Raw genomic sequence first — 57671 nt, forward strand, 5'->3', positions numbered from 1 at the left:
ACCCCTTCCTTTCCGAACCGCTCCTCGATGAACTCGAAGATCGACGAGCCGAAGCTGTAGGCGGCCCGGGCGAAGCCGACGTCGAGGGCCTCGAAGCTCGGGACCTGGTCGGTCACCGCGGCATCCCGCACTACCATCATGTCCAGCGGATCCCACTCGTCCTCCATGTAAGTGGCCATGCCCTCGTCGATCCAGACCGGAACCGAGCGCCGCACGAGGGATCGGGGAATGATGTCGAACTGGAAGATGTGGGTGAGCTCGTGGATGAAGAGCTCCTGGAGCTCGTCCGGCGGATAGTCGATGGGAAGGACCATCCGGTCGCGCGAAGGCTCGGCGAAGGCGCCGACCCCTTCGGGCACCTCGATGGGGAAGAGGTTCGTCTGAGCGAACTCCGAGAACGTCTTATAGAGGATGAGCGGGATGGGAAAGGAGATCTCGTGTTTCAGGTCGTTCGAGACCTGCTCGTAGGCGCTCTCCGCGTAGCTGACGAGGCGGCCGAGCTCCTGCTCGAACTCGGGATAGTAGTAGATCTCGAAATGGGGCGAACGGTAGACCTGCCACCGGTGCTTGTCGTACTTGACCTTGTTCTTTCCGTAGAAAGGAGCGAAGGAAGCCTGGCCGAAAGCCGTCGCCGCCGCGCCCAGTGACGCCAGAAGGATGATAGACGCGATCCTCGCCCGTGGCGCCGAAGAAGATTGCATGGTGGTGAACCTCATGAGATACCTCGTATCGTTTTGCCCGGACGACGCGAAAAGCTCGGCGGCGAGAAGCCTAGCGCTCGTGGGTCTCGGTCGCTCACTTCAAGAGCACCCTCGTTCCCCGGAACGTCTGGGGCGACAGGATGCTGAGAAAATTCGGAATCAGCCGATCCATCAGCTCGAAATACGAGGAGAGGGCCGAGGTCTGCTCATCACGGCCGTAGATGACCTCCTCGGTAAAACGTTCGCGATGGATCGTCTGGCCGGTCTCACCGTCGATGAAATAAAACTCGGCGTTGAGGGTGAAGCCAGTGCGCTCTTCGAACACGTTCGAACGGACGAGGGTGGGCCGGTTGAACGAATCTCTCACGTAGCGGTCGCTCGTCGAGAAGCCCGACCGCGACTCCGATCCGAAGGCCAGCTTTCCCGTCACGATCAACGGATTCTGGTATTCCTCTCCAACTCCTTGCCAGTACTCGGAGTCCTCGAGGAGCTTGTCCTGCTCGAGATCGATCCATTCCTGCCGGGAGATCTCTTCTTCGCCGGCGGAGCGAGCCTGCTCCTCGATCTTCTCGAACTCCGCGAGCATGCCGGTCTGCTCGAGCGTCTGTTCGGAGAAATCTCCGAGCGGCTCGATGTCGGCATCGAGGACCATGAGGTTCGATCGCATGCGAAGCTGGTTGCGAAGCAGCCGTACCGTCTCGGCGTCGAGGTCGATGCCCTCGTTGGACTGGGTAGTAAAGCTCGCAACCAGAATCCGATTGTATTTCTCCACGTCGAGCTTGGCCGAGATCGGAACCTCGATGGGGACCTCGTAATAGCTCGTACAGGCCAACGTCGACGCGAGCACCAACCCGACTGTGAGCCGGCCGACAGGCATCGACCCCCGGCGGCTCGATTTGCTACGACTCATTTGCTTGGCCAAACTCACCTCGTCGCACCCCCAGCAAACCGCCGTCATCCCTCCCGAAACGAGCGGGAACGGGCTAGTTCGTCCCCGATCTCTGATCCGTCCTTTTCTTTCGCTCATACGCTTCCCTGAAGAGCTCGTAGTTCTGGCGGATGTAGAGGTTGTTCGGATCGATCTCCAGGGCCCGCTCGTATTCGACATTGGCCTCGTCGAACTGCCCCGCCTGCTCGTAAGCCACGGCGAGATTGTTTCGGGCGCTCGCATTGCGAGGGTCGAGCTCTACCGCTTTCTCCCAACGGTAGATGGCTTCGCGCCACAAGCCTCGCTGCGCGACTTCGATGCCGAAGTAGACTTGCTTCTTGGCTTCGTTCTCGCGCTCGTCGGCAACGGCATCGAGCGCGAGAGGCGCGGCGAGCAACGCTAGCACCAAGAGCGTGGTCAGTGGGCGGACGCTCGAGGACAACTCTACCTCGCTCCCAACAGAATCTTTGAGGTTCGCATCACAATTACGTGATGGCGACGGCAGAGGTATCGTAGCCCAGCTGGCAGGGACGGTGCAAGCAACTTCGTCGCCCTTCCGGGAGGGGCTTCGTCCCCGATTCCGTCTTCAGGAAAAGAGACGACCATGGACTCCGACGAAGAGCGGCTCGCGGCCTGGGTCCTGTCGCGAGCCCGGTTGCCGCGGACAGCCGACCCCTGGGACGCGATCGAATCGGCGGGAAGCTGCGCCGGCGCGCTACAGGGTCTTGCTCCCGTCGTGCCGATCGGGGTGCGCGACGCCGCGGCGCGTTCCTTCGAAAGAGCGGAAAAGGAGGGCTATCGCATCGTGGCGCTGACCGAACCGAGCTATCCGCGGCTCTTGAGGCAGATCTTCGATCCTCCGATCGCTCTATCGGTCTGGGGCACGCTTCGGCCGGAAGATGCGCTCGGCATCTCGATCGTCGGCTCGAGGCGACCGACATCCTACGGGCTTGCCGCGAGCCGCCGGCTTTCGCGGGATCTGGCTCGTGCGGGACTCGCGATCACAAGCGGGCTCGCGCGGGGCATCGACGCTTCGGCCCATCGAGGAGCCCTCGAAGAAGGCGGGCGCACGCTGGCCGTGCTCGGCTCCGGCCTCTGCAGTCTCTATCCGCGCGAGCACCGGCGGCTCGCCGAGGAGATCGCGACATCTGGAGCCGTCCTTTCGGAGTTCGATTTGAACGAGCCTCCTCTCGGTCGGAATTTCCCCCGGCGAAACCGGGTCATTTCCGGCCTCACCCTGGGGACGATCGTCGTCGAGGCGGCGACCAAGAGCGGCTCGCTCGTCTCGGCGCGCCTCGCCGCCGACCAGAACCGCGATGTTTTCGCCGTGCCCGGACCCATCGACTCGACCACGAGCGAAGGAGCCCACGAGCTGATCCGAGACGGTGCACGCCTCGTCGGCCGAGCCGAGCACGTTCTCGAGGAGCTTCGCGAGGACGTTCGAGAGGCTCTGAGAATCAAGGCCTCTCCCCGGACGGCCCCGACGGCGCCCGAGCTCGACGAGGACGAGAACGCCGTCGTGAGGGCTCTGCGGCAGTCCCTCACGCGACCGCTCGACGTGGACGAGCTTCTCGAAGCGGTCGCGCTTCCGACCGAGCGCACGCTCGCGGCGCTTTCCCGGCTCGAGGTGGCGAGACGCGTCCGGCGCCACCCCGACGGGCGCTACCGGCCGGAAATTTGACGCGATGCCGGGTCGCGTGCCACCATATCGCTACACGATTCCCATGACGAAGTCACTCGTGATCGTCGAATCGCCGGCGAAGGCGAAGACCATCAACAAGTTTCTCGGACGCAACTACGTCGTACGAGCCTCGATGGGCCATGTCCGCGACCTCCCCAAGAGCAAGCTCGGCGTCGACGTCGAGCACGGATTCCAGCCGGACTACGTGGTCATTCCCAAGAAGAAGAAGGTGCTCTCCGAGCTCAAGGAGGAAGCGAAGAAGGCGACTGCCATCTACCTCGCTCCCGACCCCGACCGCGAAGGTGAGGCCATCAGCTTCCACCTGGCCGAGGAGCTCCAGGCCAAGAACGGCGCCGTCCACCGGGTCCTGTTCAACGAGATCACGAAGAAGGCGGTGGAAGAGGCCATCCGCAATCCCAAGAGAATCGACCGGGACAAGGTCGACGCGCAGCAGGCGCGCCGAGTCCTCGACCGGCTCGTGGGCTACCAGATTTCTCCTCTGCTCTGGGAGAAGGTCCGGCGGGGGCTCTCCGCCGGTAGGGTGCAATCGGTGGCGCTGCGCATCGTCTGCGAGCGCGAGCGGGACATCCAGGCGTTCCAGTCCGAGGAGTACTGGTCGATCCACGCCGACCTGGAGGCAAAGACTCCCCCAGGCTTCATCGCGAAGCTCACCCGGATCGACGGCAACGCCGCCGAGCTGAAGGACGAGGCGACGACGCGGGCGATCGCCGACGAGCTCTCCCATCTCGATTTCACCGTCAAGACGGTCACCGCGAAGGAGCGGCGCCGCAAGCCGGTGCCTCCCTTCATCACCAGCAAGCTTCAGCAGGAGGGGGCGCGCAAGCTCGGCTTCACCGCGAAGCGGACGATGATCGTCGCCCAGCGTCTCTACGAGGGAATCGAGCTCGGGAGCGAAGGACCGGTCGGTCTCATCACTTACATGCGCACCGACTCGACCCGCATCGCCAACGAGGCTCTCGACGAGGCCCGTCAATTCGTCGAAGAGAAATATGGCCGGGATCTGCTTCCCGACAAACCGAACATCTACAAGAGCAAGAAGGGCGCCCAGGACGCCCACGAGGCGATTCGGCCCACCTCGGTTTATCGAGACCCCGACTCCATAGCGCCCTATCTCGACCGCGACGAGCTCAAGCTCTATCGGCTCATCTGGAACCGGTTCGTGGCCTCTCAGATGGCGCCCGCTTTGTTCGACGAGACCATCGCCGAGATCGAGGCGGGACGATACATCCTGCGGGCGCGGGGGTCGGTGCTCAAGTTCAAGGGCTTCCTCGCGGTCTACGAGGAGGGGAAGGACGAAGACACTTCCCCGAAGGCCACCGCGGAGGAAAGAGAGGAAGAAGAGTCCAGAGAAGACGGCAAGGACAAGAAGCTCCCGCCGCTTTCGGAGGGCGAGCTCTTGAAGCTGCTCGGAGTCCAGCCGGAGCAGCATTTCACCCAGCCGCCGCCTCGATTCACCGAGGCGTCGCTCGTGAAAGAGCTGGAGGAAAAAGGCATCGGCCGGCCGAGCACCTACGCCAGCATCCTCTCGGTTCTCCAGGATCGACAATACGTACAGAAGATCGAACGGAAGTTCGTTCCCACCGAGCTCGGATTCCTCGTCACCGATCTGCTGATGGGAAGCTTCGCCGACATCATGGAGATCGAGTACACCGCCAAGCTCGAAGGGATGCTCGACGAGATCGAGGAGGGTCGGGCCAACTACCTCACGACGATCGACGGCTTCTACCAGAAGTTCAGCAAGGACCTGACCGAAGCCAAGAAGCACATGACCAACGTCAAGGCCATGGAGATTGCCACCGAAGAGAAGTGCGACAAATGCGGCAAGCCCATGGTCATCAAATGGGGGCGATTCGGTCACTTTCTGGCCTGTTCCGGTTATCCCGAGTGCCGCAACACCCGCGAGATCCAGAATTACCAGGACAAAGAATCCGCCGACCCCGACGCGTTCTCCGAAGAGACCTGCGAAAAATGCGACAGGCCCATGGTGCTGAAGAAAGGCCGCTATGGCCAGTTCCTCGCCTGCTCCGGCTACCCCGAGTGCAAGAACACCCGGAAGATCTTCAAGGGCAAGGACGGCTCGCTCGAGACGAAGCGCGACCAGCTGCTCGACGAGACCTGCCCGAAGTGCGGCTCCCGGCTCGTCGTGAAGCATGGACGCTACGGCGAGTTCACCGCCTGCAGCTCCTATCCCGACTGCAAGTACATCAAGCAGAAAGAGGTCGGCGTCGCCTGCCCCAGGGAAGACTGCCCCGGGCAGGTGGTCGAGCGTCGTTCGAGGCGCGGCAAGCTCTTCTTCGGGTGCTCGCAGTACCCCGATTGCGATTTCACCAGCTGGCACAAGCCCGTGGCCGAACCCTGCCCCGAGTGCGGCTATCCCGTCCTGTTCGAGAAATCGACCAAGCGCGACGGGGCCCACTACGCCTGCACCGAGGAAGGCTGCGGATACAAGCGAAGCATCGACGGCGGAGCCCCGGACGCCGTGAAGGAGCCAGACCCCGAAGAGGTCGCCGCGAAGTAAAGGCGCTTGAGCTCGAGCGAAGTTGCCGTGGTGGGCGCCGGTCTCGCCGGCTCGGAGGCGGCCTGGCAGCTCGCCAAGCGAGGCATTCCCGTACGCCTCTACGAGATGCGGCCTTTGGTCACGACGCCCGTTCACCGCACCGAGGGTTTCGCCGAGCTCGTCTGCAGCAACTCCCTGCGCTCCGATTCTTTGAATAGCGCACACGGGCTTCTCAAAGAAGAAATGCGCCGGCTCGGATCGCTCGTCATGGAAGCGGCCGAGCTCGCCCGCGTACCCGCGGGGCAGGCGCTCGCCGTCGATCGCGATCGGTTCTCCGAACACGTGACCCGGGCCGTACGGTCCGTTTCGGGGATCACGTTCTTGCGGGAGGAAGTGCGCGCCGTTTCCGACGGCGGGCTCGTGATACTCGCGACCGGACCGCTCACTTCGGAGACCCTGGCGAGCTCGATCCGTACATTCACCGGTCGCGACTCCCTGTACTTCTACGACGCGGTGAGCCCGGTGGTTGAAGTGGAGAGCATCGACTTCAGCAAAGCCTTCCGCGCATCGCGTTACGGGAAGGGTGGAGACGACTACGTCAATTGTCCCATGGACCGGGTCGAGTACCTCCGTTTTCACGAGGCCTTGTCTGCCGCGGCGCGGGTCGATCTCCACGCCATCGACCAGGCACTCTACTTCGAGGGTTGCCTCCCCATCGAGGTCATGGCCCAGCGCGGGATCGACACCCTGCGGTACGGACCGATGAAACCCGTCGGCTTGATCGATCCCCGAACGGGAAAAAGACCTTACGCCGCGGTGCAGCTTCGACAAGACAACCTGGCGGCGACGCTCTACAACATCGTCGGTTTCCAAAACCAGTTGAAGTGGGGCGAGCAGAAGCGGATTCTGCGGATGATTCCCGGCCTCGAGCGCGCCGAGTTCTCCCGCTACGGAATGATTCATCGCAACACCTACGTCAACGCGCCCACTCTGCTCCGGCCGACTTTTCAGACACGCACGAGAGATTCGCTCTTTTTCGCGGGACAGATCTCGGGCGTCGAGGGCTATACGGAATCGGCCGCATCCGGGCTTCTCGCCGGCATCAATGCGGCGCGGTTGTCGCGGGGACTCGTTCCGGTCGTGCCACCGAGAACCACGGCTCTCGGCTCGCTTTGCCACTACATCTCGGAGGCCGATCCCGAGAATTACCAGCCGACGAACATCGCCTTCGGGCTTCTGCCGCCGCTCGAGACCCGCGTCAAGAGCCGGAGAGAACGCAAAGAAGCGCTGGTCGCACGCGCTCTCGCCGCCATGGACCGCTTCGTCGAAACGGCCGCAGCATGAGGCGCGACATCGACGCTTTCGCGGAGGATCTGCGATACCGCCGTGGTCTCTCCGTGCACACCGTCGCGAGCTATCGCTCGGATCTCGAGCAGCTCGAAGTCTTTCTCGCCGAAGCGCTTACGGTCACCCGGGTCGAGGACGTGGACGTTCTCGCCCTCCGAGCCTTCCTCGCGCATTTGCACCAAGCGGGCGCCGCTCGCTCCTCGGTCGCGCGCAAGCTCGCCGCCATACGAACGTTCTTCCGCTACCTGAATCGAGAAGGGCGGCTCACGAAGAACCCCGCTCGGCTCGTGGGAACGCCCCGGCTCGACAAGAAGATCCCGATGCGAATCGAGGAGGCCGAGGTAGAGCGTCTGCTCGATGCTCCCGATTCATCGACCCCCTTGGGACGCCGCGACCGTGCACTGCTCGAGCTTCTTTATGCAACCGGCCTCCGGGTGGGTGAGCTCGTTTCGCTCGACCTCGCGGAGGTCGATCTCGAATCACGTCTTGTCCGCGTCGTCGGAAAGGGCGGCAAGGAGCGCATCGTGCCGTTCGGTGAGCCCGCCGCGGAGGCGGTCCGGCATTACTTGCCCGACCGCCAGAAGCTCGTCCGCCTCGGCCGCGGCACCGACGCGTTGATCCTCAACGCCCGGGGAGGGCGACTGACGGCCCGTAGCGTACGTCGTTTGGTCGACCGGTACCTCAGGCTGACGGCCCTCCGAAAGGGGCTCTCGCCTCACAGCCTCCGTCATGCCTTCGCAACCCATCTTCTCGAGCGGGGTTGCGATCTCCGCTCCATTCAGGAGCTTCTCGGTCACCAGAGCCTCTCGACCACGCAGAAGTACACGACCCTATCGGCCCAGCGGTTGCTCGACGTCTACGAAAAGGCGCATCCCAAGGCTTGAAAGGCCCGAGGACCTATTGGGTCTGCTCGAGGATGTCCTCGGCTCCCAGGATCACCAGGCATGGAATGGCCACACCATTCAACTGCGCCGGCGTGAACTTGGCACGAATCACCGACATCAGAACGACGGGAGCCCAGCTCTCAGCGGCTCTCGTGAGGTGAGCGGCCACGACGCGTCCCTGGTGGTCGATCAAAATCGCGAATCCTCCGCTCGAACCGCGCCGCGATCGCATCGTGCTCGGCGGTTTGACGATACCACTGATGGCTTCGGGAGGCTCGTAACGCCCGGTGGCCGCCTTGAGGGCGAGAGCGTAGGGCATCAAGTCGTGGAGCAGGTAGTCGAAGTTCGACTCGAAGGCCGATTCGAAGGCGGCGGCGGCGAGCCCGGCCTCGCCGGCAAGAGCATGATGGTAGCCGATGTGCAAGCTCGCCTCGGCGTCGTTGGGCACCGCCTCGGCAAGGGCCCGATAAAGGCCGACGGCGTCGGCCGCGTTGCCGTTCTGAGCGTGAGCCCGCGCGAGAAGCCGCAGGGCCCGCCAGTTCTCGGGGTCTCCCAGCAATACTTCCCCCAGCTCCCGGATGGCCGCAGGATATTGTCGGTCACCGAGGAAGGCCTCGCCGATCAGAAGACGAAAGGTCGAGCGCTCGTCGTCCGTCGTGGGGAGCTGAGTCTGGAGCCAGGCGATCGCCTGTCGGAACTTACCTTCGGCAATGTAGTCCCGTGCCCGATCGATCGGATCGTCGAGGGCGGCCGTCAGGGCAGGACTGCCCGATCTCGGCTTGAGGAAGAAATAACGCTCGGGCGCGACGCCCTCTTCAACGAGGCTCGCGACGAGCCGCGGATGGGTAAATCTCATGTGCTCCCATGCGTCGACGAACTCGTCGATGATCTCGAGCTCGTGCCCCTCGTAGACGATCCCGCTCCTTCCGACGCTCGAGCGGAGCGTTCCCAGATACAACGGCATCTCGGTGACGACGGGAAAAGTGGGAAACCCGTCGTCGGCAGACGGCTTGAGGGCATAGCGCTGCTTCACCGGCGGGTAGCGGTCGGGCTTCATCGGTCGGATCGGCGCAATGTAGACGGCCTCGATCGCCAGGATCTCGTAGGTGCCGGTGGGGAGGGCCGCCCGGAAATAGCCGAGCCCTTGATCCACGTCGATGACGTGCTCTTCGTTCGTCGTCTCCCGCCGCACGCGGAGCTTCCGCCCACGATAGTCCGGCCCGTCGAAGCGTCCTTCCAGCCGGCCGAACACGAACGAGCTTCCGGCGGCACGAAGGGATGCCCAGGTGGTCTCGACCTCGAGCTCGTCCGAGAGAACCGAGGAAGCCAGAGACAGAGCCAGGCTCGTCAGGAGAGCGCTCCGCATCGTCACCAAGAATATCATGCCGGGTGGAGGCCGAATCCGGGTGCAATTTCGCTTACACTTGCGGGCTGATAAACAAGTCAGGAGACCAAGCGTCGGGAGAGGCAACCATCATGATCGAGATCCTCTGGCAAGACGTTCGTTACGGTTATCGCATGCTTCGCGCCGCTCCGGTCGTGGCGCTGACGGCGATTTCGTCGCTCGCGCTGGGAATCGGTGCGAACAGCTCGATGTTTGCCGTCGTGCACGCGGCGCTCTTTCGCCCGCTTCCCGTCGACTCACCGGAGGAGCTCTGGTTCCTCTTCACCGGGACGGAAGAAAGCCCGTACGATTCGATCTCCTATCCCGATTATCTCGACTACCGCGACCGCACCGAAGTGTTTCAGAGCCTGTCCGCCTTTGGAGAGATCGCCGTGAGCCTCGGGGGAGACTCCGCCCCCGAGATATGCCGCGGGCTCATCGTCACCGGCAACTTCTTCGAGACTCTCGGCCTGCGTCCCCAGCAGGGAAGGCTCCTCACACCCGAAGACGACCGCGTTCCCGGCGAGCATCCGGTCGCGGTGCTCGGCGACGGCCTGTGGCGGCGCCGCTTCGGTGCGGAGGTTTCGGTCGTGGGACGGATCATCACCCTCAACGGCCGGACGTACCACGTCGTGGGCGTGGCTCCGCGGGGATTTCGAGGGCCCGATGTGCTCGAGAGCTATGACATTTACGTGCCGATGATGATGCAAGCTTACCTCCGTCCGCCGCGCGGGGGCTTTTCCGGCGAGATGGATCCCGATCTGCTCGATCGTCGCAACGCGAGCTGGCTCCGCGTCGTAGGACGCCTGCGCTCCGATCGCTCACCCGACGAAGCGGCCATCGCGGTCGGAACCCTCGCCCGGCAGCTCGAGCGGGTCTATCCCGACACGAACGAGGGAGAATCTGCCACGGTGTTTCCCGTGGAGAAAGTCGACCCCCGGGCATGGCCGTGGCTTTCGTCGGTTTCCGTCCTTCTCATGGCCGTGGTCGGACTCGTGCTCCTCGTGGCCACGGCCAACGTGACCAGCTTGTTGCTCGCCCGTGCCGTATCGAGGAGACGCGAAATCGCCCTGAGGCTCGCTCTCGGCGGCGCCAAGGCTCGCCTGGTGCGTCAGCTCCTCACCGAGAGCCTGCTGCTCAGCGTTCTCGGAGGGGCGCTGGGCCTTCTCCTCGCGAGTTGGGCCCTGCACGGATTTACCCGGCTCGTACCGGAGGCGGGGATCTTCTCGTTCACTCTCGATTTCCGTGTCGACCTCGAGGTCGTTCTGTTTACATTTCTCGTGTCCGTCGTCACGGCGGCGCTCGTGGGTCTCGCCCCTGCCCTCCGTTCCTGTCGCGGTGAGCTGGCGAAGACCCTCAAGCACACCGACGGTGCGGAAGGTCTTCGCGGGCGCTTCGCCGGCCGAAAGGCCCTGGTGCTCGCCCAGCTGGCTCTGTCCATCGTATTGCTCGTGGTGGCGGGATTGTTCTCGAAGAGCTTCTGGAACTCCCGCGCCGCGGCCCCTGGATTCCGGGCCCACGAAGTCCTCACGGCTCCGCTCCGCATCGACCTGTTGCGCTACACCAAGACCGACGGCCGGAATCTTTATCGGGACGTCCTGGAGCGCGCCCGGGTGTTGCCCGGCGTCGTGTCCGCCAGTCTGGCACGCGTCGTCCCCCTCGAGGGCGGAGGCCGAACGACGACCTTTAGGCTCGAGGGCTCGCCGGAGATCGGCCCCGAATGGGACGCCGAACGTCTACCGGTGGTCGGGACCAACGTAATCGCGGTCGACTACTTTCGAACGATGGGAATCTCGCTTCTCGAAGGAAGGGACTTTTCCGATCGAGACATCGAGGATGCCCCGTTCGTGGTGGTCATCAATGAAACCTTCGCCAAACGCTTCTTCCCCGCCGTCGATGCCCTCGGAAAACGCATTCGACTCGGGGGCGACGAGAGCTCGCGCACCATCGTGGGCGTCGTGAGCGATTCGAAATACCGTACCGTCGGTGAACCGGCCACCCCGCACGTCTACCAGCCGCTCGCGCAGGTGCACGAAACGGGGATGAGGCTCCTCATGAGAACCGCCGTTTCTCCCGAGGCTCTCGTTCCCCCATTGCGCAACCTGCTGCTCTCCCTCGAGCCCAACTTGCCGGTGTCGGACATCGTTCCCCTGGAAAGGCTCGTTCGCAGTGCATTGTTTCCCGCGCGCATGGCGGCAGGGTTGATGACCGTCTTTGCGGTGCTCGCCTCGAGTCTCGCCGCCTTCGGCCTCTACGGACTGATGTCGTTCGCCGTCGCCCAACGAAGCCGGGAGATGGGAATCCGGGTGGCGCTCGGCGCGAGTCCGGCGCAGCTCGTGAGACTCGTCGTGGGAGACGGTCTGTGGCTCGTGACCGTCGGCGTGGTGCTGGGCTGGGCGGGCGCGGCCGCCATGTCGAGGTTCCTCGCTGGCTTCCTCTATGGCGTGAGCCCGATCGACCCGATCACCTTTGGATCCGTTGCCCTTCTCCTCTCGCTGGTCATGCTGACGGCTGCTTACGTACCCGCCCTGCGTGCGGGCCGATCCGACCCCCTGATTGCGCTCCGGTACGAATAGCAGTTGTTAGTCGGAAAGCGCGTCGAGCGCTTCGAGGTCGAGCCACTCACGGGACTGCACCGCGGGAAGCTGCAGAGCCCGTTCGCGGTCGAGGTCCAGGTTTCCCAGGTGCACCGACTGGGGCGCCTGCACCCACTTGAAGATCGATCCGATGAAAAGGCCGCAGAACCGCTTCACCCAATCCTTGAGCATGCCCGGTCGATAATCGGGCCGCATCCGCTTCAGCTCTTCGTCGGTCCAGGTCGCGCGCAGCGCCGAGTAGAGCTCCACCGGCATGAGCTTCTCACCGGCGAAAAGAGCGAAGCAGGCGTCGAGCACGGGAAACGGCATGAGATCCTTCTCGTCTTCCTGATTCTCCGCGAGCTCGGCCGAGGCTTTCGTTTCGAGAAGCTCGTCGAGAACCTCGATGTCGTGCTTCTTGCGAAGGTAGCCGAGCAGACGGATGACGATCGTCTTGGGAAGGTTCCCCAGGAGTGAATAGGCTCCCATGAGGTCCCCCCCGATGGTCGTGTAGCCGACCGCCTTCTCGCTCATGTTGCCCGTCTGAATCCAGAGAGCCCGGGTCGCGTTCGCCCAGTTCCACATGCGCTGGGCGCGGATGCGAGCTTGAATGTTCTGTCGCGTCAGGGCGGGGAGCTCTTCAGATGGGCCGAGCATCGCCTGCGCCGCCTCGACCTCGCGCTCGAAAGCATCCTCGATCGGGACTTCCCGGAAGCTGACCCCGAGTGCGGCACAGAGCTTCGTCGAGATCGCTCGGGTCGTCGGTGAATTGAACCGGGTGGGCATCGAAAAACAGCAGATGAAGTCCCGGATTCGGGCTCGCCGTTCCTTCTCCGGCAGGTCGCGAAACCGCTCGCGGGCGTAGAGCCAGGCGATGACGAGCGTGAGTGAAGAGTCCTTGCCGCCCGACACAGCGATGCCCAGCTTGTCGAAAGCGCCCGTTTTCCGAAAGTAGCCGTCGAGTCCGGTTCGCATCGCGGCAACGAGATCTTCGTACCATTGCTTCTCGGGTGGTAGCTTTGGCCCGGGCTCGGGAACGAAGAAGTTCTTGCTCGGGGAAATCTCGGGTCGGAGCTCCGAATCGGGAATGTCGACCTCGACGATCCTGACGGGCGGATGCGTTCTCAGATAGGCCTCGGCGCTCGCTCGCCACGTGGTGCTCTCGAAGCGAAGCCGCCGCGTGCGGTCGAGATCGACCACGAACGAGGACCACCCCTCGCGCCAGCGCTCGGCTTCGTGGAGCAACCGGCCGTTCTGGTTGACATAGGCCCCGCCGTCGAACACGAGCGAGTCCTGCCCCCCGACCTGGTTCACGTAGACGAAGGTCACCTGATTGTCCGAAGCCCGCGTGGCAATGAGCTCCCTTCTCGTCTCGGCGATGCCGGTGCGCCAGGGCGAAGCCGAGAGGTTCAGTACCAGCTCGGCGCCGGAAGCCGAACGGCGCAACAAGGGACCATCGGCGACCCACATGTCCTCGCAGACTTCGACCGTGAAGACGCCGAACGGGGCACGGAACAGTAGATCGCCGAACGGGGCTCCGAGCACCGTCCGCGTCTCACCGGGAATGCCTCGCGCGAAGACGCGGCTTTCGTAGAACACGCCGTAGGTCGGAAGGTGCTCCTTGGGCACCAAGCCGACGATTTGTCCGGCGGCGACGACCGCAACCGCGTTGTAGACGAATCCACGGTCGGCGACCGACAGGCCGAGGGCGAAGATCGTGGGATGGGTGAGCGCTCCCGTGGCCTCGGCGAAACGCTCCAGGGCCCGACCCTGCTGCTCCACGAACCCGCGCCACTGGACGAGATCTTCGGTGGGGTATCCCGGGATGACCTGCTCGGTGAATACGCCGATGGCGCATCGATTCGCCGACATCTCGGCGGCCATCTCGATCAACCGCTCGAGGTTCGAGGGAATCGCCCCGACGGTCGGGTCGAGATTAGCGAGCCCAATCTTTACCGGCTGCATCAGTAGCGAACGGCCCGGGCGTGCTCGTGCTGGTGTCCGAAGATGCGCCGGAAACGCTCGATGTCCTCCTTCGTGCCGGTGGACTTGGCCAGGTTGTCACTGAGCTTCACGGTGCGGTGGCCGTTCGCCTCGACGGCCTTCACGACGATCGAGATGGGCTCGAAGCCGAGGTCGTTCGTCAGATTCGTTCCCCAGCCGAAGCTCAGCTTGATTCGGCCATGAAACCGCTGGGACAGCGCGAGGATGGTCTCGAGCTCGAGACCATCGCTGAAAATGAGGAGCTTCTCCCTCGGGTCGATGCCGATGTCCCGGTAGAAACGGATCGCCTTCTCGCCAAACTCGAACGGATCTCCCGAGTCATGCCGAAGCCCCTTCCAGGCACGTGCCTGCGCCTCGGTCATGTCCCGAAAGAAGAAGTCGGCGCCATAGGTATCGGTGAGGGCAATGGACAACCCCCAGCCGTACAGATCCCACCAGTCCTCGAGCACCCGATTGTGGGAATCGTGTATCCGATCGTCGGACTCGTGCATGATGCCGGACATCACCATATAGAGCTCGTGCGCCGACGTCCCCATGGGTACGAGCCCGTGGAGCATTGCGGACTCGGTCGAGGAGGTCCCGAGAAACTGTGCCGGCATCTCTTCGGCCAGCGTCCGGTCCACGTAGTGCTGCCAGCTCCGGCTGAAGCGACGTCTCGTCCCGAAATCGACGAACTTGACCTCGGGGTGCTCCCTGAGGACCTCGATCTTCCGTGACAGACGGAGCTTCCCGCGAGCGTCGACCAGATCTTTCTCGAAGCGACTCATGTCCTTCATGAGGTTTCGATAGTAGAGCTCGTTCACGATGGCGAGGCCGATGGTCTCCCAGTAGATCGTCTCCGACCACCTGCCGCGGAACCGGAGGCGAAAGCTTCCGTCCACGACCTCGAGCTCGTACTCCGGGAGTTTGAAGTCGCGAAGGAACTCGAGGTAGTCCTCGGCGAACATGCGATCGCCGTACTCGTTCGTTCCCCGGAGGTAGTGGAGCTCGCTGTTGTTGAAGCGAAGGCTCCTCACGTGATCGAGCTCCTCGCGTAGCTCGGCGCGGTCGACGATCTCCGCGAGGCGAACTCGACGGGTCCGATTCGTCAAGGAGTAAGTCACCGGCACGTCGCGGTAGCGGAGGAAGACGAGCTGGCCCATCGTGAACTTGTAGAAATCGACATCGAGAAGAGATTGCACCACCGGCATCGTCAGCCTCGCTTTTCCATGGCCGCTCCCCACTCGCTCATGGGTGTGGACGCGAGCACCCGATGTATTCCCGCGCGCTCGAACTCCCGAAACATCGCATCGGCCTTTTCGGTGAAGTCCACTCCGGGCGCGACCACCGGTGACGTGCAATCCTCGAGGAGGTACACCTTCTGCGCCAGGGCCGGGTCACGCTCCCCGATCTCCTCGAGAAGGTCCGAGATGGTGAAGCTCACGCAGTGGCTCTTGGCCTGTCCGGCGACGATCAAGGCATCGTAGCCCAGCAGGGTGTCCGTGAGAGCGTGGTTCTTTCGCGCGATGATGCCCTCGGGTCCCTCGAGCACCTCGGGGCGGAGAACGGAGTAGTTCTCGGTCAGTGGGTTTTCGCCCTTCACCTCGAACGAGGCCTGGCTCGAGCGCGCCACGGTGTGGAAGAAAACGGCTTCCTCGATGGCGGAAACGAGCGCGTGACCGATCCCGCCGAGCATCGCATGGTAGGGCCAGACCATCATTTGGTACTTCCCGTCCCGACTCAGGCGCCGGCAATAATGAACCAGATGCTGCTGCAGCGACTCGCGGTCGCCCCGAGCAATGGAATCGGCGACGAGGGGGTTCACCCGGTAGCGGCCCGATTCCACGTCTTCGAGGGAGATCGCGGTCATCGGCGCCGGGTGATCTCCTTTCTCGTCCACGAGGAAGACCTCGTGGAAGATCTGCATGGCCGTATGGGTGTCGAGCGTGACATGAATGCGGGTGATGTGCTGCAAGTTGCGATAGATGAACTCGGCAAGGCGCCGGTTGTCTCTCACCGCCCCGTCGCCCGACCGTCCGGCGACGAATAGCTCGAACCCGGGTATGCAGAACGTGTTCTGCACGTCGACGAGGAGGAGTCCCACGCGACGCTCATCGGTGCGCGCCGGGCGAATGTCGTGCCTCGCCGCGAACGACCGTGCCTCGGCGGCGAGCTCCTGATAGGAAACGCGGTAGATCTCTCCCACGCGGCCCGGATCGAAGTGCTCGGGGATCAAAAGACCTCCACGATCTCCGGCTGCATCTTCTCGAAACGATAGAGCATGGCGGGCCGGTGGCGCCCACCCGTCGCCCGCTCTCCCGAGGCCTCGACGAGACCGAGCGAGAGTACCTTCTTGCGAAAGTTTCGCTTGTCGAGAGAGCGCTTCAACACGGTCTCGTAAGCACTCTGGAGCTGTGACAGGGTGAACTTCGACGGAAGAAGCGAGAACATCACATTCGTGTACTGCACCTTCGACTGAAGACGTTTCTGGGCATAGGCGAGGATCTCTTCGTGATCGTAGGCGAGCGGCCGAGGGCGCCGGTCCAAGTCCCAGAATCGCACCGCTCGGTACTTCTCCGTCGTCTGCAGCGCCACGCCTCCGGGCGGTACCAGAGAGAAATAAGCGACCGAGACCACCCGGTTGGAAGGATCGCGCTTTCGATCGTCGAAGGTGTAGAGCTGTTCGAGGTATACGTGACTGACGCCGGTCTGCTCTCTGAGGATACGCGCCGCCGCCGCGTCGAGGGCTTCTCCGTCCTCGACGAGGCCTCCGGGGAAGGCCCACCGGTCCTCGAACGGCCTTCGTTTCATCTGGATGAGAAGAACCTGCAGGCTGCCTTCGAGGACGGTGAAGATGCAGTTGTCGACGGCGACACCGATGTTTTGGCGGAGCCTCCCGTGGTCGGGCACGAAATTAGTGTACTCTATACACTAACAAAGCGCAAGTCGCTAGAGCTTTAGTCCTTTCAAGTAGTTCCGGAAGGCGTTGCCCAGATCGGGCCGTCTCAGCGCATACTCGACCGTTGCAGTGAGGAAACCCAGCTTGTTCCCGCAGTCGTGTCGAACGCCCCGGAACTCGAACCCATAGACCGGCGTCTCCGACAACAAAGACTGGAGAGCGTTCGTGAGCTGGATCTCGCCTCTTTGATCGCGGTCGGTCTCGCGAATGTGCCGGAAGATGGATGGAGTCAATATGTAGCGTCCGATGATCGCGAGATCGGAGGGGGCCTCGTGCTTCGGCGGCTTTTCCACCAGGCCGCTTACCCGATGGAGCCGTTCGCCCTCGGGGGCCGCGGCGATGACGCCGTAGCTCGAGATTTCCTCTGGCCTCACGCGCATCACGGCGAGGACCGGGGCCCTCACTCGCTCGAAGACCTCGATCATCTGGGCGATGCAAGGGACGTCACTGACGACGAGGTCGTCGCCGAGAAGGACGGCGAAAGGCTGGTCGCCGACGATCGGCTCGGAAACCAGCACGGCGTGCCCGAGTCCGAGCGCCTCCTTCTGGCGAACGTACGAGACGTTGACGAGATCGGAGATGGACCTCACGATGGCGAGCTCCTCGGGCTTGTGCTTCTCCTCGAGGAAGCGCTCGAGCTCGAAGGAGACGTCGAAGTGGTCTTCGATCGCCGTCTTGCCCCGCCCGGTCACGATGACCACGTCGCTGATTCCGGCTTCGACCGATTCTTCCACGACGTACTGAATGAGAGGTTTGTCTACGAGGGGGAGCATCTCTTTCGGTTGCGCCTTCGTCGCCGGGAGGAAGCGGGTGCCGAGTCCTGCAGCCGGAAGAACTGCTTTGCGAATCATCATGTAAGAGTTTCCTTGTCGATTCTTGGAGTTGGGAGTACAAAGCGAGCGATTGCAATAGGTTAGCATGCTCCATCTTCCACGCGCAAGAGACGGCTCGAGAAGGGGGGCGGCAGTCGGAGGTTTCTCGTTTCAGGGTTAAAATGCGCTTCGATGCTCGATCTGAACTTCGCAACCCAGAACATCGACTTCGTCCGTGCGCGCGTGCGCGAGCGCGGCGTCGACGTCGATCTCGACGAGCTCGTCCGCCTGAACGACGAGAGGAAGCGCCTCCAGACCGAGGTCAGCACTCTGCGACACGACCATTCGGAGTCCTCCAAACAGATTGGCGCCCTGTTCAAACAGGGGAAGAAGGAAGAAGCCGAGGCACTTCGCGGCGAGCTTCGCGCCGCGTCCGATCGAATCAAGGAAAAGGAGGAGCGCCAGAGCGAGGCCGAAGAGCAGTGCGAGAGGCTCTTGGCAACGCTTCCCAATCTGGCTCACGAGAGCGTGCCCGTGGGCGCCGACGCCTCGTCGAACGTCGAAGTGCGAAGGGTCGGCGAGCCAAGGAATTTCCCCTTCGATCCCCGGCCGCACTGGGAGCTCGGAGAATCGCTCGGCATCCTCGACTTCGACCGCGCGGGGAAGATATCGGGCGCCCGCTTCGCGGTGCTCAGCGGCATGGGCGCGAAGCTCGAGCGCGCTCTCATCAATTTCATGCTCGACATACACACCCGCGAGCACGGCTATCGGGAGATTCTTCCGCCGTTTCTGGTGGGCGCCCAGGCGCTCTTCGGAACGGGGCAGCTTCCCAAACTGGAGGCGGACCTCTTCAAGGTGCGCGAGCGGGATTTGTACCTGGTGCCGACCGCGGAAGTGCCGCTCACGAACCTTCATCGGGAAGAGATTCTGGAGGCGGACGAGCTTCCCAAACGCTACACCGCCTACACGCCCTGTTTCCGCAGCGAGGCCGGCTCCTACGGAAAGGACGTCCGTGGTCTCATCCGCCAGCACCAGTTCGACAAGGTGGAGCTGGTGAAGATCACTGAGCCGGAAAGCTCCTACGACGAGCTCGAGAGCCTGACGGCGAACGCCGCCGCGATCCTGGAGCGGCTCGAGCTCCCCTATCGCCAGGTCACGCTTTCGTCGGGTGACATGGGATTCTCGGCGGCGAAGACCTACGATCTGGAGGTATGGCTACCCTCGCAGCACACCTATCGCGAGATCAGCTCGTGCAGCAATTGTACGGATTTCCAGGCGAGGCGCGCGGGCATCCGCTATCGGCCATCCCCAAGGGCGAAGCCGCGCTACTGCCATACTCTGAACGGTTCGGGCCTCGCGGTGGGGCGCACCTGGCTTGCCATTCTCGAGAACTTCCAGGACGAGGACGGCTCGGTCACGATACCGGAAGCTCTGCAACCCTACCTCGACGACAACGAGCGGCTGTCTCGAGCACGGTAGAATGACATCGGTTCCGGAGGGATGGCCGAGTGGTCGAAGGCGGCGGTCTTGAAAACCGCAGACCGAGAGGTCCGGGGGTTCGAATCCCTCTCCCTCCGCCAGCCGGCCCCGAACAAAGCTGTACGGAGCTATTCGGTCTCGTGGAAGTGGATGGCGCCGAACGTCACCACGGAGCCGGCGTCGATGTTCCACTGCTCGTAGTGGCGTAGCGAGCCCTCGAGTCCGAGCACCGGCGCCACGGCGTGGAGAAACGCGTAGAGCGGCGAATAACCGCACCAGTTCAGCTCGTCACCCCCGCGGCTCACGAGATCGAAAAAGCCCTCGGCGTCGCCATCGCATACCATCGCGAGCCTCTCTCGATCTCTGTCGGCGACTTCGACCATCTCGCCCTCACCGGCACGCGCCGGCATCGGCCCCCCGTAGCGGCGACCGACGTGCGCCATGTCCACTCCGAGGACCCAGAAGAGATTCGGGTTCTCCTCCGCCAGCTCGGAGAGGGCGTCGAAGCAACGGCGGTTCGAGTCGAGCGTCTCGGGCCGTTTTCCCGTTACCAAACTGTCTGCGAAGGCACCGACGAGGATGGGGACGATGCGAAACGGTCGCCGCAGCCGGTGCTGCAGAAAAACGACTTGAAACTCGATGGAGTGCTCCGGGACGTGGCTATAGTCTTCATCGATGACGGCGTCACCGCCGCGCTCGAGGAGGCGTTCGACGAGCTCGATCGCAACCGGGACTTCCCCGAGGGGAGAGCGAAAAGGCTTGCGCGTCACCCCGATATGCTCCGGCTCACCGTAGTGCGACGTGCCCAGGACGACGATGTCGAGCTCGCTTCCATCGCGAGCCCCGTCGAGCTGATAGGCAGCGCGGTAGGACGCTCTTCCTCCGCCCGGCGAGACGTGAGGTGCGGCAATCGCGCGGGGGGTGGGACCGCCCGCTTCGGGACTTCCGTCAGCGAGGAAAGCATCGATGAAGGTCTCGAGCTCGGCTCTCTCCCCCGGATAAGCGGTTCCGGCGTGGGACGGGACTCGGACCGGCGACGCGCGAAACGCCTCGTGACGGCGTCTCTTCATCGCCCCGAGCCCCTCGGTCTCGAGAAATCCCGCCGTCTCCAAGGTGTCGACGAACTCGCGCACGTCTTCGCTCGCCACGAGCCGGCCACCCTGAAACCGGGTCAACGCGGCCTGGGCATCGAGCTCGGTGTGAAAGCCGTCGAGAAACAACAACAAGCGATCCCAAGGAGGCGCGATGACGAGCATGGTCTCGGTATAGCCCATCGGATCCCGAATGAGAACACCGGGCGCATCCGGCAGGGGCGAGGGCATGACGTCGAGGTCGGGTCGAAGCCTGGGAAGAAGCTCGCTCAAACCGCCCTCAGTTTGGCGAGCTCGAGCGAGTACGTGAATCGATCGACGCTTTGACGCATGAAGATTCAACATTGTAGTATGAACGAGCCCTCACCCCACCCCGAAACGGAGAGGTGCTGGAGTGGCTGAACAGGGCTGCCTGCTAAGCAGTTACACGGGTGTTGAGCCTGTGTCGAGGGTTCGAATCCCTCCCTCTCCGCCACCCGACGCCAGTTCTCGATTGGTTGCCCCTTTTTGACAAACCAGCGTCGGACAAGTACTCTGACCTTGCCTTGCGAGCCCGCTGGGAAGTCGTCCAACGGTAGGACACGCGGCTCTGGACCGTGGAATCGGGGTTCGAATCCCTGCTTCCCAGCCAATCGCTCCCGCCGCTCACCGACCGGTCGCGATTCTGAGAGCGCATTCTCGGGCGCTTGCGATCGAGTCGGGAATGCCCACGCCGTCGAGTCCGTTCGCCAGAACGTAAAGACCGGGCCGAGCGGCCAGCTCTCGATCCCGCGACGACAGGATGGCGCCATGGCCGATCTGGATCTGCGGGGTCCGCAGATCCCACCGGACGACGTGCGAGAACAGAGGATCCCCGATTCGACCGATTGCCTGCCTCAGCTCGCCGAGAGAGAGCTCGGCAATCTCGGAGTCTTCGAGCCTCAGGACATCGGGATCCCGAGTGCCCCCGAGAAAAGTTCTCAACAGCACGTGATCTTTCGCGGCACGGTGGGGGAACTTCGTGGTGACGAAGGTGGCGGCGAGCAAGCGGTTCTCCTCACCGGAAGGGACGACGAATCCATAACCGTCGAGTGGATGATCGACGTCGGCCTTTCGAAAACCGTGAAAGACGACCGCCGTCGAAGCCAATGGGATGCGGGCGAGGGATCGGGACAACCCCGTCGAGACGACTTCGACCAGCCGAGCCGCCGCGGATAGAGGGAGCGCAAGCAGCACCGTACGAGAGCGAATCGACTCACCGGACTCGAGAGCGGTCACGAAGCCTCCCGACTCCGACCGAAGCGCGCTCACTCCAGTCCCGAGCCGAAACCCATCGGACGGCAAAGCATCGCCGAGTCGTTCCACGAGCCGGCCCATCCCGCGCTGAAGCGAGAGAAAGGTAGACCCCTCGGGCTTCGACGTCCTCAGCATCCCCCGCGTCACGCTTCCGTAGTCCTTCTCGAGGGCGACCAATCGAGGAAAGAGGAAATCCATCGAAAGCTTCTCCGGGTCCCCGCAGTGGATGCCGGCAAGCAATGGCTCGCCCACACGCTCGAGCGCCTCGCGGCCGAAGCGCCGAGAGACGAACGATGCAATGGACTCTTCGGCCTCTCCGCGCCGGGGCACGAAAGGTTCCACCAGCAGGCGAAGTTTCCCACCGAAGGAGAAGAGGCTCGAGAACAAAAGAGGGGCGATGCGGGTCGGCGCCGTGAGGCGCATGCCCTCGGGAAGAGGATGAAGCTTGCCGCGATGGAGCACGTAGACGTTCTTCTCGTCGGGGTTCGTTCCGACGAGCTCTTCGGACAGACCGAGCTCGTCGCACAGGGCCTTCGCATGCGGCTTCGATGCGAGAAAGGCGTCGGGGCCGCAGTCCATCACGAAGTCGTCCCGGACTTTGGTGAAGATGAGCCCGCCGATCCGGTTTTCCTTCTCGACGACGAGGCAATCGACACCGCGTCTCGAAAGCTCGTAGGCCGCGGTGAGACCCGCGATGCCGCCCCCGGCGATGACGACGTCGCAGTTCACTCGCCCGATTCGCGGCTCGAGGCGCGATGAACGTGCTCCACGAGCAGCGATACGTTGTCCACCGGCGTGTGAGGCAAGACGCCATGGCCCAGATTGAAAACGTGGCCCGTGCGTCCACCCGCCTGCTGCAGGATCGATTCGATTCGGGAAACGAGAATCTCGCGGGGCGCGCACAACACGGCCGGATCGAGATTGCCCTGGACCGCGGTTCGCTCGCCCACGGCCCGCCAACCACGCTCGAGGTCGATACGCCAGTCGAGACCCAGCACGTCCGCCCCGCAAGCCGCCATCTCGGAAAGCAGTCCAGCGGTGCCGGTGCCAAAGAGGATGCGGGGAACGTCGTATCTCGAAAGGGCAGCGAAGATGGATCGCACGTGCGGAAACACGAGCTCGCGATAGTCGATGGGTGCCAGAGCGCCGACCCACGAATCGAAGAGCTGTACCGCCTGGACCCCCGCCTCGATCTGAGCCTCGAGGTAGCCGGTAACGGTGGCCGCGAGCCTTTCCGCCAAACGATGCCAGGTGCTCGGCTCCTGGAACATGAGCGCCTTGGTCTTCTCGAAGCTCTTCGAGGGTCCCCCCTCGATCGCATAGGAGGCGAGCGTGAACGGAGCCCCGGCGAACCCGACGAGAGGGACTTCGAGCTCTTTCCTCAGGAGTCGAATCGCCTCCAGGGTGAAATCCAACTCTTCGCGGGGATCGAAGTCTCGGAGACGCTCGACGTCCGCCGCACCGTCGATGGGAGATTCGATCCTCGGACCTTCTCCCCGCACGAACGAGAATGGAATCCCGAGAGGCTCGAGGGGGATCAGGAGATCGGAGAACAGAATGGCGGCGTCGAGCTCGAACCTGCGAAGAGGCTGCAGCGTGACTTCGACGGCGAGCTCGGGCCGCCGACAGATCTCGAGGAGGCCGTAGCGCTCGCGGACGCTGCGGTACTCGGGGAGGTAGCGTCCCGCCTGGCGCATGAGCCAGACGGGCGTCGCGTCGACGCTTTCTCGGCGGCAGGCCCGGATGAAACGATCCGGTCTGCTCAATGAGCAGGTTCCGTCAGACGGATCAGCTTGCCGATGATCAAAGGATAGAGAAGGCGGCAGACGTGGAACTCGGACAGGTTCGCCTCCCGTGCAACCTCCCTCAAGCTGCGTTTGCCGTCGATCTTCGACAACACCATCCATTCGCTGGTGTTGAGATTGATCTGTCTTCCCGACTGCGAGTCCTCGGGTAGGACGAATTCCGGGACGAACCGGGTATCGGGGATGTGCTCGGCGAGAACGCTCCACTCGTCGCTGCGGCGGGCGCTCTCGATGAGAAGAACCGGGCTTCGCTCGCGAACGGTCTTCTTGTCGGCCACCTCGTCAGGCCGAAAAATGAACCCGCCGTCGCTCCATCGCATGAGGTCGAAGAAGGCATCCTCGCCCTCGCTCACTCCCACCTCGGCATGAACGACGGTACCCGATTCGAAGTAGATGGCCCCCGCCCGGCCCGAGTCCCCTTCGATCAGGCCGAGCTTACCCGTCCTCGCCGAGGAGCTCAGCAGCTGAACGACGTCGGAAAGAGTGAACTTTGCCAGAGAGCCCTGAAGCTCCACCGTTCGACTCGCTGATGTCACGATGAATTCTCCGTTTTTCGCCGCGAGCCTATCACAAACGATGCCGTGGGTCGATATACCTCGGCCGCCTCGTAGACTATAATGGCGGCGATTCGGGGCCGCGCAGCCCCGGGGGAGAAGTGCCATGCATCGAAGGCAATTCGCGACCTTGCTTTCTTGCGCCGTGCTCGGTTGTGCCGTTTCCGCCTCGGCTCAGATGGGGACGGGACGAGTGACGGGCTCGGTCCACGATGTGGAGGGGAAACCCATCGAAGGCGCCACCATCACCGCAACGAGCCCCGAGAGCGAGCGGACGCTCGAGGTCACATCGGACAAGGACGGAAAATGGGCTCTGCTCGGTTTCCGTTCGGGAACGTACGAGTTTACGTTCAGCGCCCCGGGGTTCAAGCCTCAGGCCTACAAACAGGCCATCAAACAGATGGGGAGGAATCCCTCGATGGATGTCGTGATGGAGCCGCTGGGGCAGGGACAGAGCGGTGGCGCGATGGGCGGGCTGCTCGAAGAGGCAAATACCCTGTTCGAGCAGAAAGACTACGCGGGCGCGATCGCGAAGTACGAGGCGATCCTGGCGGACGAGCCCACGCTCTACCAGGTTCATTACAATATCGGAAGCGCCCGGCGGGAGATGGGACAGCTCGACGAAGCCAAGGCGTCGTACGAAAAGGTCCTGGCGCAGGACCCGATGAATACCGCCGCTCTGGTGAGCGTCGGCGACATCCTGGTACAGCAAGGCGACCTCGACAAGGCGGTGGAGTATTTCGAGAAGGCGATCGACCAGACTCAGGACGAGATCGTGCCCTTCAACGTGGCGGAGATCTACATGAGCCAGGGCAACGCCGCCAAGGCGCTCGAGTTCTACCAGCTGTCGTCCTCGCGCAAGCCCGACTGGCCCGAAGCGCATCTCAAGATTGCCTACGCCCAGGTGAATCTTGGCGACCTCGCCGCGGCGCGGGCATCCTTCGAAAAAGTCGTCGCCATCGCACCGGACAGTCCTCAAGCGCAGGTAGCCGAGCAGATGCTCGCGTCGTTACCGCAGTAACCCAGATCTCACCCCGAGGCGAAATGATTTGGGGGCGGATGTGTCGACGAGAGGGATCGGCTAGCCGCCCCGCGCGAAATCTCGACCCGGATCGCCCCCGACAGAGGAGGCCCATGGATACCCGTCTATTCGCTCTCGTGCTGACGACCTCTCTCGCAACCGTCTCACCGGCTTCGGCGCAGAGTCCGGTGCTCGATCGCATCCTCGAGTCGCGCGAGCTGAGGGTCGCGACCTCCGGCACCCAGCCACCGTTCAATGCCGTCAGCAGGGACCAGGAGTTGATCGGGCTCGAAGTCGACTTGGCCCGGATGCTGGCGGACGCCATGAACGTGAATCTGACCTTGACGTCCATGCCGTTTCCCGATCTCCTTCCCGCGTTGAAGGATGGAAAAGTAGACATGGTTCTGTCGGGACTGGCGATCACCCCGGCGAGAATCCGCGAGGTCGCCTTCGTGGGCCCCTACCTGCTCTCGGGAAAATCCGTTCTGACCGATGGCCGGCGGCTCACCTCGATGAAAGGACCGCGTGATCTCGACATTCCCGAACTAACGCTCGTGGCGCTCGCAGACTCGACCAGCGTCGACTACGTGAAACGCGTGGCGCCGAAAGCGAAACTCGTAACCACCCCGAACTACGAGGCCGCGGTGCAAATGATTCTGAGCGACACCGCCGATGCGATGATCGCCGACATGCCCGTCTGCATCCTGACGGTGCTGAGGAATCCCAACAGGGATCTCGCCACTCCGTCCCGACCGTTTACGGTGGAGCCCGTCGGCATTGCCCTGCCCACGAGCGACGAGCGATTCCGGAATCTCGTGGAGGCCTACGTCGACGCTTTCGAAAAGACCGGCGCTCTCGAAGAGCTTCGCGCGAGGTGGCTTTCGGGCGGCGAGTGGATCGCACAGCTTCCCTGAGGAGGCGACGCGGAGGGCTTCTTGTGCTCAGTGCCGTGGCGGGACCCGTGGTCGATCGTCCGCCACGGCTCAAGCTGCTTGCGGCGCGGCCAGCGCGCCGAGCTCGCTCCGCTCGCGCAGGGTGGGCTGAATTTTCGTCCACCCTGCTCGTGGTCGGACGGGACCCGTGGTCGTCCCCCCCGGTAGCTTTCGATCCGCCAATGACATGCCCTTCGTCGTTCTAGTCATTGGCATCGCCATCGTCATGACGGCGATCATCGCTTTCGAAGTCCACCCGTTCCTCGCCCTCGTCCTCGCGACGATGATCGTGGGCATCCTTTCGCCCAAGCCGCTCGAGCCGGGAGGCGCTGACCTGCAGGCGGTCCGAGCCGTCGAGCTCACCGCCCAGGGGTTCGGTGTCACCGCGGGGGGTATCGGCATCGTCATCGTTCTCGCCGCCATCATCGGTCAATGTCTGCTCGAGAGCGGAGCGGCCGATCGGATCGTTCGCAGCTTTCTCGAGCTTTTGGGGGACAAGCGGGCGGGGTTGGCGTTGATGGGAAGCGGCTACGTGCTGTCGATTCCGGTCTTCTTCGACACGGTCTTCTTTCTTCTCGTACCCCTGGCTCGCTCGCTCCGTTTGCGAACGGGCAGGTGCTACGCGCTCTACGTCTCCGCCATCTGTGCCGGAGCGCTGGTCACCCACTCGCTCGTGCCTCCGACACCCGGGCCGCTGTTCATGGCCGAAACGTTCGAGCTTCCGCTGGGAACCGCCATCCTCGGGGGCGCGCTACTGGGGCTCGCGCCGGCCTTCTTCGGTCTCGCAGTCTCCGGCTGGATCGACCGCCGTCTCGACGTTCCCCTTCGAGACGTCCCGGGGACGGAGAGAAAGGAGCTCGAGGCCATCGCTCGCCGGGATGCATCGGAGCTCCCCGGTCTGTTCGTTTCGCTCCTGCCAGTCGCGGTTCCCGTCGGGCTCATCTCGATCCACAGCATTCTCGAGGCTTCCCTGCGGTCGGCGGGGCGGCCCGCGCTTCAGGCGCTGCTCGATTGGAGCGGATTCTTCGGCGACAAGAACATGGCGCTTCTCGCCGGCTCGTTCATCGCGGCGTGGCTCCTGAGGCGTACCCAGTCGCTGAGCGTAAAGCAGCTGGGGCTAAGGCTCGAGCCTGCCGTTGCCAGCGCCGGTGTGATCATACTCATCACGAGTGCCGGGGGGGCGTTCGGTCAGATGCTCTCTCGCATCGGTATAGACGAGAGCTTGAGCCAGATCTCCTGGATGGGCGGAGGAAAGGGCATGCTGGTTCTCGCCTGGGCGATCGCCGCGGTAATGAAGATCGCGCAGGGCTCCGGCACCGTCGCCATGATCACCGCGTCGGCGATCGTGGCGGCGATGATCCCCGACCACACCGCTCTGGATTTTCACGTCATCTATCTCTTCGCCGCGATCGGCTTCGGGTCGGCGGTCTTTTCCTGGATGAACGACAGTGGCTTCTGGGTGGTATCCAAGATGGGAGGTCTCACGGAACCGGAGACACTGCGAGTTTGGACCTTCGTCGTGGCTTCGGTCGGAGTGTTCGGACTCATCGAGGTGCTGGCCCTGGCGTCGCTGTTTCCTTTAGCAGGCTGACGAAAGATGAAATCGAGGGGTTGCTCTTGACTCGAAGCGACGATGAGGCTAGCTTTCGGTCTTGACGATGCAATTCGGAATCTGTTTCAAAGGCGATCTCGATCCCGGACGGACGAAGTCGATCTGTCGCCAGGCGGAGCTCGCCGGATTCGAGTACGCCTGGTTCTACGATTCACACATTTTGTGGCGCGATCCCTATCCGGTCATGGCGATGTGCATGGAGCACACTCGGAACATGCGCTTCGGCCCCTGTGTGACCAATCCGGACGTCCGCGACTGGTCGGTGGCGGCGAGCCTCTTCGGCAGCCTTGCGGTGCAGAGTGACGGTCGGATCGACATCTGCGTGGGCCGAGGTGACAGCTCGCGGCGCATGATGGGTTTCAAGCCTGCGAGCATCAGCCGAATGAACGATTTCATTGCCGCGGTGAAGGCGATGTGCCGGGGCGAGCGCGTCGTTTACGACGGCTGCCCCTCGGGCGCGCAGTTGACCTGGAGCCAGTTCGACCTGCCTGTCTGGATCGCGGCCTACGGACCCAAGGCTCTTGCCGCCGCGGGAGAGCACGGAGATGGACTGGTCCTCCAGCTCGGTGAGCCCGGCCTTTGCCGGTGGTTCGTCTCCCAAGCCCTCGAGGCGGGGAAGAAGGCGGGACGGGACATGTCGACTTACCGGGTCATGGCGGCCGCGCCCGCGTGGATCGGGCCCATGGAGAGCTGCATCGCACAGACCCGGTGGTTTCCCGCCATGGTGGGAAACCACGTGGCCGACATCGTCGAAAAGTATGGCCGGGACTCGAACCTCGTTCCCGCAAGCTTCACCGAGTACATCGAACGGCGCAAGGGTTACGACTACCATGAACACGCCAAGAAGGACGCAAGTCATCTCGACTTTGTCACCGACGACGTCGTCGAGAGCTTCTCGGTCCTGGGCCCTGCCGAAAACCATGTCGGGAAACTCAAGGAGCTGGAAGCCGCGGGGATCACCCAGTTCACCATCTACCTGATGAACACCGAAGAAGAGCGGATCGTGGCCGAGTACGGCGACAAGGTGATCCCGCACTTTGTCTAGCTGCTAGCCGGAAAGGAAGCGCTCGAAGATCGCGCGGAGCTCGTCGTCGAGCGCAACCGGCTCGAAGCTGTCCAGATCGACGAGAACCGTAGTGATGTCGGCGTGGAACGTGAGCGTGCCATCGCGTTTTCGGCGAATGTCGTAGGCGAAGGTCACCGACGAGCGACCGATCCGGCGAACGACGAGCTCCACGATCGCGACGTCCCCGTAGGCGAGAGGAGCCTTGAACTCGCTCGTGATCGCGACGGTGGGAAACCCCAGTCTCCTTTCGGCCACCAGGGAAGGGTAAGAGAGCGGCGCCGCCGTGTCGAAAAAGTCCTCGAAGGCCGCGTGACAGATATGGAAGAACTGGGGGTAATAGACGATTCCTGCCCCATCGACGTCGTCGAAGCGAATTTTCTGTACGCTGACGAAGGCCAGCTCAGGAGCCTTTCGACTGACCGAGAGAAGAGAGTCGCTCTTTCACGGTCGCCTGCTCGGGATCGAGCTCGAGCGAGCGTTCGAAGGCTTCCCGGGCGCGATCGAGATCGCCGAGCCGCAGATGGCTATCCCCGAGTGTATTGAGGAGCATGGTATCGGCAGGGCGGATCTGCCGGGCGCGATCGAGGTAGGAAGCCGCCTTCGAGAAGTCTCCCTTGAGGTAAAAAGCGAAACCCAGCCCGGAAACGACATCGTACTGGCCGGGAAACGGCTCTTCGAGGGGAAGGAGCAGGCCGAGCGCTTCGTCGGGCTTTTCCTCGCGAAGATAGGCATGGGCGAGCTTCCAGCGAGCATCGGGCAACCGGGGGTTTCCGGTGGCGACCGCCTTTTCGAGCGCCGCTTTGGCCTCGTCGAAACGACCCAGGTTCCAGAGCTGTTCTCCCCTGATGAAGTCGAGCAGTCCTGGCACCCGGGTGTTGAAACCTCTGCGGTATACGAACGCCGGCCGACTCGCGGCGGAGCGCGGCGAGATGGTCACCGGCACGCTCTTCTCGGAGACGACGCCGCCGTCTCCGGAGAGGAGCCGGGCGGTCAGCTCGTAATTGCCGCCGACCATCTCGTCGAGCCGGATGTGGTCCAGGACCATTCCGCCGGCGCCGACGCTCGCGTCCAGGGATTTGGCAACCTCCTCCCCGTTCGCGAGCTCCAAGCGAACCTTCTGACCCGGGCCGGCGCCAAAAGCCTGAACGATGACGTGGACCGTATCGCCGATCACGAAAAGGTTGTCGCTCGCCGGAAGAAAGCGGGTGGGGCCGACTTGAAACGTGCGAATCTCGTCGTCGGCGATGTCCTTCGCGTCCACGAGCTGGGTATCGAACGCGAGCACGACGTCGCCCACGAATGCCGGGCTCGCTTCGGGGTCACGAATGCTCAGCTCCCTCTCCGCCACGGTGTACTGATGAATGACGCGGTTTCTCACGACGACGGTCACGGTGTAGTCGCCGGGAACTAGCGGGAACCCGTCCTGGTAGGCAAAGGGAAAGGCCTTGATCTGATCGACCTGACTCGGGGTGAGCTCGACGTAGGCCTCCTTGTCGTTTGCGACGACCAGGGATCCCTCTTTGGTCCGTGCTTCGATGGTGACGTCGAGCGTCGTGTAGTACTTGGACTGATTCTCGTCGGTCTCCAAGGTGAAATTCTGCGGATCGATCTCGACGCTGAACTGCACGACCGGGGTCCCACCCGGCTCGTACAGCACGGCGAAGCTGGAGCGCGACGGAACGAAGTTGAACGAGTACTCCGCCGAGACGCGATTCCCGTAGCGGAGCCAGGCATCGGCGTAGTCGGTGCGAATCGCTCTCTTGGGCGAGTCCTCGATCCGGGCGAGCATCATCTCGGTGCCAAGCGAGGGACGTCCGGTGGTGAAGTCCGGCGGCTCGCTCGTGTCGAACGACAACGAGGCCGCCGCCAGCTCCGGGGATATCTGGCGGAGCGCTTCGACCGCGGGAGCGTTCTCGGAGCCCGGGGTGAACTGGCTTCCGGTCATCAGAGCCTGAGGACCGTCGACGATAGGATGATAGAGACGATACTCTCCGATGTCGTTCCTCTTGAAGAACATCAGATAGAAGAAGGAAGGAACACCCAGCAGCGGGTCCCCTTGATAGAACCACAGCTCGGTCGACACGATCTCGGAATAGCCTTCGTAACGCTGTGTCTCCCGGGGCTCGCCGAGCAGGATGTAGTAACGACCGCGGTCCGTCCGCCAGCCTTCGCGGAAAGTCTCGCGGCCGAGATAAGTATTGGCGTGATCGATGCGTCGGTAGTGCTCGTCCCTGTATTCGTTCGCCGGTGTCGCGGGGTTGGGATCGCGCTTGCGCCAGAAGGCCTCGATGAACCGCTCGCGCTCCTCCTCGGTCTCGAGAGACAAAAAGACGTCGCGCTCTCGCTCGGTGATGATGTAGACGACGTCGCGCTCCAGCCAGGAGCGGTGAGCTTCCGAGAGTCGATCGACGCGGTCGTCCGCCCCGAGGACCGGGGCGATCAGAACGAGCGCGACGAGAAATGCCGGGGCGTTGAAGCTTACCATCTCGAGCTCAGCGTGTGGAGGACGGTTCCTTCCTCTCGAGCGAGATATTATAGCGCTTGATCATCTCGTTCAGCGTGGTGGGCTTGAGTCCCAGCAGCTCGGCGGCCTTTTTCTGCACTCCGCCCGAGGTTTCCAGGCTCGACTCGATGAGGCGTTTCTCCACGGCGTGGATGACATCGCGAAAATCGATTCCCTCTTCGGGAACCACGACATTGGGCAATCGGAATGTCGGGCCCGAGCGCACGTGTTCGGGAATCAGGCGCCGATCGATCACCGATCCCTCGGCGAGAACCACGGCCCGCTCGATGACGTTCTCGAGCTCCCTCACGTTGCCGGGCCAATCGTAGTCCAGCAGCGATTGAATCGCTTCGCTGGACAGCTCGAGGAGCGGACGGCCGTTCTCCTCACCGTACTTCTTCAAGAAGTGCTGAGCGAGGATCGGGATATCTTCCCGCCGCTGGCGCAGGGCGGGGAGCAGTACATTGATGACGTTGAGACGGTAATAGAGGTCCTCGCGAAACCTGCCCGCGTCGACCAGGGACTTGAGGTCGCTGTTGGTCGCGGCGATGACCCGGACGTCCACTCGGATCGTGTCGACCCCACCGAGCCTCATGAACTCGCGCTCCTGAATGACTCGCAGGAGCTTCGCCTGAGTCTCGAGTGGCACCGTGCCAATCTCGTCGAGGAAAATGCTCCCCCCGTCCGCAACCTCGAAGAGGCCCTTCTTTGGACTGACCGCCCCGGTGAAAGCGCCCTTCACGTGACCGAAGAGATTGCTTTCGAGGAGATCGGGGGGCAGGTTCCCCGAGTTCACCGGTACGAACTGCTTGGCTCGGCGAGCACTGTGATTGTGTATGGCTTTCGCCACCAGCTCCTTTCCGGTACCGCTCTCACCGGTAATGAGCACGGTGCTCTTGGAAGGGGCGATCTGCTGGATCAGGGAATATACGTCCTGCATTCGCGGCGACTTGCCGACGAGCACGTCGAATCGCTGCCGGTCGGAGAGCGCCTGCCTCAACGAGCGGTTCTCGTCGACCAGCCGGCGCTGTCCCACTCCTTTGGAAACGACGACGCGGACTTCCTCGTTCTTGAACGGTTTGGTGACGTAATCGAACGCACCACGTTTCATCGCTTCGATGGCGGTCTCGACCGATGCATAGGCGGTGATCATCACCACGACGAGCTCGGGGTCGGCCTTCTTCAGCTCGTCGAGCACCTCGATGCCGGAACGGTCGGGCAGCATGACGTCGACGATTGCCAGGTCAACCGGCTCCCGGTTGGCGATGGAAAGGCCCTCCCCGCCCGTCGAAGCGAGCTTGACGCGATAACCTTCCTGAGTCAGCAGCGAGCCCAGGATCTCCCGCATCACGTCCTCGTCGTCGACGACGAGGATGGTTCCCGCGTCAGACATGCTTCGACACGCCGGCCGTGCGGTTCGCCCGCACGAGGTCATCGGCACCGGGAGCCCGGACTCGGTTGTGAGTCGGGAGAAGCAAACGGAAGCTCGTTCCCTGGTCGACGGCGCTCTCCACTGCGATCTGCCCCGAATGCTCCTGGATGATCCCGTAAGTGATGGAGAGTCCGAGACCGGTCCCACTCGCCCCGGCCCGCTTCGTCGTGAAGAACGGATCGTAGATCCGCTTGACATCCTCCTGGCGGATTCCGAGACCGGTATCCGATACGGACACCGACACATTGTCCCCTTCGGTCGCGGTTCGAATGCTCAGCCACCCCCCGGATGGCATGGCATCCTGAGCATTCAAGATCAGGTTCAGGAAGACTTGTTGAAGTTTGTTCTCGTCTCCGAGCACGTCGGCGAGATCCTCGCCGAGATCCAGCCGGACCTTGATCCGCGCTCGAGTGAGCTGGTGCTCCAGCAGCGACAGAACGTCGCGCACCACGTCGTTCAGCTTGACGGGGACGAGACTGGATCGGCCCTGCCGCGCGAAATTGAGCAGATTGTTGACGATCTTCGAGGCGCGCTCCGTTTGGCGCTCGATCTTGTGAAGAAGCTCGGACCGGGGATCGGACTCGGTCGTCTGGTCCCGGAGCATTTGAGTGAAGCTGCTGATTCCCGTGAGGGGGGTGTTGATCTCGTGGGCGACACCGGCGGCGAGGAGACCGAGAGAAGCCATCTTCTCGCGAAGTTGCAGCTGGGTCTCGAGCTCGACCCTCAGGGTGATGTCTTCGAAAATGACGATCGTTCCTTCCGGCCGTTCGTCGCTGGTGAGGAAGGGAGCTACCTGTAGCTTGACGACCTTCTTCTCCTGGCGCATGTTCTGCAGGTTGAGACGCGCGATGCCGCTCGTCTCCGCCGTCTTCCACCAATCCGCGCCCATCGAAGATCTCAACGCCTCGCGCAGCGGCTCGGGGAAGATGTCGTTGAAGCTCCTCCCGAGCGCCCGATCCCGCGGCAGTCCGTAGAATTTCTCCAGCGCGCGGTTCCAGCGAACCACGGTGCCCTCGAGATCGACCACGAGGATTCCGGTCTCCAGAGACTCGATGGTGTTCTCGCTATGCTCCTTCAGGGCCTCGAACTCGCTCGCTTTACGCTGGAGCGAGCGATACAAACTCGCGTTCTCGAGCGCGGTGGCGGCCTGCGCCGAAAGCATGACGAGCAGATCCATGTCCTCGCTCGTGAGCGAGCTCTCGTCCCACCTCCGACCCAGCAGGATCACGCCGACCACCTTGCCGTGCGAGCAGCAGGGAATCGCGTAGGAAAGTCCGGAGATATCGAGGCTCTCGAAGGCTCCGTTCGCCGTGCCCAGCTCCGTCTCGCCCGAATAGACCGCTTCGCCCTCCGACAGCCGCCGGTAGAGCGAAGACCCTTCCGAAAGCCTCGTGCTCCGCCACTCGCTCTCGCTGAGCCCCCGTCCCGCTTGAACCGCGAGGCCCTCTTCGGAAGACGCCGCGAGAAGCGCCACCTTGTCCACCTCGAAAGTGTCTCCGATGCGATCGACGAGCCTCGAGGAGAGCCGATCGAGGTCGAGGTGGGAGTTGAGGTCTCTCGAGAGCGCCATGAGCGCGCGCCGGTAGTCGTAGCGCTCCCGATAGAAGAGCCGGTCGATACCGACCTGAATTCGGCTCTTGATTGGCGTGAACACCAGAACCACGATGAGCGCCGCGAGTACCGCCAAGATCGTGGAGTGCTCGTCGCCCACCATGTAGTGGGCGCCCGCGAGGAAGATCGCCAGATAGAGACTGCCCACGGCCGCGGTCGCGAGGGTGAAGACCATGCCGCGTTTGAACAGCACCTCCACGTCCATCAGGCGGTACTTGACGATGGCATAGGCGAAGGAAAGCGGGATGAGCGCCAGGGGGACGACCGAAAGTTGCATCGTGAGCCCGGGCGCCACTCCGAGGAGATAGGGAATCGCGTAGAACAGGGCGAAGGGAAGCACTCCCAGGGCGGTGCCCCACACGATCCATTTAGTCTGCTTCTTTACCGTGATGCGTGTCGCATTGCGCTGGGTGTCGACGAACGCGATCAGAGCCGAGACCGACATGACCGCGACGAAGGTGGGCAGGATCCGATCGAGGAAGTCGTGGGCATCGATGAGGAACCGATCCCCCCAGGCGAGCGGAGAGAAGAACGCAACCCCCGCGGCCAGGCTCAAATAGAGCAGGATCGCCGACGGCGCATAGATTGCCCAGAGGATCCATGGGTGCCTGATTACGAGAGTCTTCTTGTCGGGAAAGCACAGAGCGAAATGCAGAAAGATGGGCGGGAAGAACAACAATCCCGAAAGCTCCATCGAGAAGAACGCGCGGTCCCACCCGTCGAGCTCGCCGGTGAAGGAGAACCCGTAGGCGAGAAACCAGAACAGGCAGAGCATGTAGAAGTGGGCGGTCGCCGCTTCGCCCCTCCGGCGAACGTAGACGACCGTCCCCACCGCCAGACAGAAGATCCCCACCGCGGCGAGGAAGTAGTACGCGGGGACGTTTCCCGTGGGAAGAGGGGTGACGGTCAAGGCCAGCGCCTCGCGGGTATCCTCCCTCAGAATCTGGTACCGGAGCAGCTGACCCGCACGGGAAGCGTCGAGAGCTTCTCGGACGGCGGCGGCTCGCTCGACCGGCTCGTCTTCGATCAGAACGAGAATGTCGCCTGGTTGCAGGCCCGCTCGATCCCCCGGACCGTTGGGATCGATGCGTTTGGCGTACACGCGGCCCGCCTGCTCGTCCCAGAAAACGCCGTCGTCGAGGAGCTCGAAGCGGTTCTTTTCGCGAATGTTATGGAGCGCGCAGGCAAGCAGAAGAGTGCTCGTGATGATCACGAGGCCGATCTTCCACGAACCGAAACGCTCCATTACCGTTCGATCTCTACTCTTTGGGGTACGCCTCGCGGGCGACACGCACCCAGGCGACGAACCGATATCCGCATACGCCAACTCCTAGCAATTCTCGTTCCTCCTCATACCCCGATACGAGGTGGATAAGCTATTCTAGCAAAGGGAGTTAATACTTGGTACCTGTCGCACCCCCAATCAAGTGTCCACATATTTGGATCCAGCATCCAAAAAGCAGGATCCGGGTTTGGGGGAAGAATCGACGTCAGAAACGAACGGTGACGCCCCCGAGAACGCGCCGGGGGGCGTCGATGACTGCGAACTCGTCCAGCAGGGACGACTTCTCCAGGTCTTCGTAGAAAAGATTGCGCACCGCGACCATGAGCTCCCAACGCGTTCCGTTCCACCCGACGAACGGCAGCAGCTGGTAGACCTGGACGCTGAAACGGGTATCCAGCTCGCGTCCCGGTGTGAAACCTTTCCGGAGCGTCGCGATCTTGGGGTGGGCGATGACCCGGTACGCCGCGTGCAGTCGCGTCCGCGTGCGCTCGATCGAAGTCGCCAGGGTGGTCGTCACGTCGTGGATGTCCTCTCCCGAAGCGAAGCCAAAGGCCTCGTCGCCGGGAAGGGTCGACAGACTCTGCGCGCGTCCGAACGTGTAACCGACGGTCCCTTCCATCTCGCCCAGATTCTGAAACAAGGACACGCCGATGCCCCGGGTCTGGAAGTCACCCCGATTCGAGACTCGAAAGTGACCTCCGCCGGACCCCGCTCCACTCTCCGTAAACGTCTTGACGAGCTGAGCTTCCGCGTCCTCTTCGAAGAGCCTCACGGCGACACGTGTGCGCTCCGAGAGCTGCTGCTCGAGGCCGACCTCGAAGCGAGCCGTCCTTTCCGCGCGAAGGCCCCGATTCGCCGGCACCGGCCCATACACGTCGGAGTACGCCACCTGGGACAGGAGGCCGATGTCCTCGCCTCCCGGTGCTTGGATGTGATAATCCACCTTGCCGCGAAGCACGGTCGTCTCGCCCAGGATGGGCCGGGTGACTTCGATCCGCGGCGACCAGTAGCCAGAGGTATCCAGATAATCGAAATGCTGGTAGGAAAGATTCGTCGACACCGAGGTCGAGCCCAGGAGAAAGGTATCCGATGCGTAGAGGCTGCCGAACCACTCGGTCGTGCCGGTTGTCGAAACCCCTTTGATGAGGCCGGCCTCCGGCGGACGAAACCCCTGCACATCGCCGTAGAGATAGTTGCCATAGCTCACGCCACCGGCGACGCGGTGCCCGGAGAGCTCTCCCGTTACGTACTCCGCCCGGCCCGCCCAGGAGGAAAGTGCCGATTCGAGGAGTTGGGCGCTGACGAACCAGTGCCCGTCCCCTCCGGTGGGAATGAACAGCCGTGCGTACGCGAGCCGTGCATCCAGCCCAGCCCCGGCCCCGGGAAACTCGGAGAGTCCCTGTTCGAAATCGGCGGCTCGCACGCCGAGCTCACCGCTGAAGGAAAACGCCGGTTCGTACGAGTCGCCCCGCGTCTCCAATGTGGTGACGGGAATCCACCGATCCTCTTCCCTGAGGATGTTCCGATCAGCGTGCTGAAGGATCCACTTGAGTTCCGCCAAGGTGCGCTCTTCGTTCGCTTCGACGTGAACCGTTGGCTCGTCCTGGGTCGACGAAAGACTCATCAGGATCGAGCCCACCTCCTCCGCGCCTTCCTCGACCACCACTTTCGTAAACGGCGAAGGGAAGAACCCCTGGAGGTAAGCTCGCAGGCGATAGAGCCCAGGTGGAATGCCAGCGAGAGAGAACCGCCCCTCCTCGTCCGTAATCGCGGTGCGGGCACCGAGAACGAGATTGTGGCCGAACAACGAGACGATCGCCCCGACGAGGGGCTGGCCCTGCTCGTCGCCGACGAAGCCGGCAAGCTCGGTGACAGGCGACTCGGTCTCGGCGAGCGCGGTTGCGCTCAGAGCGAGCCCGATCAAGGAAGCCATCAGGACCTTCCGGGCTGCGGTCATCGAGATCGCCCCTCTTCCGAGTGCGTTTCGACGTGAAAAGCGATCGACCCGGCCTTCTGTCGACCGTGAGCGTGGGCTCCTGACGCCACACTCATCCCCGGAAACCCCTGTCCGATCCGTCGAGAGATGCATGGCGTTAGTGCAGCTAGAGAGACTCCCCTACCATCGACTAGAATATAGCCGAATCGTAACCGACTTTGTTACCACAGGCTCGGGAGCGTGTCAATTGAGGAGCTCACGTCGGAACTGGGCAGCCCGCAGGACGGGTCACCGACAGAGCCTCGGGCACGAGGCCCCGGGATGCGAACGGAGATGTCATGAACACCGATATCCTGGCCATCGAGGCGCGTCAGATCCTGGACTCACGAGGGAATCCGACAGTCGAGGCCGACGTGATTCTCGACGACGGAAGCCTCGGCCGCGCGGCCGTGCCGTCAGGAGCCTCGACCGGCGAGCACGAGGCCATCGAGCTGCGCGACGGCGACGAGAGCGTTTTCAAGGGCAAAGGGGTCACCCGAGCCGTCCGCCATATCCTCGACGAGATTGCCCCCGAGCTCGTCGGCGAGGACGCGACCGAGCAAGTCCTCGTGGACCGTCTTCTCATCGAGCTCGACGGAACTTCGAACAAGGCGCGGCTCGGCGCCAACGCCATCCTCGCCGTCTCCCTTGCGACCGCCCGGGCCGCGGCGGAAAGCCTCGGCTTGCCACTCTACCGCTACCTCGGCGGACCCCTGGCCACGACGCTCCCCGTCCCGCTGATGAACGTCGTGAACGGCGGGGCCCACGCGAGCAACAATCTGGACATTCAGGAGTTCATGATCGTGCCCGCGGGCTTTTCGAGCTTCAGCGAGGCCTTTCGCGCGGGGGCGGAGACCTTCCAGGAGCTGAAAGCCATTCTCACGCGGAAGAAGCTCGCCACCGCCGTTGGCGACGAGGGGGGATTCGCACCCGATCTGGAAACGAGCGAGAAGGCAATCGAGCTCCTGCTCGCCGCAATCGAAGGAGCCGGCTATCGGCCCGGCGAGGAGATATTCATCGCACTCGACGTGGCGGCGAGCGAGCTCTTCGATTCCGGCTCGTACGCCATGAAGAAGTCGGGCGAAGCTCGAAAGTCTTCCGAGGAGCTCATCGATCTGTACGCCCGATGGGTCGAGCGCTATCCCATCGTCTCCATCGAGGACGGGCTCGACGAGAACGACTGGACCGGCTGGAAGGCGCTGACCGAAAGGCTCGGTAACAGAGTCCAGCTCGTGGGCGACGATCTGTTCGTCACCAACGGCACCCGTCTCCAACGCGGCATCGAGGAGGGAGCGGGGAACTCGATTCTAATCAAGCTCAATCAAATCGGAACGCTGACCGAGACCCTGGAGGTCGTGGAGGCGGCCCACCGCCACGGGTACACGAGCGTCGTCTCCCACCGCTCGGGCGAGACGGAAGACACGACGATCGCGGACCTCGCCGTGGCGAGCCGGAGCGGACAGATCAAGACGGGATCTTGCAGTCGGAGCGACCGCGTCGCGAAGTACAACCAGCTTCTGCGTATCGAGGAGGAGCTCGCGGATATCGCCGGCTACGCGTCGAAAAACGCGTTCAAATCGTTTCTTCGTCGACCGCGATCTTGAGAGAGCGCAAGAACTTCTTGTCGAGGGAGCTCATGCGAAAAGACGCTCCCGGCGACTCCATCATCCCCGCCACTTCCTCGACGTGCTCGTGGTCGAGCTCGCCGCGTGGCGCAAAAGCCAGAGTGGCCTGCAGTACGAGAGAGAGCTCGTAGCCTTCGTCTCGAATGCGCGTGAGGCATTCCTCGACCTGGGGCGAGCCGGCAATCGCCTGCTCGATGCTCTTCTCGAGGCTCTGCACCAACCGCCTCAGTTTGTCGTCACCCTGCCCCAAACCACGCTCTCCGTTCGGACACAAACTCCTGAGGAAATCTTAGCAAACGCACCCAGGCCCGACAACCAGACTTCTAGTGCTCAATGCCGTGGCGGGACCTGTGTTCGACCGGCCGCCACGGCTCGGCCTTTGCGGCGCTTGGCGCCGATCTCGCGGCAGACGTTTTGGCCACCGCTCGGCAGGCTGAGTTGTCCTTTTTCATCAGCCTAGTAGGTCAGCGCTTCCACACGGTCCCGAACGTTCCACACGTAGATTTGATTCGGCCAGAAGTTGATGTGCAGCTGGTAGGCGACGTCGATGGAAGTGCGTTTCGTTTTCGCGTTCCGATCGACGCGGACTTTCTCCGCGAGCAAGGTGATCCCATAACCCTCCGCCAGCTCGACCACACGGCTTCGAATCGTCTCGGAGCTGTCCTGGACGGGTGCGTTCGCCGCGACGTTGAGATCGCCGAGAAACTTCAGGCGCACGACCACTGCGGGGGTGACCTGGGCGACGAAATAGGCGAGCACGAAAAGGAAGACCACTTCCAGAAGGGTCCGGACCCGAATCGCCCCCATGTGTCCAGATTTCATCAGCCAATTAGTTTCGAAGGCAGAGCCTCGCTAGAATGTCGCCGGGAACTCCGAATCTCGACTCGACGTTACGTCCATTCGTAAACCCATGTCAATCGTCAAAGCCAGTGCTCTCACGGTTCGCTACGGAAGACACGAAGCGCTCTCCCATCTGGAACTGGAGATCCCCCGAGGCGTAACCGGTCTTTTGGGCCCGAACGGCGCGGGGAAGAGCACGCTGCTCAAGACACTTCTCGGCTTCTTGCGACCGAGCGCGGGAACGCTGTCGGTGCTGGGCGTGCCGGCACCAGAGGCAAGGAGCGCCGAGCTCCGGACGCGCCTCGGTTACTTTCCCGAGCGTTCGGTGTTGGTACCCGGCATGAGCGCCGTCGACACCGTCGCCCTCGCGGGAGAGCTCGGAGGCCTCAGGCGCACGGACGCACTCGAGAGGGCCCACGAAGCGCTCTGGTTCACCGGGCTCGGCGACGCACGCTATCGCCTGGTGGAGGAGTTCTCCACGGGTATGAAGCAGCGAACGAAGCTGGCCTGTGCTCTGGTTCACGATCCCGACCTTCTGCTTCTCGACGAGCCGACCAGCGGGCTCGACCCTTCCGGCCGACGGCAGATGCTCGAGCTGGTTCGCGTCATCGGCGGCGCCGGTATCTCGGTGATCTTGTCGACGCATTTGTTGAACGACGTGGAGCAGGTCTCCGACGGGGTCGTCTTGCTCGACCGCGGTCGTCTGGTGCTCGAGGGACAGCTTTCTAGCCTGCGACAACCGACCGGGTGGGTCTTCGACCTCCGCGTGAGGGAAACCCGGCCTGGGGCGTTCAGCGAACGGCTGCGAGAGCACGGAATCCAGAGTACCGAGGATCGTGACGGCCTCCTTCGCGTGGAGCTGAACGGCGCCGCCACGCGGCCGCTATTCGAGCTCGCCCACCTGGCCGGAGCCGAGATCCGTCATCTGAAACGACACGAACGCAATCTGAAGGACACCCTCACCACCGCTCTCGACCAGAGCACCCACGCGGGCTGATGCCACTTTACGATCGTTCCTACCAGAGAGTCTCGCGAACGCGCACGGCGCGGCCATCACGCGTGATCGCACTGGCTCGCGAGACGGTGAAGATGCTCCTGCGGCGGCGGGGACTTCTCGCGTTGCTTGCTTTCTCTTGGATACCGGCGCTCGTACGCGCCGTTCAGATCTATGCGAGTCATCAATTCCCTCAGGCTGCCGACTTCTTCTCGGTGAGCGCGGCGACGTGGCAGGAGTTTCTCGGTCAACAAGTACGTTTGTTACCCGTCGTGCTCGTGAGCCTCTATGTGGGTGCCGGCGCCATCTCGTCGGACTTCGCCTCGGGCGCCTACGTGCTCTACCTCTCGAAACCCATTTCTCAACTCGACTACCTCGCCGGGCGGGCGCTTCCAGTGTTTGGGGCGATCTCCTTCGTGACGCTCGTGCCCGGGCTCGCTCTTCTGGCACTCGAGCTGACGATTGCGGGAGACGCCTCCATTCTTCGCGAGGGGCCTTGGCTCCCGGTTTCCATTGCCGCTTACAGCCTATGGCTCGGCCTCTACTTCACGATGCTCGTCCTCTCCATCTCGAGCCTCTCGCGAAGCGGCCGCGTCGCCGGGGCCGGTTTCGCCGCTCTCGTTCTCGGCACCGAAGTGGTACTTCGAGGCGCAGTCCAGAGATCCACGAGCACCGACCTGCCTTTCAGCCTGGGCATCGTGAGTGCGGCCGTCGACGCCGGGCATGTCTTCTTCCGAAGCGATTCCCGCTCGTCTTGGAGCTCGATTCTCGTCATGGCGCTTTCGATGGTCGTCTGTGCGCTCGTCCTGAGGCGGCGTCTGGCTTCTTCGGAGGTCGTCCAGTGAGCGTCATCGAGCTTCGTCGGGTCTCGCGCTGGTATGGAAGTGCCCTCGGACTGAGGCGAGTCGACCTCGATTTCGATCCGGGGGTAACCGCTCTGCTGGGCCCGAACGGCGCGGGCAAGTCGACGCTGATCCGAATCGTGGCCGGGCTTCTTCGGCCGAGCTCGGGCGCGGTCTCGGTGGCCGGAGAAGCACCTTTCGCGAACTCGCGAGTGTTCGAACGGCTCGGCGTCGTTCTCGAGGAGGGAGAGCTGCGACCGCAAGCCCGAATCAGCGTCTCGGATTGGCTCGTCTTTCTCCTGAGGCTCAACGGCTTCGCCGAAGCCCGGGCCCGAGAGCTCGCGACGAGCCGCCTCTCCGAGCTCGGCTTGCTCGAGGCGCAAGATCGCAGCGTGACCACCCTCAGCCGGGGAATGAAGCAGAGGCTGCGGCTCGCGCAGGCCGCCGCCCACGATCCCGATCTGCTCTTGCTCGACGAGCCCTTGAGCGGCCTCGACCCCCTGGGCCGGCACGAGGTGATCGAGTGGCTGAGAGCTCAGGGCGAAAGAGGAAAGACAATCGTGGTCTCGAGCCACATCCTCCATGAGGTCGAGCTCATGACCCAGAACGTCGTGCTCATGGCCGAAGGCACCGTGCTCGCGAGCGGGAACCTCCGTGAGATCCGAGCGCTGATCGATTCCCACCCCCACCGCATCGCGATCCGGACACCGTCCCCCCGCGCGCTTGCACGGCGGCTGCTCGAGGCACCGGCGGTGCTATCGATCGAGTTCTCCGAGCAGCTCGGACGGCTCGAGCTCGAGACCAACGATCCCGAGAGCTTCTACGCTTTCGTCTCCGCCCTCGTCCTCGAGGAGAACGCCGTGGTCGACGAGATCCAGTCGGCCGACGACGATCTGGAATCCGTGTTTCGCTACCTGGTTGGCCCGTGAGACTGGCTCCGGTCGCGCTCGTGGCGAAGTTCTCGTTCGAGCAGCTCCTATGGTCTCCTCGCACGCTCGCCGCTCTGCTCGTCGCCGCGGCGCCAGCGGGTCTCGCGAGTGCCTATCGAGTGGCTCTGTCGCTCGGTTACTCGGAAGCGCCCACGGCCTTTGAAACGTTCTCCGTGGTCACGGCAGCCGTCGGCTTTCAGTTCGTCGCACCGATGCTCGCCCTGTTCTATGCCAGCGGTGTCATCCTGGACGATCTCGAGGCGGGAACGTTGCCCTACCTCGCGACTCGGCCGCTGACGCGGACCGAGCTCCTCTCGGGAAAGATGCTCGGAAGCCTCACTCTGTGCCTCGTACTGTTCCTCCCCTCGATCGTTCTGGCATATTACGTCGCCCTTTCGGCAGAAGGTCTCGACGCAATCGGAGCTCGATTTGGAAGTCTCGTCCTCGATCTCCTGGCGGGAGTGTTGGGAATCGCGGCCTACCACGGACTTTTCGCGATGCTCGGCACTCTGGTCTCGAGGCCTCTCCTGGTGGGGCTGTTCTTCGTATTCGGATGGCAGGCGGGCGCCACCTTCGTGCCCGGCTCGGCTCGCTACCTGACGATTACCCATTATCTCTATGCGCTCGTATCTCAGGAGAACCTGTCGGCCGCGAGTCGGGTCTTCGGACAGCGTCCGGGTGTCGGCCTCGCCCTTTTGGCGTTGATGGCCATTATCGCGGTCACTCACGGAGTCTCCCTCTGGCGATTCGGCCACAGGGAGCTGTGAGTCCTCCTCGGTTGCGGCATAATGGAACTTGGGGTTTCGAGCTTACGTCTTGGGGGCGGAGGGTTTTTCGATGAACCGAACGAAGAAAACGCGCTGGATACTCACCATCGCGGCAACCACGCTGGTCTCGGGGCTTTGTATCGGAGCGCTGGCGCACGTGGCGCGCCGGAGCGAAAGCCAGGAGAGCCTGCCCCTGACCGAGTCCCACCTGAAGTGGGTTCCCAGCTCGGCCACGCTCGCGGGCCATGTGAACCTTCGAGCCCTCGCCGAGAGTCCTCTGTTCGAGGCATGGCGTCTTCGCGAAGAGGCCAGGACCGGGCTCGAGGCATTGAGCGAGTTGAGGCGACGGACGGGAATCGATCCGCTGACGGACCTCGACACCGCAACCTTCTCCGTGGTCGAGTCAGCACAGGCATCGCCGAATTCCCCGCCCGAGCATTGGGGCGTTTCCGTTCGGGGGGCGATCGATGGCACGCACCTGCTGCGGGAGCTTCGCAAACACGGTGAGGTCGTCTCCGGCGAGTACGAAGGCATTGCGGTGCACGAATTCACCGACCGACGCGGACGTGAGCTGGCCTTCGCGGTGGCAAGCGCCGATACACTCCTCGTGGGAGGGCCCGATTACCTGCGTCAAATGCTCGATGCCGGAGCCGGCAAAGAGCCGAGCGTGGGCCTCGAGACTCTCCTCGAAGGCATCGACGGACCGAGCCTCAGAAACGAGACTTTCTGGGTGGTTGGCAAAGCCTCGAAGACGATCGGAAGCCTCCTTTCGACTGGCCCCGGGTCCGATCTGCCGTCGATTCGGTCGTTTGCGCTCTCGGGTCGAATCGCCCGCGACCTCCAGCTGAAGGCTCAGGGGAAAGCATCCGACGCCGTCGCGGCGCAGCAGCTTGCCGACGTGGCCCGAGGAATGGCGGCTCTTGGTCGACTCCGAGAGGGTATGGACCCCACGTTCCTCAGCGTCCTCGAATCGGTCTCGATCGCACAGCTCGACGATCGGATCGAGATATCCGTGACGGTGCCGAATGCGGCGATGGAGCGTCTTCTGGAGAGCAATCTCGAGAAAGCCCACCCCGATGGTAATTTACGCTAATCGACGATGAGGCCCGGTACCTCGGGGATCGTTTGGTGCCCCAAGCTCGGCTCGACGAGACGCTCCTGGGGCCGGGCAAAGAGGTAACCCTGCCCGTAGGGAATCCCGAGCTCGAGGAGCGTGTGGAGCTCTTCGACTCGCTCGACTCCCTCGGCGATGACATCGGCACCAATATTGGTCGAGAGTGCTTGGATCGCTTTTAGCATTTCGCGCTTCACGAAGCTGGTATGGATGTCGCGCACCATCATCAAGTCGAACTTCAGGTACCGGGGGTTGAGGCGGACGATCTTCTCCAGGCCTGAGTAGCCGGCACCCATGTCGTCGATGGCGATGGAGAATCCCATGTCGGTGAACGTCTTCATCGCGTCGAGAAACAGGTCGTAGTTCTCGATCGCCAGCCGCTCGGTAATCTCCAGTACGATTCCTGAAGGGGAGAGCCCCTTCTGGTCGAGCAACCCGACGATCCGCTCTCCCTGGAACTCGGGGTCGCGAAGGGTCGTCGGTAACAGATTCACGAAGAGCTTGTGCCCTTGTTTGAGACGCGAGGCATTGCTGAAGGCGCGGCGGCGGCAGAGTCGGTCCAGCTCGAACTGTAGATTCGCATCGCTGGCCAGGTCGAACATGACCTGAGGGCTCTCGTAGCGCGCGGCCCGGGGGCCGCGCGTCAGCGCCTCGAAACCGATCGTTTCGAGAGACGTCAAGTCCAGAATCGGCTGGAAGACCGTGCGGACGTCCTCGTTGAGGATAATCCTCTGAAGGAGCTCCTTGCTCTTGGCCGCGAGGCGGTATTCCTGGTATCTTGACATCGTTCGTGCCTCGTCGATGAGCTGGAGCACGAGTCGTTCCTCGTTGATGAGCGGATTGTGTAGCACCAGGCCGTAGCCGACCGCGACCTTGAACTTCCCCTTCAGATAGGGGCTGGTCATCCGCGACAGGTGCCGCGTCAAGTCGGCGTGAATCCGCTCGGCCATCGCCTCGAGCTCCGCCGCGCCCGACAAGAACACGAGAAACGTATCCCCCCCGGGCTCGCTGACGGTGACGAGATCGTCGCGACGGAATTCGGAGGGCTTGTTGAGCATGAGGTTGGTGAGGAGACTTCGGACCTGGTCGTGAATGAGATCTCCGTAGTCGTGCTCGATCTGGGCGAGATTGGATGCCTCGACGTAGAGAAGGGCGAGGCATCGATTCTCGGCGAGCATCTCGTGAATTTCGTCGGCATGCTCCCGGTAACACCGAATGGGCTCTCGCGCGGCGCGTACGCTTACGGACTCTGCGGAAGACTGCGCGCGTTCCGCCGCCTCGAAGACATTGCCGATCACGGCGGGCCTGGCAAGGCTCACGAGGTCTTCCCCTGGATCATGCCGCGATTCGACTCCCGGGCGACAACCTAGCAAGGCCCGTGCCCACGAGTTCCCGCCGGTGCGGGGATCGTGGATGGTATTGATTCCGTGGAGGTTGACCTCAGCGCCTGGCGGGAGTCGCGAAGGCGCCCTCGTACCCAGGTGTGGTGTATGTCCCACGAATCCCAACGCCCTTATGCCGTTATAATGTGTCCCCCCAGCGGGAAGGTTAGTCGATGCTGTCCTTGATGGAGATCATCCTCGCGCTCAAGAGGACTCCAATGTTCCAGGGAGTGCCCGGTGAGGGATTGAAGCGATTGTCCGATTTCATCCAGGAGAAGACCGTCCGGGCCGGCGAAGTGATTTTCCGGGAGGACGAGCTCGGCGAGGAGATGTACATCGTGCGGTCCGGCCGGGTCAGCGTACATCAGGAGGTAAAGGGGGGACGCGTGTCGTTGCTCGTAGTGGAGACGGGAGGCTACTTCGGCGAAATGGCGATCATCGACGACCTTCCACGCTCCGCCTCGGCGACGGCCGAAGTCGACACCAGCCTGTTCGTTCTTCACAAGACCGACTTCCGCTCGGCCGTCCAGGACTACCCGGACATCGCCTTCGAGATCCTGCGTGAGTTCAGCAGACGGTTGCGGCACGCCGACCGCCGGCACCGCGAGCTGATGGACGAAGCCAATGCCGTTTCGACGATTCGAGCCAAAGAGGACCGTTCGGGAAAATCCGAGCCCTGACGGCGGAACCGGAGCTGGACTTCCGGTCGAACGGGAGCCGCACGAGGCGTCAGGGCTTTGAAACTCGCGAGAACCCTCGGCATCCTCGAAGCCGAGGTCGAATTGACGCTCCTGCTCGGGCTCACCCACTTCCTCGTGGCGGGGGCGCACTCTCTGTTCGACATCGGCGCGACGGCCCTTCTGATCGGCAACCTTGGACCGGATGCTTTGCCCCAGGTCTATTCGGCCAGCGCGATCGTATTGATCTTTGCGGGCCTCTTCGTGACTCCCCTCGTCGATCGCCTCGACCGTTCCCTGTTTTTCAGCCTGTTGCTCGCCGGTTCCGCGGCTCTAGTGCTCCTCACCTCGCAGGGCTCCGCCTACCGCGCTCTATACGTCGCGAGCTACCTGATGAAAGGGCTCTTCTTCCTTCAGTACTGGCTATTCGCGGGAGATCTTCTGGATCTGCGCCAGGCGAAGAGAGTATTCCCGGTGTTGCTCGGCTTCAGTCTCACCGGTGGCCTGGTGGCGAGTATGGCCGCGGCGCAGATCCCACGATTTCTTCCCTCGGAGAGCCTGCTCGCTTTCTCCGGAGCCCTGATGGTTGCGGCGATCGTTCCCGTTCAATGGATATCCCATCGCTGGCGCCGGCGCTTGCGTTACGCCGGAACGAGATCCCAGAGAGTCCCCTCCCTGGTTCACCGGATCAAGTCCGACATCGATGTCTCGTTCCAATCGCCGCTGGTCAGAGCGCTTTCGCTCTACGTGTTTCTTCTCGCGCTGCTCGCTCAGATCCTCGATTTTCTGCTGGGCAAGGCCGCTCACGCCGCCTTCGCCGCGCCGAGTGGATCCGTTGCCGTCGAGGGACTCGCGAGCTTCTACGCTCTGCTGAACGCCGTGGTCATCGGCGTGGGAGCCCTCGTCCAGTTCTTCATCGCCAACCGTCTCATCAACTCCGCGGGCGTCACCCGGGCTCAACTTCTCGCACCCATCACTTTTTTCGTCGTCTTCGCCAGCGCCAGCGTCGTGTGGCTCGCGGGCGGTGCTTTCTTCTTCACCGTCGTCGCCGCGAGAGCGATCCAGAGAGCATTTCGCATCTCGCTCGTTCGAACGTCGACCGACTTGATCTACAACGCGATCCCGGGCGAGCGTCGCGGCCGCGCCAAGGCTTTCAAGGAGACACTCCTCGAGCCACTGGGCGTGCTCGCCGGCGGCCTGTTGCTCATGGCCAGCTCCGAGCTCCCACTTCAGTACGTTCTCGGCGGGGCGACGGGACTCTCGATCGTTCTCTTCGCCGCCACCGGCAAGCTCAAGGAACACTACATCGCGAGCCTGGTCCTGGTGCTCAAGGAGAGAAGTCGTTATCGATTCGCTTTTCCTTCGTTCGTCTCGCGGCAGGCCAGAACGCCTGCGGGGAAGACCGGCGTGAGTGGACTGCGACGAGCTCTCGATGACGACGAGGCGTCGATCCGGCTCCTGGCCGTGGAAGTCGCCTCGGAGCTCAGAGAGCCGGAGGCCGCAACTCTGCTCGTCGACCGGGTTCGCGACGAGCCCGATCCCCAGGTGCGCTCGCGAATGGTCTCGGCACTCGGAAGGATGGTTCGCAACCGCGGAGATCGCGCCGAGAGCGGATCCGCTACCGAAGTCGACCCCGCGGTGCGCGCCAGCGCCATGGAAACGCTGGCCCGGGACACGCTTCTTGCCGAGATGGGCAGGGAGACAAACGTGTCGCAGCCTAGCCGGGATAGCGCGCCTCGACGAGTCCTGGAGAACGGTGCGACGAGGAAACGCGCGCTCTTCGCGCTCGCGCGGAGCCAGGAAGAGGGGGCGCTCGAAAGGCTCGTTCATTACCTCGAGGAAGGCGACGGAGCGACACGACACGTCGCGGCGCGAGCGCTCGAGGGCTGCGGCGAGGCCGCGGTCGGCGTTCTCACGCTCGCGCTCTGGAGCTCCGACGTCGAGGCACGCCGTTACGTCATCCGCGCCCTCGATCGAATCGGGACATCGAGCGCGCGCCAAGCGCTCCTGCCGGTTCTATCTCTGGAGGCGGAAGAGGCCTATTACGAGCTGCTGCGGCTCCAGGCGATTCAACATCTGCCGAGCAACCCCGCACTGGGCCTCCTCGAGGACTCCATCGCCCAGAGAGTCCAGCTCGCTCGGGGAAACGCCCACCAGGTACTCAGAGCGGTGTTCATGGGTGAGCCGGGGATGCGTCTGATCCTCAGCAACTTGAATCATCCCGACCGCTTCATTCGATCGAGCGCCCTCGAGGCGCTCGAGGTCCGCGTCGACACCGCCCTTCTCGGTGGGGTCTTGCCGCTATTCGAGCACGACAGCCCGCGAGCGGTCGCCGAGCAAGGCGCCGAGCTCTTCGATTTCCCTTCGCGCTCCCCTCTCGATGCCCTTCTCGAGCTCACGCGCCATCGCTCGGCCTGGATTCGAGCGTGCGCCGTCTACGCCGTCGGCCATATGGGAACTCTCGCGTGCCTCGAACGACTCGAACAGCTTACGAGAGACGATTACGAGCTCACGAGGCTCAACGCCGTCGAAGCGATCGGACGGCTGGGAGACGAAACCAGCCTCCGGTTGCTCGGTCGCCTCGAGACCGGCGGGGACGAGACGATGAAAGCCTACACGCTCGAGGCCATCGAGGCGATCCGTCGCCGGCAGTCGGCACGGTCGGCGGGATAGTTGGTTAGGTCTCCTCGAGCTGTCCGGCGACCGCCCTCGCCGCCTCCGACACCTTCTCGGGATCGCCCAGGTAGTAATGTCGGATCGGCACCAGATCGTCGTTCAGCTCGTATACCAGGGGAACTCCCGTCGGGATGTTCAACTCGGCGATCTCGTCATCGGGGACGTGATCGAGGTACTTCACCAGAGCTCTGAGACTGTTGCCGTGAGCCGCGATCAGGACTCTTCGTCCCGATGCGACTTCGGGGGCGATCGATTTTCGCCAGCACGGGAGGAAGCGCTCGACCGTTTCCTTGAGACTCTCCCCCAGAGGTACCTCGGCGGGCGCCAGAGAGGCATAGCGAGGGTCGCGGCGGGGATTTCGCGGATCGGACGGATCGAGCGGGGGAGGCGGCGTATCATAGCCTCGCCGCCAGGTCTGGACCTGTTCCAAACCATAGCGCTTCGCGGTCTCTGCCTTGTTCAAACCCTGGAGAGCTCCGTAGTGGCGCTCGTTCAAACGCCAGCTTCGGTGGACGGGAATCCACATGAGGTCCATCTCGTCGAGAACGAGCCAGAGCGTCCGTATCGCTCGTTTGAGCACCGAAGTGAACGCCACGTCGAAGAAATAGTCCTGAGCGGCCAGGGTTCGGCCCGCCTCGCGAGCCTCGGTGACGCCTTTGTCGGTCAGGTCCACATCGGTCCATCCGGTGAAGCGATTGGCTTTGTTCCAGAGACTCTCGCCGTGACGAAGGAGCACGAGTTTCTTCATGGCGGCTCGTTCATGCCGTCGCCGGCGCGGCGGCACGCACGTCGTCGTCGACGTCCCCGGCAAATCGCTCGAAGTTCTTGTCGAACATGCCCGCGAGCTTTCTGCCCTGGGCATCGTAGGCATCGGGATCCGACCAGGTCGAGCGGGGATCGAGGATTCCCGGAGGTACATCGGGACAGGATTGCGGGACTTGGAACCCGAAGATAGGATCGGTGGTGGTCGGGACGGCGTCGAGGGCCCCGCTCAACGCGGCGCGAACGATGGCCCGGGTGTGCGACAGCTTCATTCGGTGACCGGAGCCGTAAGCGCCTCCCGTCCAACCGGTGTTCACGAGCCAGGTCACGAGCCGGTGCCGACTCAACCGCTCGCCGAGCATCTTGGAGTAGACCGCGGGCTTGCGCGACATGAAGGGGGCACCGAAGCAGGCGCTGAAGGTGGCTTGAGGCTCGTCGATACCCCGCTCGGTGCCGGCGACCTTCGCCGTGTAGCCCGAGAGGAAATGATACATGGCCTGTTGGGGATTGAGCTTCGCGACCGGTGGGAGCACGCCGAACGCGTCGGCTGCCAGCATGAGAACGGTTTTTGGATGCCCGGCCCAGCCGGTTCTGGAGACGTTGGGAATGTGAGAAACGGGATAGGACGCACGCGTGTTCTCGGTGAAACTGTCGGAGTCGAGGTCGAGCCGCCGGGTCTTGGTATCGATGACGACGTTCTCGAGGATGGTTCCGAACATTCGGGTGGTGGCGTAGATTTCCGGCTCGCCCTCGGAAGACAGCCGAATGACCTTGGCATAGCAACCGCCCTCGAAGTTGAAGACCCCCTGGTCGCTCCATCCATGCTCGTCGTCACCGATGAGGACACGGTCGGGATCGGCGGATAGCGTCGTCTTCCCCGTCCCCGACAGGCCGAAGAAGATGGCCACGTCGTCCTCGTCCTTGCCGAAGTTGGCGGAACAGTGCATCGGCAGCACGCCGTCGGGAGGGAGCAAGTAGGTCATGACGGTCAGGATCGACTTCTTGATCTCCCCGGCATAGTCGGTGCCTCCGATGATGACTTCCTTGCGTGCGAAGTTGAGCATGACGAACACTTCCGAGCGGGTCCCGTCCTCCTCGGGAACGGCCTGGAACCGGGGAGCGCAGATCACGGTGAACTCGGGGACGTGAGACGCGAGCTTGTCGGGGTTCTTCTCGCGAACGAACATGTTCCTGGCAAACAGGTTGTGCCACGCTCGCGTGTTGATGATCCGAATCGGAATCTTGTAGTCGGGGTGCGTTCCGACATAGCAGTCCTGGACGTAGAGATCGCGACCCCTGAGGTACGCGGTCAGCCTGGCTCGCAGTCTGTCGTACTGCGACGTCTCGCAAGGCTTCGCGACGTCCCACCAGATGTGTTTTTCGCTCCGCGGCTCGCGAACGATGTATTTGTCGTTGGGTGAGCGGCCCGTATATTGGCCGGTATGAACGACGAGAGGGCCCCGGTGAGCGATGAAGCCCTCGCGGCGCTGAATGGCATGCTCGTAGAGGGCTGCGCTCGAGAGGTTCCACCAGACGGTGGCGTCGAAGATTCCGTGGTTATCGAGTCCGAAACGGCTGCGAAAAGCTCCCTGTTCCTCCATCCCTTCCGATACTCCTCGTATAAGGCACCGTTTTCCAATCTAACATCAATCGCCGGGGCCGACCACCGGGGATCCGGCTCTCATGACGAGGGGGGCACCCGTCGCTCGAGCTCGGAGAACCAGTCGACGACCACGTGAAGCCGCGTGGCCTCGCTCCCCCGATCCGTTTGTACCATGATGAACCCGGTGCCGTCTCGCGTTTTGTCGTAGCCCGCATAGGGAGCACCGGCTTCGTCGAAGGGCGCTTCGAACAGCGGGCGTGGCTTTCCCGCCCGAAACTCGGGCTCGGTCTCGATCGAAACCACCATCATGGAGTCCTCGTCGCGGTAGAAGAGCTCCTCGCCGTCGCGGCCCCAGACCGGCTCGTGGCCGCCCTCGGTCGAGATCGGCCCACTACCTTTCAGCTCCCCGGAAGGAAATTCACGCACGTAGATCTCGTCCCTGATGCCGTTCTCGTCGGATACGTATGCCAGGTACCGGCCGTCGGGAGAGAACATGGCGGCGCTTTCGTTGAACGGTGTCGCGAGAAAAGGCTCGGTGCGGCCGTTCACCCAAAGGACGACGTCGAACTGAGTGTCCGGAGACAACTCGGTAAACGCCAGGTGGCGCCCGTCCGGCGACCAGGAATTGGGGAACTGAGGATTGGGACTGGTCGTGAGGCGAACCGCCGGGGACGATCCATCGATGGCCTTAGTAAAAAGGTTCACGATCCCATCTGACTCCCGACCGAACGTCATCTCGCGACCGTCGGGCTTCCAGATCGCCCCGCCGCTGTTTCCTTCGAACGTGACGCGTCTCATCGACCCGCGATGGGTGTCCAAGAGGAAGATATCGGTCGATTCCCCTTCGGTAACCGTCACGAGGAGCTGATCGCCCGACGGAGAGAGTCGGGGCACCTGATAGCCGCGCGAGGTGCGGGTCAGGAGGCTGGCGCCGCCGTTGCGATCGATGAGAAGCAGCCGGCCCGAAGCCTCGTTCGCCCCATCCCCCCCCTCGGGGACGTAGACGAGCGTGCCATCGCTCGCCAAATCGTAGAAAGATGCACCGGTCAGATCGTCGAATCCCACGCCCGAGAGCATCTCGATGGCCGCGCCGCGGATCTCGAGTGCCCGCGAATCGAATCGAGCCGCCATCAGGCTCGTCCCCCGGGCGAATACCAGGTGGCCCCTGGGCGAGTAGCGCGCGTAGGATCCGTCCTCCACGACGACGCGAGTCTCGGTCTCGCCTGACGCCACGACCTCGATTCGAAACCGTCCACCCGGCATGAGGCTGGTAAAGAGCACGTGTCCATCGGGCAATACGGTGGGCCATCGATGGCTTCGGGTTTCATCCCCGAGGGTGGTAAGACCGACCATTGCGGGATTGCCGGTCCCCATCGCCGACAACCCCCCCATCGTGAGGGGAGCGAGAACGATCATACTCGAGCCCCAGTTCGCTCCCCGCGGACTCGGAGCGTCGACCAGCGATTCGACCGCGAACCCCGAAAGCGACATGCGTTGCAGCTTCCCTTCGGAGAAAAAGCCCAGCGAGTCTCCGTCGGGAGAAAAAAAAGGGCTCGAGGCACCGGTTGTTCCCGGAAGCGGAGTCGGATCGAGGCGGTCCATCGCCCGCAGGCGCAGCTCGGTCGTCTCGCCACGGCGGGCGGTGTAGACGAGCCGCGTGCCGTCAGGGGACAGCGCGAGAGGAGAGCCCGCCTCGAGCGCGACGGGCTCGGTCGGCGGAACGTCGATGGTGAAGACGCGCCCGCTTTTCAGCGACCGGACCTGTCCATCCCAGACGCGTCCCACTACGAAACCGACGAGCAGACCGGCCGCCGCGAGAGCGAGCGCGGCCCAGATGGGCATTTCGTGCTTGGGGGGCTCGAGCGGGCCTTCGAGTGCCTCTTCGATCTCGAGCCGTGCGTCTTCGATGTCGTGGAGCCGCCGGTGCAGCTCCTTGCGAAGGCAACGCTGCAGGAGATGGCGAATGTTGCGCGGCACCCATGCGGGAAGCGCCCCGAAGTCGGGCTCGGTGGAGATGACCGCGGCGAGAATGTCGGAGCTCGTTTTCCCCTCGAACGGATGCCGCCCCGAAAGAGCTTCGAAAAAGCATACCCCGAAGGACCAGATATCGGTGCGCTTGTCGAGACTCTGCCCCCGTGCCTGTTCCGGGCTCATGTAAGCGAGCGTTCCGAGAATGTCTCCTTCCATCGTCATCCGGTCCGGCGCTGTCACGGTCTTCCCGCTCGGACCGAGCGGGGTCTCGGCCAGAAGCTCTTTGGCCAGGCCGAAATCCAGAACTTTCACGAGGCCCTGCGGCGTCACCTTGACATTGGCCGGCTTCAGGTCGCGGTGGATGATTCCTCTCTCGTGCGCGGCGCCCAGCCCGGCGGCTATCTGGCGAAACAAATCGAGAGCTTCCCGAAGCGGAAGAGGCCCTTGCTGCATCTTCTCGGCGAGAGTCAACCCTTTGACGAGATCGAGGACGAGAAAAAGCACATCGCCGTCCCTCTCGAGTCCGTGGAGAGTACCGATATTGGGATGACTCAGCGAGGCGAGAAGCACCGCCTCACGTTCGAAGCGCGCGACGCGCTGAGGGTCCCGGGCAAGATCGTCGGGGAGGACCTTGATGGCCACTTCCCGCTTGAGGTGAGTGTCCCGGGCGAGGTAGACCTCGCCCATTCCGCCCGCGCCGAGTGTATCGAGGATCTCGAACCCGCCGAGACGACTCTTAGGCTCGAGGGGCACTTGGGATCACTCTCTATGGGTCATGGCGACGTCGGTCGGAACGTTTCGCGTGCGCTGCACCGGGCTCGACGTGCTCGGGGCGTGGAGACGCATGTCTCCGAGCAGGCCTACCACGCAAGCGAAGGAAGACTAGCACATTTGGCGATACAATAGGCGCGGAGCGACGTGATGCGATACTCTCGATTCGTCGTGGCGTTCACGCTCATCGGAGCGACCACGGCCACTGCTCAGACGGTTCGGGTCCGCTGGGAGCGGACCGTCGACTTCAGTCGATACCAAAGCTATATGTGGATCGAGGGCGCGCGGGCACTCGACGATCAGGCCCATCGCCTCGTCGTCGACAGCACCGACGCGACGCTCGCGGTGGCGGGTATCTTCAAGGACGAGTTCGAGCCCGATCTCTACGTCACCTACTACGCTTCCGTGGACGAGAGCTTCCAGATCAGCGGAGGTTACCGGCGCGACTGGAACGACGCGCGCGCGGTGACGGTCGAGACCCACGCCGCGGGAACGCTCGTCATCGATTTGGTGGATGCCGCCGAGAACCAGCTCGTCTGGCAGGCTTCCGCCACCGCGGCTCTCACCAATGACATGAAGAAGAACCGCGACAAGGTTCGCGAAGCTTTGAGCAAGATGTTCGCCGACTTTCCCCCGTCGAACTAACTCGGCCTCATTCCATGGGGAATGACGAAGGCTCGGGGCTCTCTCGGTCGATGCCGACGATCGCGTAGCCCGAGCCTTCCGGTCTCAGATACACCTGAGCGCTTCGGGCCCAGTGTGGATTGTCGGAGTTGTGAGAGCGAATCGTCGCCACGAGGAAAAGGTCGGGAGAGGAAATCGAAGGAATGGCGAGGCGGGTGGACGTCTGACGCTCCGGCTCCACCAGGGTTCGGCTCGCGCCGGTTGCGTTGTCGTAGGATGACCAGTCCACTTCGTAGATCGTCTCCGTCTGCACGAAGCCGTACTTCTCCGACAGATTCGTGAAGGCGAGCCCATCGCCGTCGATGCGAAACTCGTCCAGCGGGTTCAAGGCGTTGATGCCGAATCTGCCGCACTCGAGCTGCCGCTCGACGAGGACCTCGAGAAAGTAAGCGGCGTCCTCGGGGCGGCTGTACTCTCCGGTCTCGACGATGGCGGAAAGCTCGTCGCGCGTGAGCTTCATCAGGATCTTTGCGGCCCAGAAGGCGTCCCGGGCAGTCATCCGGACGAAGGCGGGATTGGGGTAGTCGTTGCGCCACTTCACCGGGTCGAAAAGCTCGGACTCCCAGCGCCCCACCGCCTCGTACTCGGGGAAGGGTGGCCACTTGGCCTTTCGGTACTCGGGAACGTGAAATCCGAAGCCCAACAAGTTCTTCTTGGCGAGGCGCAGGTCGAGGGAATAGTGGAAGCTCAGGTGGGCATATTGCATATCCACCGAACCGCTTCCGAACGTCGAGCCGAAATCGAGCAGAAAGTGTCTCACGTAGTGCGTGCCGTCGTCCTCGACGTAACTATCCTGGGTATTGTGGGCGCGGGTGTCGTCGTGGTTGAGCCAGGCGGCAAAGAGGCGGAGTCCTCGAAGCTCGCGCCGGTCCTCGTGCGGGATAACGTCGTTGGGGTCGTCGCTGCGCATGCCGTAGTAGCGGAATGGCCCGATCGGCTGTCCGGGAATGTATTTGCTCGCCAGGACCCGCATCGTCCCGTCGGCAAGCCGCGGCACCCTGCGGATCATGCGGCGAAAACGAAATTCGGTGAGAGCCATCTTGTCACCGAAGCGGTCCTCGACCTCGGTCCCCGGCGCGATTTTGAAACGGTCAGGATGGACGCGAACGATGTAGTTCTCGGGCACGTTGTAGCCGAGCGCGTGGAAGAGCTTGGAAGCGATGACTTCCGCCGCGGAGGCGATCTCGGGTACGTCCACCGGGTCGAGCTTGATCACGTAGCGATCGCCGGCACCGTCGCTGATTTCGAACCCCGGAGTCAAGCCCTGGCTCTTGCTCCGAAACACGGTCCAGGTCTCTTGGGGATCGGGACCGTTCCCCTGATTGGCTCCCCGCGACAGCTCTTCGACGCTCAATCGTCTCTCGCCGAGGCGGTTCGTGAACCAGCTGCTGTTCGGCAGCTCGTCGAGCACGTTTACGTTCGCGGCCTCGGATCCGATCGGTGATTCACCCCAATCCTTGAACATGTGTCCGAAGCGATCGTACAAATCCGAGAGCGCGATCGCCTCCGGCTGGGTAGGCACGTCGAGCCGATCGTTGTCCACGACCAGGGGATCGTCGGGAAAGAACTTGGGCTCATGGGCCTCGCCGCGCACCGGCCCGAGGAGAGCGAGAATCAGAACGAGCTCGTTCATCGTCAGAAACTGGGCCCGCCGCCTATATGGAAGCGGAACCCCTCCAGGCTGTGGGCGAGGTCGAATCTCAGGACGAATCCCGCTGGGGCGTGGGCTCTGAGACCGAATCCGTAGCCCGTGTGCATCTTGTCGAAGTTGAAGTCGTCGCTGTCGCGGAAGACTTTGCCGGCGTCGAAGAACAACGTGCAATCGACATAAGGCAAGACCTCCCATCGATACTCGGCGCTAACCAGGAGGTTTCGGGTATCTCGGAAACGGTACTCGCGAAAGCCGCGAACGGTCGCGGCACCTCCCATCGTCTCCATGAGATAGAAGGGCACGCTCTTGCCGCCCGCAGGGAGTGAGTGCGACGAATAGACGCGGAGAGCCAGGATCCGATTGCGATGGCCAAGGGGAACGTAGCCCTTGATGTCGCCGATCACGCGAGTGAAGTCGTACAGACTCAAACCCGTGTCCTCGTAGTGGAGCCCCGTGACCCGGGCGACGATTCCCACTGGTGGGGACCCCCATTTCTCGCGGATGTCGAACTCGACCCACCCGCCGGTAACGGAGTACTGAGTTCTCGGATCGCCGAAACCGGGCACTCCCGCGGGGTCGAAGACCTCCTCGAGGGATCGATCGGCATCGCCCGAGTCGGTTCGCGTCTGGAAGTAGCCCGCCTGAGCCCCGAAGGACAGGAGACCCCGAGGGTTGAGCCAGACATAGGCCGTGCCACCCTGATCGTTGAGAAGGTAGGTCGAGCGATCGTCCACGCTCGAGTCGTTGCCGAGACCGTAGAACCGAAGGGATGTGAAATCCCGGTACTCGGCGCGGAACTTGAGCTCGATGCGTCTGCCCACGTGAGGAGGTGGGACGACGACCTCGGCGTCCGCCATCGTGAAACCCCTCGTCGAGTAGCGCCCGTTGAGCTGGAACTGGAAGTACTGGTTCTCGAGTCCGTGAACGTAACCGCCTCCGAGGACGAAGCCGGACCCCGAGGGCATGCCT

45 protein-coding genes and 3 tRNA genes (1 of these 48 running past the window's edge) are annotated in these 57671 nt (G+C 63.1%); 22 read left to right on the forward strand and 26 right to left on the reverse strand.

What is annotated here, in order from left to right; translation table 11 throughout:
• The 3 genes from VEK15_09480 to VEK15_09490 all read right to left on the reverse strand — a co-directional run.
• Window positions 1-716: hypothetical protein (locus VEK15_09480; GenBank protein HXV60915.1), on the reverse strand; the 716-nt coding region annotated here is incomplete at its 3' end.
• Window positions 717-795: 79 nt separating this feature from the next.
• Window positions 796-1578, reverse strand: a complete 783-nt coding sequence (locus VEK15_09485) for a hypothetical protein (protein HXV60916.1) — start codon at window positions 1576-1578, stop codon at window positions 796-798.
• Between the two features lie 106 nt (window positions 1579-1684).
• Window positions 1685-2035, reverse strand: coding sequence for a tetratricopeptide repeat protein (locus VEK15_09490; GenBank protein ID HXV60917.1), 351 nt, complete (start codon window positions 2033-2035; stop codon window positions 1685-1687).
• 198 nt (window positions 2036-2233) lie between these two features.
• Between VEK15_09490 and dprA the strand changes: the two genes are divergently transcribed.
• The 4 genes from dprA to xerC are packed head-to-tail and all read left to right on the forward strand — an operon-like array spanning window position 2234 to window position 8059.
• Entirely contained in the window at window positions 2234-3310 is a 1077-nt protein-coding gene (dprA, locus tag VEK15_09495) for a DNA-processing protein DprA (protein HXV60918.1), read from the forward strand.
• 43 nt (window positions 3311-3353) lie between these two features.
• Complete coding sequence (gene topA / locus VEK15_09500; GenBank protein HXV60919.1) at window positions 3354-5849, forward strand: type I DNA topoisomerase; 2496 nt, start codon at window positions 3354-3356, stop codon at window positions 5847-5849.
• A gap of 6 nt (window positions 5850-5855) precedes the next feature.
• Complete coding sequence (trmFO, locus tag VEK15_09505) at window positions 5856-7172, forward strand: methylenetetrahydrofolate--tRNA-(uracil(54)-C(5))-methyltransferase (FADH(2)-oxidizing) TrmFO (GenBank protein ID HXV60920.1); 1317 nt, start codon at window positions 5856-5858, stop codon at window positions 7170-7172.
• Window positions 7169-8059 (forward strand): tyrosine recombinase XerC, encoded by an 891-nt coding sequence (gene xerC / locus VEK15_09510; GenBank protein ID HXV60921.1) that lies wholly within the window; start codon window positions 7169-7171, stop codon window positions 8057-8059. Before trmFO ends, xerC begins: the two co-directional genes overlap by 4 nt.
• Before the next feature lie 13 nt (window positions 8060-8072).
• Here xerC and VEK15_09515 read toward each other — a convergent pair whose 3' ends face one another.
• Window positions 8073-9425 (reverse strand): tetratricopeptide repeat protein, encoded by a 1353-nt coding sequence (locus tag VEK15_09515; protein HXV60922.1) that lies wholly within the window; start codon window positions 9423-9425, stop codon window positions 8073-8075.
• A 110-nt stretch (window positions 9426-9535) separates the two neighbouring features.
• On the opposite strand from VEK15_09515, the gene VEK15_09520 reads away from it, so the two are divergent.
• Window positions 9536-12019, forward strand: coding sequence for an ABC transporter permease (locus tag VEK15_09520; protein HXV60923.1), 2484 nt, complete (start codon window positions 9536-9538; stop codon window positions 12017-12019).
• 6 nt (window positions 12020-12025) lie between these two features.
• On the opposite strand, the gene nadE is transcribed toward VEK15_09520, so the two are convergent.
• Genes nadE through galU form a run of 5 tightly spaced genes read right to left on the reverse strand, consistent with a single transcriptional unit; the run spans window position 12026 to window position 17815 of the window.
• Window positions 12026-13984, reverse strand: coding sequence for an NAD(+) synthase (gene nadE / locus VEK15_09525; GenBank protein HXV60924.1), 1959 nt, complete (start codon window positions 13982-13984; stop codon window positions 12026-12028).
• Window positions 13984-15213, reverse strand: a complete 1230-nt coding sequence (gene pncB, locus VEK15_09530; protein ID HXV60925.1) for a nicotinate phosphoribosyltransferase — start codon at window positions 15211-15213, stop codon at window positions 13984-13986. Before pncB ends, nadE begins: the two co-directional genes overlap by 1 nt.
• 2 nt (window positions 15214-15215) lie before the next feature.
• A complete protein-coding gene (locus VEK15_09535; GenBank protein ID HXV60926.1) occupies window positions 15216-16238 on the reverse strand; it encodes an isochorismatase in 1023 nt (340 codons plus the stop codon).
• Window positions 16235-16912, reverse strand: coding sequence for an NUDIX domain-containing protein (locus VEK15_09540; protein ID HXV60927.1), 678 nt, complete (start codon window positions 16910-16912; stop codon window positions 16235-16237). The genes VEK15_09535 and VEK15_09540 overlap by 4 nt, the downstream gene beginning before the upstream one ends.
• A 39-nt stretch (window positions 16913-16951) precedes the next feature.
• Window positions 16952-17815, reverse strand: coding sequence for a UTP--glucose-1-phosphate uridylyltransferase GalU (gene galU, locus VEK15_09545; protein ID HXV60928.1), 864 nt, complete (start codon window positions 17813-17815; stop codon window positions 16952-16954).
• 150 nt (window positions 17816-17965) lie between these two features.
• Between galU and serS the strand changes: the two genes are divergently transcribed.
• Both serS and VEK15_09555 read left to right on the forward strand, forming a co-directional pair.
• On the forward strand, window positions 17966-19252 hold the full coding sequence (serS, locus tag VEK15_09550) for a serine--tRNA ligase (GenBank protein HXV60929.1): 1287 nt from the start codon (window positions 17966-17968) through the stop codon (window positions 19250-19252).
• A 15-nt stretch (window positions 19253-19267) separates the two neighbouring features.
• Window positions 19268-19353: transfer RNA gene (locus VEK15_09555), tRNA-Ser, on the forward strand.
• A gap of 27 nt (window positions 19354-19380) precedes the next feature.
• Here VEK15_09555 and amrB read toward each other — a convergent pair.
• A complete protein-coding gene (amrB, locus tag VEK15_09560; protein HXV60930.1) occupies window positions 19381-20616 on the reverse strand; it encodes an AmmeMemoRadiSam system protein B in 1236 nt (411 codons plus the stop codon).
• 107 nt (window positions 20617-20723) lie between these two features.
• Here amrB and VEK15_09565 point away from each other — a divergent pair.
• Both VEK15_09565 and VEK15_09570 read left to right on the forward strand, forming a co-directional pair.
• Window positions 20724-20818, forward strand: a tRNA-Ser gene (locus tag VEK15_09565).
• A gap of 82 nt (window positions 20819-20900) precedes the next feature.
• A tRNA-Gln gene (locus VEK15_09570) sits at window positions 20901-20974 on the forward strand.
• 14 nt (window positions 20975-20988) lie between these two features.
• Here VEK15_09570 and hemG read toward each other — a convergent pair.
• From hemG to VEK15_09585, 3 genes are read right to left on the reverse strand one after another with little or no spacing between them, the layout of a single operon-like run.
• The gene (gene hemG / locus VEK15_09575; GenBank protein ID HXV60931.1) at window positions 20989-22347 is read right to left on the reverse strand and encodes a protoporphyrinogen oxidase; all 1359 of its coding nucleotides are present in this window, start codon (window positions 22345-22347) and stop codon (window positions 20989-20991) included.
• A complete protein-coding gene (hemE, locus tag VEK15_09580; GenBank protein HXV60932.1) occupies window positions 22344-23384 on the reverse strand; it encodes a uroporphyrinogen decarboxylase in 1041 nt (346 codons plus the stop codon). Before hemE ends, hemG begins: the two co-directional genes overlap by 4 nt.
• On the reverse strand, window positions 23381-23959 hold the full coding sequence (locus VEK15_09585) for a DUF4388 domain-containing protein (protein ID HXV60933.1): 579 nt from the start codon (window positions 23957-23959) through the stop codon (window positions 23381-23383). The genes hemE and VEK15_09585 overlap by 4 nt, the downstream gene beginning before the upstream one ends.
• 124 nt (window positions 23960-24083) lie before the next feature.
• Between VEK15_09585 and VEK15_09590 the strand changes: the two genes are divergently transcribed.
• The 4 genes from VEK15_09590 (at window position 24084) to VEK15_09605 (ending at window position 28587) form a co-directional block, all read left to right on the forward strand.
• The gene (locus VEK15_09590) at window positions 24084-24998 is read left to right on the forward strand and encodes a tetratricopeptide repeat protein (protein HXV60934.1); all 915 of its coding nucleotides are present in this window, start codon (window positions 24084-24086) and stop codon (window positions 24996-24998) included.
• Between the two features lie 113 nt (window positions 24999-25111).
• Window positions 25112-25912 (forward strand): transporter substrate-binding domain-containing protein, encoded by an 801-nt coding sequence (locus tag VEK15_09595; GenBank protein HXV60935.1) that lies wholly within the window; start codon window positions 25112-25114, stop codon window positions 25910-25912.
• Window positions 25913-26117: 205 nt separating this feature from the next.
• Window positions 26118-27521 (forward strand): hypothetical protein, encoded by a 1404-nt coding sequence (locus tag VEK15_09600; GenBank protein ID HXV60936.1) that lies wholly within the window; start codon window positions 26118-26120, stop codon window positions 27519-27521.
• A 67-nt stretch (window positions 27522-27588) separates the two neighbouring features.
• Complete coding sequence (locus VEK15_09605) at window positions 27589-28587, forward strand: TIGR03842 family LLM class F420-dependent oxidoreductase (GenBank protein HXV60937.1); 999 nt, start codon at window positions 27589-27591, stop codon at window positions 28585-28587.
• A gap of 3 nt (window positions 28588-28590) precedes the next feature.
• On the opposite strand, the gene VEK15_09610 is transcribed toward VEK15_09605, so the two are convergent.
• The 5 genes from VEK15_09610 to VEK15_09630 all read right to left on the reverse strand — a co-directional run bounded on the left by VEK15_09610 (window position 28591) and on the right by VEK15_09630 (window position 37396).
• A complete protein-coding gene (locus tag VEK15_09610) occupies window positions 28591-29007 on the reverse strand; it encodes a thioesterase family protein (GenBank protein HXV60938.1) in 417 nt (138 codons plus the stop codon).
• Window position 29008: 1 nt separating this feature from the next.
• Window positions 29009-31093: a GWxTD domain-containing protein gene (locus VEK15_09615; protein ID HXV60939.1), complete on the reverse strand. Its 2085-nt coding sequence runs from the start codon at window positions 31091-31093 to the stop codon at window positions 29009-29011.
• A gap of 7 nt (window positions 31094-31100) precedes the next feature.
• Window positions 31101-32504, reverse strand: coding sequence for a sigma-54 dependent transcriptional regulator (locus VEK15_09620; GenBank protein ID HXV60940.1), 1404 nt, complete (start codon window positions 32502-32504; stop codon window positions 31101-31103).
• On the reverse strand, window positions 32497-35400 hold the full coding sequence (locus tag VEK15_09625) for an ATP-binding protein (GenBank protein ID HXV60941.1): 2904 nt from the start codon (window positions 35398-35400) through the stop codon (window positions 32497-32499). Before VEK15_09625 ends, VEK15_09620 begins: the two co-directional genes overlap by 8 nt.
• Window positions 35401-35644: 244 nt before the next feature.
• A complete protein-coding gene (locus VEK15_09630) occupies window positions 35645-37396 on the reverse strand; it encodes a carboxypeptidase regulatory-like domain-containing protein (protein ID HXV60942.1) in 1752 nt (583 codons plus the stop codon).
• Window positions 37397-37713: 317 nt separating this feature from the next.
• Between VEK15_09630 and eno the strand changes: the two genes are divergently transcribed.
• A complete protein-coding gene (gene eno, locus VEK15_09635; GenBank protein ID HXV60943.1) occupies window positions 37714-39018 on the forward strand; it encodes a phosphopyruvate hydratase in 1305 nt (434 codons plus the stop codon).
• On the opposite strand, the gene VEK15_09640 is transcribed toward eno, so the two are convergent.
• Both VEK15_09640 and VEK15_09645 read right to left on the reverse strand, forming a co-directional pair.
• Window positions 38987-39289, reverse strand: a complete 303-nt coding sequence (locus tag VEK15_09640; GenBank protein HXV60944.1) for a hypothetical protein — start codon at window positions 39287-39289, stop codon at window positions 38987-38989. The genes eno and VEK15_09640 overlap by 32 nt on opposite strands.
• 206 nt (window positions 39290-39495) lie before the next feature.
• Complete coding sequence (locus VEK15_09645; protein HXV60945.1) at window positions 39496-39861, reverse strand: hypothetical protein; 366 nt, start codon at window positions 39859-39861, stop codon at window positions 39496-39498.
• A gap of 88 nt (window positions 39862-39949) precedes the next feature.
• On the opposite strand from VEK15_09645, the gene VEK15_09650 reads away from it, so the two are divergent.
• From VEK15_09650 to VEK15_09670, 5 genes are all read left to right on the forward strand, one after another.
• Window positions 39950-40876 (forward strand): ABC transporter ATP-binding protein, encoded by a 927-nt coding sequence (locus tag VEK15_09650; protein ID HXV60946.1) that lies wholly within the window; start codon window positions 39950-39952, stop codon window positions 40874-40876.
• 62 nt (window positions 40877-40938) lie between these two features.
• Complete coding sequence (locus tag VEK15_09655) at window positions 40939-41718, forward strand: hypothetical protein (GenBank protein HXV60947.1); 780 nt, start codon at window positions 40939-40941, stop codon at window positions 41716-41718.
• A complete protein-coding gene (locus VEK15_09660) occupies window positions 41715-42644 on the forward strand; it encodes an ABC transporter ATP-binding protein (GenBank protein HXV60948.1) in 930 nt (309 codons plus the stop codon). The genes VEK15_09655 and VEK15_09660 overlap by 4 nt, the downstream gene beginning before the upstream one ends.
• The gene (locus VEK15_09665) at window positions 42641-43411 is read left to right on the forward strand and encodes an ABC transporter permease (protein ID HXV60949.1); all 771 of its coding nucleotides are present in this window, start codon (window positions 42641-42643) and stop codon (window positions 43409-43411) included. Before VEK15_09660 ends, VEK15_09665 begins: the two co-directional genes overlap by 4 nt.
• A gap of 70 nt (window positions 43412-43481) precedes the next feature.
• Window positions 43482-44504: a hypothetical protein gene (locus tag VEK15_09670; GenBank protein ID HXV60950.1), complete on the forward strand. Its 1023-nt coding sequence runs from the start codon at window positions 43482-43484 to the stop codon at window positions 44502-44504.
• Here VEK15_09670 and VEK15_09675 read toward each other — a convergent pair.
• A complete protein-coding gene (locus VEK15_09675) occupies window positions 44501-45844 on the reverse strand; it encodes a GGDEF domain-containing phosphodiesterase (protein ID HXV60951.1) in 1344 nt (447 codons plus the stop codon). The two genes, VEK15_09670 and VEK15_09675, sit on opposite strands and share 4 nt — an antisense overlap.
• A 236-nt stretch (window positions 45845-46080) precedes the next feature.
• Here VEK15_09675 and VEK15_09680 point away from each other — a divergent pair, with 236 nt between their 5' ends.
• Both VEK15_09680 and VEK15_09685 read left to right on the forward strand, forming a co-directional pair.
• Window positions 46081-46587, forward strand: coding sequence for a cyclic nucleotide-binding domain-containing protein (locus tag VEK15_09680; GenBank protein ID HXV60952.1), 507 nt, complete (start codon window positions 46081-46083; stop codon window positions 46585-46587).
• A 57-nt stretch (window positions 46588-46644) separates the two neighbouring features.
• Window positions 46645-49257 (forward strand): HEAT repeat domain-containing protein, encoded by a 2613-nt coding sequence (locus VEK15_09685; protein HXV60953.1) that lies wholly within the window; start codon window positions 46645-46647, stop codon window positions 49255-49257.
• A gap of 4 nt (window positions 49258-49261) precedes the next feature.
• Here VEK15_09685 and gpmA read toward each other — a convergent pair whose 3' ends face one another.
• The 3 genes from gpmA to VEK15_09700 all read right to left on the reverse strand — a co-directional run bounded on the left by gpmA (window position 49262) and on the right by VEK15_09700 (window position 54349).
• Window positions 49262-50008, reverse strand: coding sequence for a 2,3-diphosphoglycerate-dependent phosphoglycerate mutase (gpmA, locus tag VEK15_09690; GenBank protein ID HXV60954.1), 747 nt, complete (start codon window positions 50006-50008; stop codon window positions 49262-49264).
• 10 nt (window positions 50009-50018) lie between these two features.
• Complete coding sequence (gene pckA / locus VEK15_09695; protein HXV60955.1) at window positions 50019-51623, reverse strand: phosphoenolpyruvate carboxykinase (ATP); 1605 nt, start codon at window positions 51621-51623, stop codon at window positions 50019-50021.
• An 80-nt stretch (window positions 51624-51703) separates the two neighbouring features.
• On the reverse strand, window positions 51704-54349 hold the full coding sequence (locus tag VEK15_09700; GenBank protein ID HXV60956.1) for a protein kinase: 2646 nt from the start codon (window positions 54347-54349) through the stop codon (window positions 51704-51706).
• Between the two features lie 168 nt (window positions 54350-54517).
• Between VEK15_09700 and VEK15_09705 the strand changes: the two genes are divergently transcribed.
• Complete coding sequence (locus VEK15_09705) at window positions 54518-55012, forward strand: DUF4136 domain-containing protein (protein ID HXV60957.1); 495 nt, start codon at window positions 54518-54520, stop codon at window positions 55010-55012.
• A gap of 7 nt (window positions 55013-55019) precedes the next feature.
• Here the strand turns inward: VEK15_09705 and VEK15_09710 are convergent, their stop codons facing one another.
• Together VEK15_09710 and VEK15_09715 are read right to left on the reverse strand one after the other, a co-directional pair.
• The gene (locus tag VEK15_09710; protein HXV60958.1) at window positions 55020-56684 is read right to left on the reverse strand and encodes a hypothetical protein; all 1665 of its coding nucleotides are present in this window, start codon (window positions 56682-56684) and stop codon (window positions 55020-55022) included.
• Between the two features lie 2 nt (window positions 56685-56686).
• Window positions 56687-57671, reverse strand: the 3' portion of a protein-coding gene (locus VEK15_09715) for a BamA/TamA family outer membrane protein (GenBank protein HXV60959.1). Its footprint extends 263 nt past the window's final position; the window shows 985 of its 1248 coding nt (coding positions 264-1248); its start codon lies off the right edge, out of view — the gene reads right to left on this strand; the stop codon is at window positions 56687-56689.

This window comes from Vicinamibacteria bacterium (genome assembly GCA_035620555.1).
GTDB lineage: Bacteria > Acidobacteriota > Vicinamibacteria > Marinacidobacterales > SMYC01 > DASPGQ01.

Coding starts and splice junctions, on each gene's coding strand:
- VEK15_09485 (HXV60916.1), bottom strand. CDS start 1,578: ATGCCTGTCGGCCGGCTCACAGTCGGGTTGGTGCTCGCGTCGACGTTG.
- dprA (HXV60918.1), top strand. CDS start 2,234: ATGGACTCCGACGAAGAGCGGCTCGCGGCCTGGGTCCTGTCGCGAGCC.
- topA (HXV60919.1), top strand. CDS start 3,354: ATGACGAAGTCACTCGTGATCGTCGAATCGCCGGCGAAGGCGAAGACC.
- xerC (HXV60921.1), top strand. CDS start 7,169: ATGAGGCGCGACATCGACGCTTTCGCGGAGGATCTGCGATACCGCCGT.
- VEK15_09515 (HXV60922.1), bottom strand. CDS start 9,425: ATGCGGAGCGCTCTCCTGACGAGCCTGGCTCTGTCTCTGGCTTCCTCG.
- VEK15_09520 (HXV60923.1), top strand. CDS start 9,536: ATGATCGAGATCCTCTGGCAAGACGTTCGTTACGGTTATCGCATGCTT.
- nadE (HXV60924.1), bottom strand. CDS start 13,984: ATGCAGCCGGTAAAGATTGGGCTCGCTAATCTCGACCCGACCGTCGGG.
- pncB (HXV60925.1), bottom strand. CDS start 15,213: ATGCCGGTGGTGCAATCTCTTCTCGATGTCGATTTCTACAAGTTCACG.
- galU (HXV60928.1), bottom strand. CDS start 17,815: ATGATGATTCGCAAAGCAGTTCTTCCGGCTGCAGGACTCGGCACCCGC.
- serS (HXV60929.1), top strand. CDS start 17,966: ATGCTCGATCTGAACTTCGCAACCCAGAACATCGACTTCGTCCGTGCG.
- VEK15_09590 (HXV60934.1), top strand. CDS start 24,084: ATGCATCGAAGGCAATTCGCGACCTTGCTTTCTTGCGCCGTGCTCGGT.
- VEK15_09595 (HXV60935.1), top strand. CDS start 25,112: ATGGATACCCGTCTATTCGCTCTCGTGCTGACGACCTCTCTCGCAACC.
- VEK15_09600 (HXV60936.1), top strand. CDS start 26,118: ATGCCCTTCGTCGTTCTAGTCATTGGCATCGCCATCGTCATGACGGCG.
- VEK15_09605 (HXV60937.1), top strand. CDS start 27,589: ATGCAATTCGGAATCTGTTTCAAAGGCGATCTCGATCCCGGACGGACG.
- VEK15_09615 (HXV60939.1), bottom strand. CDS start 31,093: ATGGTAAGCTTCAACGCCCCGGCATTTCTCGTCGCGCTCGTTCTGATC.
- VEK15_09620 (HXV60940.1), bottom strand. CDS start 32,504: ATGTCTGACGCGGGAACCATCCTCGTCGTCGACGACGAGGACGTGATG.
- VEK15_09625 (HXV60941.1), bottom strand. CDS start 35,400: ATGGAGCGTTTCGGTTCGTGGAAGATCGGCCTCGTGATCATCACGAGC.
- VEK15_09630 (HXV60942.1), bottom strand. CDS start 37,396: ATGACCGCAGCCCGGAAGGTCCTGATGGCTTCCTTGATCGGGCTCGCT.
- eno (HXV60943.1), top strand. CDS start 37,714: ATGAACACCGATATCCTGGCCATCGAGGCGCGTCAGATCCTGGACTCA.
- VEK15_09645 (HXV60945.1), bottom strand. CDS start 39,861: ATGAAATCTGGACACATGGGGGCGATTCGGGTCCGGACCCTTCTGGAA.
- VEK15_09650 (HXV60946.1), top strand. CDS start 39,950: ATGTCAATCGTCAAAGCCAGTGCTCTCACGGTTCGCTACGGAAGACAC.
- VEK15_09670 (HXV60950.1), top strand. CDS start 43,482: ATGAACCGAACGAAGAAAACGCGCTGGATACTCACCATCGCGGCAACC.
- VEK15_09680 (HXV60952.1), top strand. CDS start 46,081: ATGCTGTCCTTGATGGAGATCATCCTCGCGCTCAAGAGGACTCCAATG.
- gpmA (HXV60954.1), bottom strand. CDS start 50,008: ATGAAGAAACTCGTGCTCCTTCGTCACGGCGAGAGTCTCTGGAACAAA.
- pckA (HXV60955.1), bottom strand. CDS start 51,623: ATGGAGGAACAGGGAGCTTTTCGCAGCCGTTTCGGACTCGATAACCAC.
- VEK15_09705 (HXV60957.1), top strand. CDS start 54,518: ATGCGATACTCTCGATTCGTCGTGGCGTTCACGCTCATCGGAGCGACC.
- VEK15_09710 (HXV60958.1), bottom strand. CDS start 56,684: ATGAACGAGCTCGTTCTGATTCTCGCTCTCCTCGGGCCGGTGCGCGGC.